The sequence below is a fragment of the Ruegeria sp. HKCCD6604 genome (genome assembly GCF_013110635.1).
Lineage (GTDB): Bacteria > Pseudomonadota > Alphaproteobacteria > Rhodobacterales > Rhodobacteraceae > Ruegeria.
This window is the reverse complement of the sequence record NZ_WVQW01000012.1, coordinates 1-57,671: the sequence shown is the minus strand read 5'-3', so window position 1 is coordinate 57,671 and position 57,671 is coordinate 1. Positions and strand designations below refer to the sequence as shown.

Genomic DNA, 57,671 nt, shown 5'->3' with positions numbered 1-57,671 from the left:
GGATACCGAAGTGGTGCTGCACAGCCTGATCCAATGGGGCGAAGATGCGCTTGCCCGGTTCGATGGCATGTTCGGACTTGCCTTTATCGACCGGCAGACACACCGGGTTCTGCTGGCCCGGGACCGGTTTGGCATGAAACCTCTTTACTGGATGCAAGGCATGACCGAACAAGGCCCCGCCTTTCTGTTCGGTTCAGAGATCAAGGCCTTCGAACCCTGGATAACCCTGAAACCCGATGTCAACTCGATCGCGGCTTACCTGATGAAATTCGGAGGCCCGACCAGCGGCCCGACCTTCTATCAGGGGATCCGCAGCCTGACGCCCGGCACTTACCTGTGGCATGACGGATCGGGCAATATCGACATCGCCTCTTTCTTCCACCTGACCGACTTTCTCGACCTTGATGAGATGACCCGCCTCGATGGCCTGTCGGCTGCCGATATCGTCGATGAATATGCGGATCTCATGCATAAATCCGTGGCCTCGCATTTATTCGCGGATGCACCGGTTGGCGCGTTTTGCTCAGGCGGGGTGGATTCATCCCTGATCGTTGCCATCGCAGCGGCCCAGCACCAGAATATCGCCCTGTTCCACGCCAATGTGAAAGGCACCTGGAGCGAGGTGGACGCCGCCTCGGAACTGGCCAAAAGCCTGAAACTTGATCTGCATGTCATCGAGGCTGAAGAGCAGGATTTCGTCGACATGATCCCGCGCGTAATGTGTCACTACGAATACCCGTTTTCCTATCATCCCAATTGCGCACCACTGATGATGATCGCCCAGCTCGCGGCGGATTCAGGGATAAAGGGGCTGTTGTCAGGCGAAGGATCGGATGAGCTGTTTCTGGGCTACCCCTGGCTTGGCCGCAAACGCCTGACAGACGGGTATGAAAGGATGATCAGCGGGTTGGGCTCGGCCATACGCGCAATACCGGGGGTTGGCCCGATCCTGGCACCTGACCGGATGGGAAACATGGAAAACGTCCGCGACATCCTGAATGGTCGCGAGATGGCGCAGGACAAGCGGGCCGTAGCCGACAGCCTGGCACAGCTGCCTCGCAAGTTTCAGGAAAGAGGCCGGCAATGGAGCTTGGATTACATGCACCACCATCTGCGAACGCTTTTGCATCGCAACGATACAATGGGCATGGCTGCCGGGATCGAGGCGCGGTTCCCGTTTCTGGACACACAGGTTGCCCGGTTCGGGATCAATCTGCCGGCACGCTACAAACTCAGGGGCTCTCCGTTCGTTTTCGAAAAGGCACACCCCTTCATCCGCGACAAATGGGTGGTCCGCGAGGTTGCCAACCGCTACATCCCCAACACCCTGAGCCAGCGCATCAAGATCGGGTTCTGGACGACGGTGTTTCAGCGGCTTGAGATCCGGCCGGAATACTTCAGGAACGCCCATTTGGGGGATCTTTTCAGCCTGACCCGAACACAGATGGCGAACACCATCGAAGAGGCCGGTCCGGATCTGCGGCTGCGGTTGCTGCTGACCGAGGTTTGGCTGCGATGCCGGCTGGATCATCAGGATGAAGATCGCGAAATCAACAGATTACGCGATCACGTCAGCATCCGGCCGGACAGATTCCGGCCCCGACCGTCCTCTGCCAACAAACCTGTGGGCGCTGCGGTCCACAGTTGAAGGGCTGCCCCTTCCTCAGAGAGCCGTGCTTTTGCGGACGGCGGATTGCGGGGCCGCCTTTTTCTTGGGCTTGGCTTCAAACTCTTCATGATAAGAGCGCTCAACATTGACATCCCAGACGTCATGATCCTCGCCCAGAATATTGCGCGCGGCGTACATCGCCGACAGCATGGAATGATCCTGGTTGTTGTAGCGGTGCAGACCATTGCGACCCACGGTCTGGAAGTTTTCCAGCGTCTTCAGCCAGTCGCTGACCGTGTCTAGGGCGTCCTTGTATTCACTGTCATAGACCGGATAGGCCTTGGGCTGCCGGATAACCGCGTGGTCGATGACATCGCTGGCCTTGGCCAGACCCAGCTTTTCAAGCTCTTCACTGGCGAGATGCCTGAGATCCTCGTCACTTGACGACCACAACCCGTCACCTTTCTGGCAGAAATACTCCATCCCGATCGATGCGGTGTTCTGATCTGGCAGCATTTCCGCGGACCAGGCGCGGAAATTCTGGATGCGCCCCACCTTAACCTGCGGGCTGTGGATGTAGATCCAGTTGTCCGGGAACGGGTCCGCGTGGTCCAGGATCAGGGTCACGATCAGGAAATCACGATACCGCAGACGGTCTGCCGCCTCGACAACCTCGGGTGGCGGCGGCGGATCAAAAGCATGGATCAGATCACGAACGGCCATCGAATTGACGAACTCTTCGCCCTCCACCCGCTCGGTGTGTTTTTCGCCATCTTCAGTCCAGTGGCGCACATCGATCGACGTGACGCGATTGCCATCACGGTTCACCTGGATCACTTCGGAATGGGTTTCGACCGATCCGCCTTTTTCCCGGATCAAGTCACGGGTCTTTTCCCACATCATGCCGGGGCCCAGGCGGGGATACTGGAATTCCTCGATCAGGCTGGCGGTGTCATTGGCCCCGGAAATCGCGTTCCAGACCGCCTTGGGCAAAGACAGGTTCTTGATCCGCTGCGCGGCCCAGTCGGCCCGGATTTCCGACGGCGGAATACCCCAGACCTTCTTGGTGTAGCTGTGGAAGAAATGCATATAAAGCCGCCCGCCAAAGCGATTGACGACCCAGTCTTCGAACGTGTCTTCCTGCTGGCGTGGACGAATCTTCCATTTGATGAAGCTGCCGATGATCTTGTAGGTCTCGTAGGGGCCGATATTGCCAAGGGCGTTGAAGATACGCAGCGGGTAATCGTAGAATTTGTTGCGGTAGAAGATGCGGCTCAGGCGTTGCACGGTGATGAAATCATCCCCCATCACCTCGTGCCACATATCCTCGACTTCGCGCACCTTGGTGAAAAACCGATGCCCGCCAATGTCGAAGCGATACCCTTTGTGCGTTTCGGTTCGCGAGATGCCACCAACCATGTCCGAGGCCTCGAACACCCGGGGAACATGTGTGTCGCTCAGTTTCTGAAGTTCATAGGCTGCTGTCAGCCCTGCTGGACCACCACCAATGACGACAACGGGAACAATATCTTTTTTCAAATGACTAACACCCATACCAAAACACTGACCTAAAGCTACAAGAGGTTATCCGAGATTCACAACAAAATCCTGTCAGTCCCCGAAACGGGGCTCCTGCGCCTTTAGCTCCACCCCTTCCGCGCAGAAAAATCAACCATTCCGTTTGACGAACCGCACTTGCGCCCTTCTGTGCAAATCGATGACAGGCTCAAACCGGGTCGCCTGTGCCGAAAGCCGGTTTGGGCTTTGCGAAACCGACGGTCTTTCACACCTCCCGAAACAGCACGCGCTTTCCACAATGCCCTGAAAAATAATGATGATTGCTGACTGGCACAGCCAGCCGAAACTCCCCGCCCGGAAGCGAAACATAGATTGGATACACACACCTCTTGCAAGGCGCCTGACCTGAACCATGACCGCTTTTTTCAGGCTGCGTCTGTGATGTCCTTCACTGTATCAACGAACCGAAAGGGCGCATCAACAATGCTGTGACTTTTCTCGCATTGTGTATGGTTGAGCGCCAGAGCAACAGGAAATTCAGCGCCTCATGACTCGTCGTCCTGTGAATCTTGACAGGATGGCGGCGCTGCCATCCTACTGCGTGTGAATGTTTGCAAAGGCCCGGATACATCAGGTCCGGGTTCAAACGAGTGAATTGGTAGCCAGTCTCGTTGTTAACGAGGGAGCAATTTGATGAAATGCGTTATTCTGGCCGGTGGTTTGGGAACCCGGCTCAGCGAAGAAACCGTCAAGATTCCAAAACCCATGGTCGAGATCGGCGGCAAACCGATCATCTGGCATATCATGAAAATCTACGCGGCACACGGCATCACGGATTTCATCGTCTGCCTCGGCTACAAGGGTTACGTGATCAAGGAATACTTCGCGAATTTCTTTCTGCACAGTTCAGACGTCACGATCGATCTGGCCAATGGCGGGCTTGAGATTGCAAACAGCAAATCGGAACCGTGGCGCGTGACGCTGGTCGATACCGGAGAGGACAGCCAGACCGGGGGGCGGCTGCGCCGTGTCATGCATCTGCTCAAGGATGAAGAGGCCTTTTGCATGACCTATGGCGACGGGGTCGGGAATGTCGATATCAGTTCGCTGGTCGCGTTCCACAAAAGCCACGGCAAACGCGCCACGCTCACCGCAGTCGTGCCACCGGGGCGTTTCGGCGCGTTGGAGCTGGCCAGCGATCAGATCGAACGTTTTGCCGAAAAACCGGGCGGTGACGGTGGTTTTATCAATGGCGGGTTCTTCGTGCTGCATCCTTCGGTTGGTGATCTGCTGGACGGGGACGGCGCAATCTGGGAACGCGCTCCGCTTGAAACGCTGGCCGCAGACGGCGATCTGATGGCGTTTCGCCACAAGGGATTCTGGCAACCGATGGATACGCTGCGCGACCGCCGTCAACTCGAAGCCCGCTGGCAGGAAGGCAATGCTCCATGGAAGGTCTGGGAATGACGCTGGGTTCCGCTCCGAAAATCATCCTGCTTGGCAATCTGGGCTATATTGGTCCGGTCGTGGCAGCGGCCTTGCGGAAATCCTATCCCAACGCCAATCTGATCGGCCTTGATCCCGGTTTTTTCTCGGACCGGCTGACCACGCATGATGCGTGGCCCGAGCGGGTTCTGAACCAGCAGATCATCGCGGATATTCGCGATATCGATGCGTCACTGTTCCAGGAGGCGGATGCGGTTGTTGCACTGGCGGCCATCTCGAACGACCCGATGGGTGCCCGGTTCGAAACAGTCACCACGGAAATCAATCAGGATGCCATCGTGCAGGCCGCTCATCTGGCCGCCGAAGCCGGGGTGTCGCGCTTTGTCTTCGCCTCCAGCTGTTCGGTCTATGGTTTCGCCGAAGGCGATGCCAGACCCGAGGACGCGCCCCTGAACCCGCTGACCGCCTATGCCCGCAGCAAAATCGGGACCGAGCGCGCGCTGGCGGCCATGGACACGCCGGGGATGCTGCGTACAGCGCTGCGTTTCGCCACCGCCTGCGGGCCGTCACCCCGGCTGCGGCTGGATCTGGTGCTGAACGATTTTGCCGCCTGTGCGGTCACCGCTGGCAAGATCACGGTGCTGAGCGACGGCAGCCCGTGGCGGCCGCTGATCGACGTGCGCGACATGGCCCGAGCCATCGACTGGGCCATCACCCGGACCCAAGATGCCGGGGGGCAGTGGCTTGCGGTCAACGCTGGATCGGATGTGTGGAACTATCAGATCCGCGATCTGGCGCAGGCCGTAGCCGAAGCGGTCCCCGGGGCCAGCTACTCGATCAATCCCGACGCCTCACCCGACAACCGTTCCTACAAGGTCGACTTTTCGCTCTACAAACAGCTGGCACCCGAACATCAGCCGGTTCAGACGCTTGAAGGCACCATCCGGGATCTGCTGCAATTGCTGAACGACATCAACTTTGGCGATGCCGATTTCAGATCGTCACCGCTGATGCGGTTGAAAGCGCTCGAAGAGCATATCCGCAGTGGCACGCTGAGCGAGGATCTGCGCTGGAGGATGCCGCAATGACACACCCCGTTTGCCGGAGCTGTGGCGCAGCCCTGACCCAGACGCTGGTCGATCTGGGGCTTTCGCCGCTGGCCAATTCCTATGTCCCGCCCGAGCGCGCGGGCACGGCCTGTCCGCGCTATCCGCTGCATGCCTGGGTCTGCAACGACTGCTATCTGGTACAGGTCGAAGACGCCGTACCGGCGAATGAGATCTTCAATGCCGATTACGCCTATTTCTCGAGCTATTCGGACAGCTGGCTGGCCCATGCCAGGGCCTATGTCGAACAGATGGTCGACCGGCTTGATCTGGGACCGGATGATCTGGTGATCGAGATCGCCTCGAATGACGGGTATCTGTTACAGTATTTCGTCGAGAAAGGCATCCCGGTTCTGGGGATCGAACCTTCGGGCAGCGTGGCGGCCGCAGCCGAAGAAAAAGGCGTGCGTACGCTGGTCGATTACTTCGGCGAGGCGCTGGCCCGCAAGGTGGCTGCGACCGAGAAACCTCCGGTGCTGATCGCATCGGCCAATGTGCTGGCGCATGTGCCTGACATCAACGATTTCGTCGCCGGGATCGCCACGCTTCTGACCGGCGATGCGGTCTATACGGTCGAATTCCCGCATCTTCTGAACCTGATCAGAGAAGTGCAGTTCGACACGATCTATCACGAACATTACTCCTATCTGTCGCTGCTGGCGGTGGAAAAGATCTTTGCCAAGGCGGGCCTGCGCGTCTTTGACGTCGAAGAACTGCCCACCCATGGCGGTTCGCTGCGGGTGTTCGCCTGCCTTGAGGGTGCCAGCCATCCCGAAGGGCCCGGTCTGGCCAAGGTCCGCGCGGATGAGGCTGCGGCGCAGTTCGACCGGCCTGAGGGCTATATGAATTTCACCATTCAGGTCGAAGCGCTGCGCGACGGATTGCTCGCCTTTCTGCGCGAAGCAAATGCCAGGGGGGACACCATTGCCGCCTATGGTGCCGCCGCCAAGGGCAACACGCTGCTGAACTATGCCGGGATCGGCCCCGACCTGATCTCTTACTGCGTTGATCGCAACCCGGCCAAGCAGAACACGCTGCTGCCCGGCAGTCATATCCCCGTACATGGGGTCGAAGCCCTGCGCGAGACGCCGCCGGATTACGTGCTGATCCTGCCCTGGAACATCCGGGACGAGGTCACGGATCAACTGTCCGACCTGAAGGCGCATGGTACCCGCTTCGTGACCGCCGTGCCAGAGATCAGGATCAGCTGATGGCACGGGTTCTGCTGACGGGCGCAACCGGATTGATCGGGCGCGCGACAGCCACGGCTCTGACAGAGGCGGGCCACGAGGTGGTGACGCTGGGCCGCAACCCGGCAAGCGACATCCCCTGCGATCTGCTGGACCCCGGTGCCACCACGACAGCCCTCGACGCCGCCCGCGCCAGCCATCTGGTGCATCTGGCCTGGCATGACGGCGCGCGCGACCGCTGGACTTCTGGGGCCAATCTGGACTGGATGGCCGCCACCCTGCATCTGGTGCGGGAGTTTGCACGCACAGGAGGCCAGCGCGCGATCTGCGCCGGAAGCTGTGCCGAATATGACTGGTCGGTACCGGAGCTGATCGAAACCAGCCCCCTGCGCCCCCGCACCCTTTATGGGGCGGCCAAGGCCGGGGCCGGTCTGGCACTGTGCGCGGGCCAGCAGACGCTTGATCTGTCCCTGGCCTGGGCCCGCATCTTTTTTGTCTACGGGCCGGATGAACCGCCGGGGCGACTGTTCGGCGATCTGATGTCAAACCTCGGGGCGGGACGGCCGGTTGATTGCACCGATGGACGGCAGGAGCGGGATTTCCTGCATGTCGATGATCTTGCCCGCGCCTTGTTGCGCGTGCTGGAAAGCGATCTGACCGGCCCGGTCAATGTCGCCAGCGGTACGGCGACCCCGGTTCGAGACCTGATTGCAGAGGTGGCGAACCAGATGCACCGGCCCGATCTGATCCGCTTGGGCACCATCGCCCGCGCAGCGGACGATCCGCCCCGGCTGGCGGCGGACGTGACCCGGTTGCGGGACGAGACCGGTTTTATGCCACAATATGACATTGCTTCCGGAGTCGCCCGGTGTCTTCGGTCAAGGGAGGAGGCCGTATGAAATCTTCATCTTTTCTACGCAAGCAATCCTTCATGCTTTTTGCCCTGGTCGGCATCGTGAATACGGCCTTCGGGTATGCGGTTTTCTCGGTTCTGAGCCTGTCGGGGCTGCCCGCACAGGCGGCTCTTGCGATCTCGTTCGTCATCGGCGTGTTGTGGAATTTCATGACCCACGCCCGGATCGTATTCGACACCAAAGGGTTCAGGAAATTGCCCTTCTACCTGCTGGCATATGTCATGGTTTACGTTTTCAACGCCTTTTCGCTCGAAGCTCTTCTGAGCACGGGACTGCATCCGATCCTTGCGCAGGGCCTGCTGGTTCTGCCCGCGGCCGTTCTGGCATTCATCCTTGTTTCCCGGGCGCTGACCGATCGCTTCCCGTGGCAGCAGGAGATCTGATATAATGCCTAAAAACTACAGACATAAACACTTTCGATCCGTAACCGGTCCATCTGATATATAATAGGATATGGACTGTTAAATGTATTTGGTACCAGTGCTGGAAGGATAATCGTCAATGCGTCTTTATCTTGCTGATCTTGGACATAACCTCGTTACTGCCACGTCGGACACCTACCCATTGGGCGTTGGAAATCTTGCGACCTATGCCCAGGCTCATGCAAAAAGCCCGACACCGATCGAGGTCGCGATCTTTCGTGATCCGCAGGAATTCAAAGCGGCCGTCGACACAGCTCCGCCAGATATGGTCGGTTTTTCCAGCTATTCCTGGAACCACCATCTGGCCCTGTCCTTTGCCGACTACGTCAAGGCGGTCAATCCCAACAGCCTGACCCTGATGGGCGGCCCCAACTTCCCGCTGACCGAAGAAGAGCAGGACAGCTGGATCCGGACCATGCCGCAGATCGACATGCATGTGCGCGGCCCCACCTATGAGGGCGAGCGCGCGTTCCTCAGCACGCTGCAACGGTTCATCGATGTCGGCGCCCGACGCGAAGGCATGTGGGAAGAGGCCGTCGATGGCGCGCTTTACGTGCACCCCGAAACCGGAGAGATCCTGCGCGGGGCCGAGCCGCCCCGCATCCGCGATCTGGATGAAATCCCCTCGCCCTATCTGGCCGGGCTGATGGACAAGTTCTTCGACACCGGCCTGTTTGCACTGATGCAACTGGCACGGGGCTGCCCGTTCACCTGCGCATTCTGCAATTCGGCGGTCAAATCGAATTCGAAGGTCTTCCGCCATTCGTTTGAACGCACCAAGGCCGATCTGGATTACATCGTCGCCCGCATCAACCATGCCAGCCCGCTCTGTTTCGCGGACGACAATTTCGGCATGTACGTGCAGGACGAAGAGGTGGCCGATTACCTGGGCCATCTGATGGAACGGTACGACTGGCCGAAATACATCCGAACAACCACGGGAAAGAACCGCGGCGACCGGATCATCAAGGTGATGCGCAAGGCCAAGGGCCGGTTGCCGATGACCTCGTCGGTTCAGTCTCTGAATCCGGAAGTTCTGAAGAACATCAAACGCGACAATATCAGCCTGGACACCTATGCCGAGGTACAGCAGGAGCTGCATTCAAAAGGCATGCAATCCTATGGCGAGCTGATCTTGTGCATGCCCGGTGAAACCCGGGAATCCTTCATGGATGCCGTCGATCAGCTGATCGAAACCGGCGTCAGCCGGGTCGCGGCGCACCAGTTGATGCTGCTGCACGGCGCACCGCTGGCCAACCCCGACAGCCGCGAGAAATTCGGCTTCAAAACCCTCCATCGCGTGGTTGCCCGATGCCTGGGCAAATATACCGGCCCAACCGTGGTCGAGACCGAGGAAATGGTGGTCCAGTCCGAGAATTTCTCGTTCCAGGATTATCTGGACACCCGTGTTTTCCATCTGCTGCTGACGATCTTCTATTACGAAGACAATTTCGAGGAAGCCTTCCGGCTGGCGCGGTCCCGTGGCATCCGGCCCTTCCTGATCGTCAAGCATATGCAGGACATTCTCGATCAGGCCCCCAAACCCTTCCGGGATGCGGTGGCCGGTTATCTGGAGGAAAACCAGCAGGAGCTGTTTGAAACCCGCGCCGATTGTGTCGCCTGGGCGCAGGAAAATTATGATGATCTGATCAGCGGCGAATTGGGGGGCAATCTGCTCAGCAAATATTCGATGATTGGCCGGTTCATCGTGCTGGACGAAGCACTTGATTTCCTGAAACGGGCCATCAGCGACCTTCTGGACAAGGACGACCACGAAGCGCACGAGATGCTCGACACGATCATCAATTACTACAGCGCCGTGATGCTGCATGTGCCCTTCTCGGAAACCCTGGAACACGAACCCGTCTGGAGCTCGTCTTTCGATGTCGAGGCCTGGCGGAATTCGGGATATCAGGGCGTGCTGCAGGATTACCAGTTCGATGCCCCCCGCGAGTTCCAGACCCAGGTCGATCAAAGGGTGAAAACCACCTTGCTGTCACGGATCGAAACCTTTGGCGAACATGCCTCGGGGCTCGGCCGGTTTACCCGAACGATGTTCGCCAATGATTTCCGGCGCAACTTCGTGTCAGGCGAAAGCCAACACGCCGCCGAATAGGTCTGGCTTTGGGCTGGGCCTATTCGCCATCCCCCAGATAGACAACGTCGCGGCCCGGGAAGGCCGCGATGATGTCTGCGTTCTGCTCGGGGCCCATATCGCGCAGGAAAATCGGTTTGCCCTCGGGCAGGAACGGGTCGTTGAGATAGAGTGCAGACCCGATATCGCCCTGTGTCGAAACAAAGACCAGAGCGTTTCCAAGCCCGGCAGCCTGCCGACGTATGTCACCGGTATAGCCACCATACCCATTGTATTTCGACACCCCCCGCCATGGGGTGAAGCTGACAACAGACACCGCACACAGCAATAGGATGACGCAGTGCAGGCGGCCACGATGCCGTTCGGGCAGCCGGTCCCGGACGGTCTCGATCCCGGCCGCCACCAAAGCCAGCGCCGGCAACAAAGCCGTATGCCAGTAGCGCGGCCCAAGATAGAACGTGCCCGTAAACCAGTAAAAAAACAGGGCCCCCACAAGGATCGCGAACACCACCAGCATGGCCCGGTCGAACCCGGTCAGCTTTCTGCCCCATATGAACGCAATCCAAACCGGAACCAGGGACCCGAATGTCCAGCCCAGAAGTTCGTAATTGAGCGCGGCAAAACCATTGATCAGATTCAGCAGACCCTCGGCCGGACTGTGCCCGACCCAGATGTCGAGCGCGCCCCAGCTCTCGGCCGGTGGCCCTACATTGGGACCAAACCCATAGGCATTCTGCGTGTCGGGCCATAACCGGCTCAGGTAATCCGCTTGCGGGGTCAGCAGCGCGTCTCCGGTGATCATCAGGTTGAGCAGCAAAAAGACCCCACCCGACAGAACACCGCCCAAGGCGCAGGCGATCACCTGTCCGATCCCCCCCGGCAGGCGCCGCAGCAACCACAGGCCGGTCAAAACGCTTATGATCAACCCATCAAGCTGTCGGGTAACAAAGGCCCAGCCCAAAGCCAGACCTGCAACAAGCGCAAGCATGACATCCCTGCGCGTTGACCCCTCTCCGGCTCTGAGCAGACACCACCATCCCAGCAGCACCATCACCAATGTCGTGGAATGTGCCATCAGCGTGCCCCCGACGGCGAGCACCCAGGGCGACGTGGCCATCAGCAACGCCACCAGATCGGCCCGTTCGCGACTGACGGCACGGCACACGATGCCATGCGCCAGCCAGACAGAGATCCCGGTCAGCACGGGGTTGACCAGCCAGGGCACCCCGGCCAGCACGCCCAGGCTCAGAACGATAGCCCAACCCTGCGCCGGCACGCCGATCCACTGATCGCCGCGAATGTCGAACAGATAATATTCCAATGCGGGCTGCGCCGCTGCGGGGGGGGCCGGGCTTCCGAGGACGCCCGCAGCAAAGGTACGCGCCTGAAACAGATATGCCACCTCATCCTCGACATGAGGCACGCGGTCGAACGCCGCCCAGGCCAGAGCCGCGCTGGCCAGCGTTGCAAAGACCGCCAGGGCAGCCACCGGAATGCGGGGTGCCCGGTCAGGCCCGGCAACTGTGAAAACGGCGACCAGTGTCGCCATCTGCACAAGGTTCAGCGCACCGCCGATCCCGATCTGCAAACCGAAGGCCAGATAGTACCCGTAAGCCACGTACGGCGTCGCAGAAACGCAAAAGGCCGCAGCCAGCCCCAGCAAAAGAATCAGCCGCCACCGTCCTGCTTCTGCCATCAGGCCCGTTATGGCCGCCCTTCCCTGCGGCCGTACAAGCACAAAGCCCGTCAACACCGCCTGCCCCGCCAGTATCGCCAGCATGATCAGGTTTTCAGGAGGGTTCGCAGAAATCTCGAGCCGCGGAAACCAAAGGGGCTGGGTCAACCACAACCGGGCTGCACTGCCCAAAAGCAGCGCCGCGCCCAGCAAGCCAAAAAGAAACTGGCCACGCTGCCGGAAAACACCCCCCACAAGCAACGCAGCAATCACCACGGCCCCATACCAAAGGCGCAGTTCCGCCAATGTGGCATTGCTGCCCGGCAGGTCCGCAGCCCAGGCCGAGCTGCCGCATAAGGCCATCGCCCCGGCAAAGAGCCACATCACCCGACCTGAGCGCATATTCATGCCATATGCTCGTCTTTGACAATCGCCGGGTCCCGTGCAGGACCTTCGATATTGATGCGTTCCTGTTCAGTGACGATCGGACCGCCCCGCACCTGATTGTGGATCGAGGTTATGTATTCCCCCAACATGCCGATAAACAGCATCTGGATGCCTGACAGGAAGAACAGCGCGACGATGATTGTCGTGGTTCCCCGTGGAGCCAAATCCGGATTGAAGAAATAGAACACCACTGAAATGAGGGAAAACAGAATACAGCTGATGGCAATCACCAGACCACTCAGCGTGCAGAACCGCATTGGGGCACGTGTGAAAGAGAAGATCGCATTCAGCGCCTGATCGGTCAGCGCCATCAGATTGTGCTTGGAAACACCTCTTTTACGGGCCCGCCACACATACGGAACGATGATGCGGCGAAACCCGCAACTGGCGATGATGCCGCGGATATAGGGGTAGTGGTCGTTATGCGACAGCACCGCATTGAGCACTTTGCGGTCAATAAGCTGGAACTCACCCACTGATGGCTCCAGCCAGACATCGGACAGCCGGTTGACGATCGTATAGAAGATGCCGCGCGCCGCGCGCATCACGATCCCCTCTTCGCGGGTGGTGCGGGCACCGGCCACCACATCGTAACCGCTTTCCCATAGCTGCACGAATTCCGGGATCATGTCCGGCGGGTCCTGAAGATCCACCGGCAGGATGACGACCACGGCATCCCCTTCGGCATAACGCAACCCGTTGAAGGCGGATCGGAACACTCCAAAGTTGCGGGCGTTTACGACAACTTTCACATTCTGATCTTTTTCAGCGATCTCTCGCAGGATCTCGACAGTCCGGTCGGAGGATGCATTGTCGACAAAGATATGCTCGCACCTGTAGCCTGGCAGCTTTTCCTCAAAAATCGCTTTTACGGTTTCATAGCAATTCGCCACATTGTCTTCTTCGTTGTAGCAAGGCGAAACAATGGAAATTGTTTTGTGATTTTGTTCTAAATCTGAAGACACCAATTACCCAACCTCCAAGTTGGAAACGATTGTATCACCCGGTGCTGCATCGGATTCGCACATCGCCCAAAGTACAGGAATATTTTGCAATAACGTGCGCGCACCGCCACATCTTTTGCCGGATTCACGCATTCACAACAGTCAGTTTTCTCCGACCCCTTGTTTCTTGAACATCAGTTTCATTTAGTGTGCCGGTAAATTTATCAGTTGTCAGCGTTCCAGATGAACCGAACCTTTCGAAACCGGCTATTTTCCCTGCACACCTGGCTGGGATTACACCTGTCCATCTTCTTTACCTTCATGTTCCTGACGGGGACGGTGCTTGTCATCGGCATCGAAGTTGAATCCATTGCCCGGCCGGAAATCTGGACCACCATTACCAAAGAAGATCGGGCGGCCAGTTTTGCGGAAATCCATGACGGCATTAAAACCGCCCATCCCGAAAGCGCTGTGTTCGTCATCGAGAAATACCCTGCCCCGTGGTTCGCAGATCGCACTTTCGGACGAACCGGCTGGGGCGAAAACATCAGCTTCTGGACTGACCCGGCGACCGGAGCAGTCGTTTACGAAACGAGAGATGGCGGGTTTCGCGACATCCTGCGCGATCTGCATGATACGTTTCTGACCACCAAACGCCCCATCTTCATCCTGATCTCGGCAACATCCGTTCTGCTTCTGTATCAGATCGTCAGCGGGCTGATTACCTATCGGCGTTTCTGGAAAGGGTTTTTTCGCTGGCCGAAACGTTCGGGAGGATTCAGATCCTGGTCCGGGGCCACGCACCGCCTGACGGCCCTCTGGGCAGCGCCGCTTCTGATCCTGATTGCAATCACCAGCTTCTATTTCATGCTTGGCGGCCTGGGGATCGAAGGGACGACACCGAAACCTCAACCCGCTGCCGCCCGTGACACCGCCCTGCCTGCGGGTTTCAGCTCGGGCACCATAGAACAAGCCGAGGCAAGCGCCCTTGCCGCCATGCCCGGCCTGGAGCCGCTTGTCATGGTGCTGCCGGGCGACCCATCCGGCGCCATTGAATTTGCCGGCCCTCTGACCGGTTTTGCCGAAATGATCGGATGGGGCAGCGTTTCGGTTGATCCGGTGACATTCGAGATTCTGGGCGCCTTCACACCGAATGACGCCGGTGGCTTCGCCCGTTGGAAAACACTGATGAACACGCTGCATTACGGCACCTGGGGTGGCGCTTTCTCACTGGGTCTCTGGGTTCTGTCAGGCTTCGTGGCCACCGGCGTTGCCCTGACGGGCACCTTGATCTTTGCGGCCCGGCTGGCTCCTGAGGCTACACAATACGGCCCGCTCCGGCGCATCTGGCGAGGATTGGGGTTGTCCCGCTGGATCTATCTGTTGATCGTTCTGGGCATCCTGCTGACCGCATATCAGCGCTTTGGGCCGGGCAGCTACCCGAGAGCTGGGGTCTTCCCGACCGACGCACCTGCTGCGGTGGCCTATCTGATCCTGCCCGCACCTCTGCGCCGCGATACCCCGCTTGATGTCGAAATGCTGATTGGGGAACCCGGCATCACCGCGGCGTCCATAGCAATAGATGGGGGGGCAGAACAGCCCGTCGAACTGGTACGGAACGGTGAAAAGGCGCAGGCATCTTTTCGCATCACCCCCAATGACACGGCCAACCAGATCACAGCACGCCTGACAAAACCCGATGGCGCTGAAAAAACCGTCACATTCCGACTGGGGCAACCGATATGGTAAACGAAACAACACTTCCTCTGACGAATGAGAAGGCTTTTCAGGAACGGCTCAGCATCCTGCAAATGTGCTCGTTTTTCACATTCGGAGGCGGCATTCAGCGCCACATTACCGATCTGGGCGGGTCCCTGATGGCGCATGGGCACAAGGTGATCAAGGCTGGCGCCCCCGGCGAACTTGGCGAGACCGCGGATGGCAGTGTCTTTGTACCCTTGCAACTTGACCGGGTCAGCGACCACAGTGCGAATGGCAAACTCAACCCGGCCCTCAGAATGTACTGGCTGGCACGTTCGGCCCTGACCCTGCGGCGGGCACTCAAAGACCATAAGGTCGATATCATCCATGCGCATGAGACCGCCCCGCTTCTGACGGCTCGTCTGGCCAGTCTGGGAATGGGAATTCCCATTGTGATGACCTATCACGGCTCGTCGCCCGACCGTCTCAACGCGGTGGCCCGCGCCTGTCGGCAGCAAGCCGATCTGGCGATCTGCCCCAGCGAAACCGTCATGCAATCCCTGCTGGAACGCCAGGTCGACCCCGACAAGGCGCGGGTGATGCTTTTGGGGGTACGTCCCAACCCGCCCGCCGATCCGGCAGCTGCGGATGCCCTGCGGCGTGAACTGTTGGGCGAAGATGGCACACATCTGGTTCTGTCCTTGTCCCGTCTGGATCACCAGAAGGGCCTCGACGCGATGATCGAAGTGGCCCGGCGTGTGCGGCAAGACCTGCCTGGTCTGCGGATCGTCGTCGGGGGCGAAGGCGTGCTGCGCGGCCAGGTCGAAGCCTGGGCCGAACAGGCCGGGGTTTCAGACATCATCCGTTTCCCCGGAGTGATCTCGGATGTCGCCACCTATCTTGCGGCCTCTGATCTTTATATGCTGACCTCCCGGTGGGAGGCCCTGCCGATTTCAATTGTCGAGGCGTTCCGCGCCGGGCTGCCGGTGATCGCCACCGATTGCGGCGGTGTGCGTGAATTGGTGGATGGCGATGTCGGGCGCCTGTGTGCGGTCGATGATCTTGATGCCCTGTCTCAGGCGCTGCGCGATCTTTGCACCGACCGCGCCGAATATGACCGGCTAAGCGCCAATGCCACGGCGCGCGGTGCAGAAGACAGGTTCTCGCCAGCCCATGTGCATAGCGGGTTTGAAAAGCTGTATCGGCAACTGGCCGGGCGGGGATAACCCCCGGTCAGTCCGCCGCGCCGTTCTCGAAAGCACCAGCTTCCAAGGCATGGGCTAGATCGGCCCGCCCTGCACGATGCGCGGCCTGCGCAAAAGCCGCGCCGAACCGGCCCAATACCTGATCTTCACGCCAGAGCGTCTCAAACCCGTGCCGCGCCGCTGCGGCCATCTGATCCCGCGCGGCACCTCCGTTCTGAAAACGGCGCATGGCTGCGATCAGATCATCTTCGGTTTCGAACAGTTCCCCGCCCCCTGCCCGCTCGACGATCTCGGGGAACGGACCCAGCCGCCGGGCGATCACCGGCGTGCTCAGCCGGAAGCTTTCGATCAGGATGATGCCGAAGGTTTCATAACAGACCGAGGGCACGATCAGCCCCAGTGCGCCACGATAGTAAGCGTTCAACTCGTCCGGCGTCTTGCGGCCCAGGAATTTGATCCGGTCATTGCCTGCGGCCTGTGCCTTCAACTCATCCGCATAGTCACCATCACCCAGGATCAGCAGATCCGCGTCGGGATAGCGGTCAAAGGCCGGGAACACATCCTGCAACCCCTTGATCTTTTCCAACCGCCCGACAAACAGGAAATAGGGGCGGTCATGCGCCGCCGGTTCCGGCAAGGCGCTCTGATCCAGGTCGGGCAGGAAATAGGGCAGCACCTGCATGTCCTGCCGCAGGCCGAATTCACGATGTTTGGCGCAGCTGAATTCGCTTTTGGCAATGATCAGATCCATGTGATCCAGCGCCCGGTCCAGCGCACCGGTATAGCGCCAGAGCTGCGGCGGACGCTTGTGCTGCAACACGCAGCGCAGGCACTGGCGGTCATCGCACAGCTCGCGCCCATGTCGCCACAGCACATGGGTCGGGCAGACCAGCCAGTGCTCATGCGCTTCATAGACTTTCAACCCCTCGCCCATCGGCAACAGGCCCGGCCCGCCGATCAGGGATGTGTTGTTGTGCCAGATGATATCCGGCTTCCGCTCGGCCAGTATCTCGCGAATGCGGGCGGTGTGCACAACCGGGCGGCCCAGTTGCTGGGTCAGCAGGTTCGACATCATGCCGTTGCGGCTGCGCAGGCCGATCCGCCGCACCCCGTCGGGGTCGCCCTCGGGCTGGGGCTTGCCGCCCAGGATCAGATAGCTGTCTTCGTCATGCACCACCGTCACGTCATGCCCGCGCGCCACAAGCGCCCGCGCCATGCGCTGAATGCCGATGGCGTCACCGCCAAAGGAATAGGGGGGATAAAATGTGGTGAACATCAAAATGCGTAACGATTTCATCTATCTCTCAATTCCTTGAGTGTCAGCCGCAGGCAGGTGCCCGCCTTGCGGCCCAAGCATCGAAACCAGCAGGCGCAGCCTGTCCCGCTGGAGCAGAAAAGCCAGCAAACCATAGGCCAGAACACCCGTCACCGTACCGGCAAGTAAAAGCAAAGCCGGGGACAGGCCGCCCAGTTGCCACATGACCCCCTGCACTGCCGCCACCATCCCCCCTGACAGCAGAAGCGGCGCAAGATGCTGCCGCATCAAAGCCGGGCCGGACAGCCCGGCAATATACCCCAGATTGGCAAATTTGAGCGGCCAGACCAGCAGAAAGACAGCCACAAAACCGGCTGTGACGACCGGCAACCCATACGGGGCCAGCACCACAATCACCCCCGCCGCCAGCGCCACCTCGACCCAGGACAGAACCGCCAGACGACCGGGCTGACCGGCCGCCAGACAAAAGGTCTGCTGCACCTTTTCGGCACACAGATACATGCCAAACACCGACATCAGGCTCAGGACCGGAGCCGCCGGAGCCCATTTCTGACCGAACAGCAGCACCAGCGCCGGTTCCGACAGAACCGCCAGCCCGGCAAAGGCCGGAAAGGCCAGAAACCCGGTCAGGCGCATGACGTCGATCAGCAAATCCGTCGCCGGACCACCATCGCGCGCCGCCGCACCAAAGGCAGGCTGCGCCACGGTGCGCAGCGGTGTGATAATCAGGAACGAGGCGGTCTCGATCACGCGCCAGGCGATTGCGTAATACCCCGCCGGAACCGGCCCCAGCATCGCGCCGATGATCACCGCAGGCGATTGCACCGCAGCCAGTTCGGCCGCGCGCAGGCCCAGAATCCGGTGACTGAAATGCAAGACCCTGCGCATGTGATCCCGTGACGCATGGAATGCCGGGCGCCAGGAGACCGCCCCCCAGGCCATCACGATATTGGTGGCCGTCATCGCCAGCCGCTGGCCGACCAGGCTCCAGACCCCGTATCCCGCCAGCGCCATGCCAATGCCCACGACCCCTCCGACCGCCGCGCCGAGCGCTGCACGGATGGCCAGAACACGGAACCGCATTTCCCGGCGCAGGATCGCAACCGGCACCGCCGTCAGGGAAATCATCAGCACCGTTGGGGACAATCCGATCAACAATTCACGCGCAACCGGCTCATTGTAGAAATATGAGACCGGCCCCGCCCCCAGATACAGCACAACCGTCAACACGCCCCCCAGCAGCGCCAACAGCCAGAAAACCGAGTTCAACCGCTCTGGTGACAGCGCCTCATGGGTCAGCAGAATGTCGGAAATCGTTTCACGGACCAGGAATTCGGAAAACAGCACAAAGGCTGCAACCATCGCCAGAAGACCAAAGGCCTCGACCCCTAAAATACGGGCAAGAATGGCAAAAATGATGAAATTGAACACCTGCTCGACCCAGATACCGGCCGACATCCAGGCAACTCCGCTGCTGAAACTCTGCCGCCCTGACACCCGTTTCCTTCCTGTTGCCCGAACCCCGCCAAGTGCCGATGGACACATGGCTCAAACACTCACACCTGTTGCGCACAGTATGCGCAATTGCAAACTTGACGCCTTAACGGTCGAATTTGGTCAAATTTATTGTCTATGTTCAGTCTGTACGTGTTCGAATACTATACGCAATACAGGGAATTATGCCCGTCATGTTCCAGGCGCCACGCAATTCTTGCAGCGGGGGCTGGGGCAGGGATTATTGAGTGAATAAAAGGTTTTCATTTTCATGAACAAAGTCGCAGAGCCGATGGAGACGAACAGCACCACACCCGAAGAGCTGATCGCATTGGAAACCGCCGGCATGAGCCTGAGCGTGGTCATCCCCGCCTATAACGAGGAAAACGCCGTCCGCCACACGGTCGAGGACGTGCGCACCCATCTCGAACCGCTGGGCATTCCCTACGAGATCATCGTGGTGGACGATGCCAGCCAGGACAACACCCGCGCCGAGGCCGAGGCCAGCGGTGCCACCGTCACCTTCAACGATGTCAATTCCGGCTATGGCGCCAGCCTCAAGCGCGGGGTGCGGATGGCGCAGCATGAATATGTGGCCATTCTGGATGCCGACAGCACCTATCCCGCGCGCTACCTGCCCGGAATGCTGGCCATGTGCCGCGATCAGGACATGGTCGTGGGCGACCGGGGCGCGGCGATGAAGAACGTGCCGCTGCTGCGCCGTCCGGCCAAGAAATTCCTGTTCGCCTTTGCCTCGTTCCTGGCCGAGCGCAAGATCAACGATCTGAATTCCGGCCTGCGGGTGTTTCGCAAATCCGAGCTGATCCCGTTCCTGCCGCTCTTGCCACAGAATTTCTCGTTCACCACCACGATCACGCTGTGCATGACCTCGAACGGCAAGCGGATGATCTATACGCCGATTGAATACGGCAAGCGGGTGGGCAAATCGAAAATCCGGCCGATCGACTTTCTAAACTTCATCATCCTGATCCTGCGCATCAGCACGCTGTTCAATCCGCTGCGGGTGTTCATTCCGCTGGGGCTGGCGTTTTTCACGCTGGGCACGGTGAAGTTCATTATCGATATGTTCTACTGGAACCTCAGCGAAACGGCGGTGTTCTCGTTCCTGGCCGCGATCATGATCTGGTCGCTGGGGCTGATCGCCGACATGATCTCGCGGCTGCATCTCAGACCGTGACATGAGCGGCGGTATGCTTTCCGATCCAAATCAACGGCGCTGGCTGATCCGGGTGGCCGGGTCGGCTCTGGTGCTGGCAATCCTGTTCTGGATTCTGCCGGCCGATGCAATTGTAACAGCGCTGAGGGCGATCCCGATCTGGGTTTTCCTGTCCGTGTTCGTTCTGTTCCTGTTGGCCCATGTTGGCGCGGCCCTGAAATGGTGGCTGCTGCTGAACCGGGGGCTTTCGCCCCTGCTGGCCATCCGGGCGCATTTTGCCGGGCTGGCTGCCAACCTGTGCCTGCCCGGAGCTATTGGCGGCGATACGGTGCGGGCCGGTCTGGCGCAGGCGGCGATGAAAGACGGCGCGCAGGTTGTTGCGGGCGCAACCGTTGATCGGCTGATCGACATGGTGGCGCTGCTGACCCTGTCCTGTCTGGGCCTGGTCCTGACATGGGAAAGTGCGGCGGGCGGGCATATGATCTGGCCAGTGGCGCTGATCCTGCTGGCCGCGCTGGCGGGTATGGTCGCCTTGCCGCGCCTGCTGCCCCTGCCCTGGCGCTATGTCCCGTCCCTGCCCGGCAAGGGGTTTGCCCATCGTCTGGCCGATGCACTGGCCGGGATGGGCCGCAAACCCGGCACGCTGGCAGTCGCTTTCATCGCATCTGTGCTGATCCAGTTGCTGCTGGTCCTGCTGGCCTGGTGGCTGGCGCTGGCGGCGGGTGTCGATGTGGCCGCCGGGCCATGGATCTTCGCCTGGCCGCTGGCCAAGATCATCGCCGTGCTGCCCGTGTCTTTGAACGGGCTGGGCCTGCGCGAGGCCACATTGGCCGGTTTCCTGGCCCCCTTCGGCGCCAGCGCCCCGGCTGTCGTGGCCGCCGGGCTGGTCTGGCAGGTTGTGTTGTTTACAGCGGGCGGGTTTGGCGCGCTGGTTCTGACCATGTCCGGAATGCGGTTCAGCGCCCCGGCAAATTCCCAAAAGGAAGAGTGCAAGTGACGGATGTTTCCCGACCCAATGGCGGCGACACGCCTGAAGTCATCATTCTGGGCGCCGGGCCGGCCGGTCTGGCCGCAGCCCATGCCCTGACCGGGCAGGCGAAAGTGACCGTGATCGAACGCGCGCCCAGTGCCGGGGGCAATTCGGCCTCATTCCCGATTGAGGGCGTGATCTGTGATTACGGCTCGCACAGGTTTCATCCGGCGGCAGAGCCCGAGGTTCTGGCCGATGTGAAATCCCTGCTGGGCGACGATCTGCTGCTGCGCCCGCGCCACGGGCGCATCCGGCTGGGCGGCAAATGGATTCACTTTCCGCTGAAACTGACCGACGCGCTGATGCGCCTGCCCAAACCCTTTGCCGCGTCGCTGATCGGCGACATGGTGCTGAAACCCTTCCGCAAGAAAAGCGAAGGCCCCGAGACGTTCTCGACCGTGCTGTATGACGGGCTGGGCCCGACGATTTCGGACAATTTCTATTTCCCATACGTGCGCAAGCTGTGGGGGCTGGATCCGGACAAGCTGGCGGTGAAACTGGCCGAACGTCGGGTGGGCAGCGGATCGGTCGGCAAGATCCTGATGAAGATGCTGCGCCTGCTGCCGGGGCTGCGCAGCGAAACCGCGGGGCGGTTCTTTTATCCGCGCAAGGGGTTCGGGCAGATCTCGGACGCGATGCGCAACAGTGCCGAGGCCAATGGCGCCACCTTCCTGTTCAACACCGAAATCACCGCCATCGAACGGGACGGCAATCGCATCACCGGGTTGACGATCCGCGACGAAGAGGGCGAGCGGCACCTGACCGGCGATCTGATCCTGTCGACCATCCCGCTGACCGGGCTGACGCGCCTGATCGGCGACCCTCCGGCAGAGGTGGTCGAGGCCGCCCGCGCCATCCGCTTCCGCGGCATGATCCTGCTGTATCTGGTGCTGGAGACCGACCAGTTCACCGAATTCGATGCCCATTACTTCCCGGAACTGTCGATCCCGATCAGCCGCATGTCGGAGCCCAAGAACTATAACGCCAGTGGCGCGCCGAAGGGCGTCACCGTTCTGTGCGCCGAGTTGCCCTGCGACCCGGATGAAAAATGGTGGTCCATGTCCGACGAGGAACTGGGGCAGGAATTCACCAAATGGCTGGGTCAGTTGGGCCTGCCCGTCACCGTGCCGGTGCGCCGCTGCGAAACCCGGCGGCTGAGCCATGCCTATCCGGTCTACGATGTGGGCTATGAAGAGCGGTTCGATACGGTTGATCAGTGGCTCTCGGATATGGACGGATTGCTCGTATTTGGACGGCAGGGCCTGTTCGCCCACGACAATACGCACCACGCATTTGCCATGGCCTATGGCGCGGCGGATTGCATCGACGACAAGGGCAATGTCGACCGCGCGAAATGGAACAGCTATCGTGAGGTCTTTGCCACCCATGTGGTGGAAGACTGACCCATGCCCGCCTGGCAGGCCGATATCCTGATGTATCATTCGATCTCGGACGCGCCGGGACCAACCTCGATCGCGCCCAACATCTTTGCGGCACAGATGCGGGCGCTGGCGGCGTCCGGCCTGCCGGTGGTGACGCCGGACGCGCTGGCCAACCCGCCTGCCCCCCGTGTGGTCATCATCAGCTTCGATGACGGGTTTGAAGATTTCGCCGATACCGCCTGGCCGATCCTGCGCGAACATGGCTTCTGCCCGATCGTCTATCTGCCCTCGGGCCTGATGGGTGGCACCGACAGCTGGGCCGGGGGCAATATCCCGCCCCGCCCGCTGATGGATTGGGACATGGTCAAGGCGCTGGCAGCGGAAGGGGTCAGCTTTGGCGCACATAGTGTCAGCCATCCCGATCTGTCGACGCTGGATGCAGAGACCTTGGAGGAAGAAGTCACCGGATCCGGTCCAGATATTGCCGCCCGGCTTGGTCAACCCGTCCGGCATTTCGCCCCGCCCTATGGCGCGTCGAACCCGAATGTACGCGCACAGATCGCCCGGCACTACGATACCTCGGTCGGCACCCGTCTGGGCGTAGCCGGGCCAGGGGATGACATCCACGACCTGCCGCGGCTCGAGATGTTCTATTTCACCGACATCGCCCGCTGGCAGGCGCATCTGGCCGGGCGGGGCGGCCCCTATTTGACGGCCCGCAAACTGATGCGCGGCGTGCGAAGCGGGCTGAGCAGGGTGCTGCCCATCAACTGAATGTCAGGCTTCGGGTGCAAGCGTTCCGATCCGGTGGGCATTCGCCATCACACTGAATGTAATTGTCGTCGCCGGGATGGTCGGCAGGACAGAGGCATCAACGACGTGAATGCGCGTCGCACCATACGGGCGCCCCAGCACATCGCTTTCACCCGGGCCCGGGTCATCCGACATCGGCAGATCACCTCCGACATGAAAACTGGCCCCCGGCGCCCCGAACCGCGCTGCAAAAGACAGGCTGGTCAGACCAAGCCCCCGCAAGGTCCGGCCATAGCGCGCAAGCGCTGCCCGCATTGTCTCGGCGGTTGCGGGATTTTCGTTCAGTTCCGGGCGTAGCCGCCCATCCTCTGCCAGACGCAAGGCTATTTCATGCGAATGATCGGAATGCAGGAAAACCTGCGCCACGATCAGACGTCGGGCCAGCGCCTCAAGCAGCGGCCCGCTGCCGGGTATCCGGTTTCCATAGTTCTGTTTCAGATCGCGGGCATAGTATTCATTCCAGGTATAGATCTGCGCGTGAACCAGTTGCCGCGACACGGTCGGGTCATCCAGTTCGGCAAAAAGCTGCGGCAGCGTCTGATAGGGCAAAACATCGGGCCGCCTTGACGCCCGCCAGCGGTGCAGCATCGGCAGAAAGGCCTGCTGGCTGTCTTTCAACACCAGCTCCATGCCCCGCAAGCCGGGTGACGCCAACAGGATACGCGCGCTTTCCAGCACCCCGGCGGCCAGAAACACCCGGTTTCCGCGGACATCGCTGCCATCTGCCAAAGTGACGGCAACCTCGTCGCCTTCCTCGCGGACCTGCCGCACCACGTGATCCGCGCGGTAGGCAAAGCCTGGCTCTGCCTGCAATGTCGTACGCGCCTGCCGCGCCGACCAGATCAGCGACCACGGGCACCCGTGCAGACACAGCCCGCAGGTCTGACAGCCCGGCCCAACCGCCTGCCGCGCCAGACCGACATGCATCCCAGCCCCCTGCAATGCCTTCGCCTTCTGCCTGGAACGGGCCAGCAGCATCTCGGCCTGTGCGGTTGGTGGAACGGGTGTTCGGCCTGTCATATCGCAGGCGGGAAAGAGGTTTTGCAGCCCGTCCTTTTGCCCGGACACGGGCATTATGTCCGCCACCGCCCTGTAATGTGGGGCAAGATCGTCGGTCGTTATGGGCCAGTCGTCGATATCCGCCTGCCGATACGGCAAGACCGCAGCGCCCCAGACATTGGACAGCCCGCCCGCCGCCCGCGACGCGCGCAAAGCAAACCAATCCGCCCCTTCCGCCAGTGTGCGCGCAGATGAGGCCAGCGCATAACCTGTTCCATAGCGCCACACCTCGCCTTCCGGAGCCTGAAACTGAGGCTCCATCCAGGCTGTACGCGCCTCGGCGCTCCAGTCTTCGGCGCGGGTTCGGGACATCTGCTGCACCCGGTCCGTGACCCCGGGCCCCGGTTCCACCCCGGCATCCAGCATCGTGACGTTTCGCCCCCGCGCCAGTAAGGCCCGGGCGACGGAAACCCCGGCAGGCCCGGACCCTATGACAAGATCGCTCACTGCGCCTTTACTGCCCGGACCAGAACCAGCATTTCATAGTTGGGATCATGGGTGGACAGTTCTTCGGGCGCAATTTCACTGGCCCCAAGGCCGTGCAGGTTGCAGATGCAGGTAAAGACATTGCCAACGGTCGACACCTCGACATTCTCTGCCGGGAAGACCGCCCGGAACAGGCGGCGCTTGGACTGGCTGGTGAAATGCCAGTATTCGCCCCAGTCATCCACGCCTTCGCGCCGCGCCACACGGGTCATCCCATGCGAGGTGCACAGCACCACACCACCGGGTTTCAGAATGCGTTCCAGCGTAGCAATCGCCTTGTCGACCTCAAAGATCATCTGAAGGGTTTGGGTGATGATGATGCAGTCGAAACTGTTGTCGGGAATATGCGGCGCATCGGTGATATCCGCCACGATGGTCGCTTGTGGATTGCCCTCGACATAGCTCAGCACATCCGCCTGCGTGACCCGGTCACCGCCGAATTTCTTCGTATAGGCCGGATCGCCGAATTCCAGAACCCGGCCACGGATGTCGTCGCTGTGGTTTTGCAGGAACTCTTCCATGTAATAGCGCTCGATGGTCAGCAGATCGCGGTCCTGGCCGAACACGGCACTGATCGGCGACAGCCGCCGCAGCCCGCCGAAATCCACCGACCCCACGGGGGTCGATTGCAGATTGTGCAGCCGCTGCTGTTTGCGGATCCATTTCCGCAGCCTTTCGGGCAGCAGCACGGTTGCGGTGTCGCGCACCAGCTTTTCAACTCTTTGTCCCGGTGTCATCGTGATCAGCCCTTCATGCGTAGGCTTTGGCGCGTTTCTCGGCCATGATATCGGCGATGATATCATCCAGCGTGCGCGCCGGGCTGAACCCGGTATAGCGCCGCAGCTTGGACACATCCGGCAGACGGCGGGCCATGTCTTCGAACCCTTCGGGATAGACCTCTTCGTAAGGCACCAGCCGGATTTCCGAGGTTGAGCCCGTTGCGGCAATCACCTTTTCGGCCAGCCCCCGGATCGTCACTTCCTGTTCACCACCGATATTGAAGACCTGCCCCCGGGCTTCGGGGACATCGAGCAGACGCACAAGCGCCTCGATCACATCGGCCACATGGCTGAAACAGCGCGATTGCTCGCCGGTGCCATGAACCTGAATCGGCTGACCGGCCAGGGCCGCTTCGATGAAGTTCGGCACCACCATGCCATAGCGCCCGGTCTGGCGCGGGCCAGTCGTGTTGAAAAAGCGCAGCACGACCACCGGCAGATCCACCTCGCGCGCATAGGCCAGTGCCATGAACTCATCCAGCGTTTTGGCGCAGGCATAGGACCAGCGCAGCACGCTGGTTGCGCCGATCGTCAGGTCGTCATCTTCGTTGAACGGGAATTTCGAGGCCTTGCCGTAAACCTCGGAACTGGAGGCGATGAAGACCAGCGGCTTGTTGCGCAGGGCCGCGCGCAACACGTTCTGCGTGCCGTCCACATTGGTTGCAATCGACTGGCTGGGCTGATCCATGATCAGCTTGACCCCGACCGCGGCGGCCATGTGAAACACCGCGTCAGCAGCCCCGACCAGTTCCTCGACCAATGTGGCATCCAGAACGCTGCCTTCGACAAAACGAAAGGCGGAATGACCCTGAACGGAAGACAGGTTTTGCAGCGATCCGGTGGACAGGTCATCCAGCACCGTCACCTCATGCCCATTGCCAATCAGACGCTCGGCCAGATGTGATCCGATAAAACCGGCCCCGCCCGTGATCAATATTTGCATGAATAACCCTCGTACCAACAGAATCCACTCTAATGCCACAGGCTTAGCATAGGGATCGGTGGCCACCAAATGGTAGATACCGCTATGGTGCGCTGACAGGCCGGGCCTGCACAGTTTTGGAAGAAGGGCTGAATTGTTGCACAACGCATTAAGAATGTTGAACCTGCGGACATGACCGAAAAACACGTGGACCCCCGCCCCGGCGACGGGCTTGCAAGCCAGCGCGTGGTCGTGACCGGCGCCACCGGCTTTATCGGCCGGCGCCTGATCGATGCGCTGCTGAAACTGGGATGTGACGTGACCGCCTTGCTGCGCACGCGCCACGGGGCTGCCGCGTTGGAACAGGCCGGAGCAAAGGCACTGGTTTGCCCGCTGCACCCCGGCCCGGCTCTGACGCAGGCGCTGGACGGTGCGGCGGCTCTGTTTCATCTGGCTTACGATTTCCGGGCCTCCGGCGCGGACAACCTTGCAGCCTTCGACGCGCTTGCCAAAGCCGCCGAAGACGGGTCTTGCAACCGTATCGTGCATCTGAGTTCCGCCGTGGTCTATGACAGCTGGCCCAACGGGCCGATCACCGAACGCAACCCGATCACGCCGGAAGATGTGCAAAGCTATCGCGGTGCCAAAATCGCAATGGAACAGAGACTGTTGCAGGGGAAATGCGACGCCGCCATCTTGCAGCCGACCATCGTCTATGGGCCCGGCAGTGCGCTTTGGACCAACGGGCCATTGGCGATGATGCGCAGGGGCGGCATCATCCTGCCCGACCCGCCCGGACAATGCCCGGCCGTGCATGTCGATGACGTGGTGCAGGCCGCCCTGCGCGCGGCCTCATCACCCCGGACCGGGGTCGAGCGATACCTGATCAGCGGGCCGGACATGTTGGGATGGAAGACGTTTTTCGAAGGCTATGCCCACCTTGCCGGATGCGGAGAGGTTCGGATTGATCCGGCTGCGAACCCGACCCCGCCGCCGTCGCCCAATGGCAATGCGCCCTCAGGCCCCTCTCTGGCGGGGCAGCTCAGCGCGCATCTGCGCCGCCTTGTCGGGCGCCGCCGGGTCGAGGCCGCCGCAAACTGGGCACGGTCCGTTCAGGCCCGGCTGGCAAAACCCCGGCCCGTGATGCCTGACATGGCGGGACGCAGGCTTTTTGCCGGTCAGCCAGAGGTTTCAACCCGATATGCACAGGATCAGATCGGGTATGTGCCTCGTGTTTCCTTCGACGAATGGATCGAGCATATGCGAAAACAATCGGCACGCTGATTCAAGACTGCCTTGTTTTTGGAAACACCCATTCCGGGTCTTTGCCGGGAACGACAAATTAGTTGGCTTCGTTCCCGATCTGTCCTATCCGATGAAGAGAGAAGGTTTCCAATCTGCTAAGCTAATTTTAATTCAGTGTGACTTTGTACGATCAGGATAGATTATGAACTACGAAACCTCGCACCATCAGTCCCTCAAGCAGCTTATCGCGGCGCGCGATGCGCGGGTTGCCGTGGTCGGGCTGGGCTATGTCGGCCTGCCGCTGGCGCTGACGGCTTATGATGAAGGGTTTGATACCACCGGCGTTGATCTCAACCCCGACCGGGTGGCGCGGATCAATCAGGGGGGTCAGGTCATCTCGTATCTGGCACCGGATCGGATCGCACACGCGGTGGAGAGTGGGCGCTTTCGCGCAACGCAGGACGCCGCAGCACTGGCCGAGGCCGATATCATCCTGATCTGTGTGCCGACCCCGCTGACCGACGCACAAGATCCCGACATGCGTTTTGTCGCCGCCGCCGCGCAGACCATCGCACAGCATCTGCGCCCCGGTCAGATGGTGGTGCTGGAAAGCAGCGTCTGGCCCGGAGCCACGACCACGCTGGTTCAGCCGATCCTCGAAGCGGGCGGTCTGCGGGCAGGTTCCGATTTCTTCCTGGCCTTCTCGCCCGAGCGCGAAGACCCCGGCAATGACAAGTTCGACACGCACAGCATCCCGAAAGTGGTCGGTGCCGACGATCCGCAATCGCGGCAACTGGTCGAGGATTTCTATCGCGCCATCGTCACCAGCGCCGTGCCGGTCAGCTCGGCCGCCACCGCCGAAGCGGTGAAGCTGGTCGAAAACAGCTTTCGCACCGTCAATATCGCGCTGGTCAACGAATTGAAGACCGCGCTTGAAGCAATGGACGTGGATGTCTGGGAAGTGATCGAGGCTGCGGCGACCAAGCCGTTTGGCTTCATGCCCTTCTATCCCGGTCCTGGAATTGGTGGGGCCTGCATCCCGGTGTCTCCGGCCTATCTGGCCTGGCGCGCCGCGGATGCAGGATCTGATACGCCGCTGATCAATCTGGCCCGCTCCAGCAATGACGCGGTCCCTTCGATGCTGGCGGCACGGATGGCGGCGGAACTGGCCGCGCGCAACGGGTCTGCACTGGCGGAAACCGGGCAACCCCTGACCGGACAGCGCATTCTGTTGATGGGCATCGCCTATAAACGCGATGTCGAGGACACCCGCCGCAGCCCGGCGCTGGTGCTGCTGGACGAGCTGGAAAAGCTGGGGGCCGAGGTTGACTATCACGATCCGTATTTCCCCCGCCTGCCCGAAGGTGGCGAATATCCGCAGCTTGCGGGCCGGACATCCCAGCCGCTGACGGCGGACAACCTGAAACGCTATGCGGCGGTGGCCGTAATCACCGATCACAGCGCCCCGGATTATGGTCTGGTCGCGCGCGAGGCCGCGCTGGTCTTCGACACGCGCAACGTCTTTGAAAAGCAGGGGATCAGGGTGGCAGACGGACGGCTGGTCAAGATGTAACCGTCTTGCCGGCGATGGCGCACCCCGTCGGCTCCTGCCCGAATATCGATATGTGTTGACAGATATTCTCTGCATCAGGACACTTTCCAGGATAACACCATGCGGGTTCAGGAGCGATAATTGCAGGTTTCATCAGCTGCCTCATCTCATGTGAAGTCGGCCTCTGCACAATTGCGCGGTGAATACCTGATCAGTATTGCCATTCTGGCAAAGGGCGATATCGCGGATATCGAGAAGACAACGCTTGAAGCGTTGCAGTTTCTGGAAAACACAACCGAGTTCTTTGAAATCCTGCTGCTTGTCGGAACAACGGATTACGATCGTAACCGGGACGTTTTTGACCGTCTGTTCCATCTGCGCAATTTGCGCAGCCTGATCCTGCGTGAAGGAACCGGCGAGTACCGCGCCGCTGTTATTGCCGCAATGGAAACAATCGGCGACTTTGCAATCATTGTTTCCCCGGATGAACACCCCCTTATCGATCTTCGGAAAATCTACGACACCATGACCAGCACCGGTGCCTCGGTCAGGTTGCGGAACCCAAACCGGGCTGGTCTTCCGGCCCGCGCTGCGGCCGGTTTGCTGAGCCTGATTTCCGGCTATGACGTTGATCCTCAGATTCTGCGGTCAGCGGCGTTTCATCGCTCTCATATCGGGTGGATCGCCTCAAGATCCGATCGGGAAATTGCCTTGCGTTTCATGCCACGCAGCGGCGGGCATTCCGAAGATGTCACGACGCTGGACGTCGATCCGGGTCAGGATTTCCGCAACAGACGCTCAATCTACCTCAAGTTCGGGATGGCGATGGAAATCCTGTCCAACTCGCCCCCCAGTATTCTGCGTTTTCTGGCGATGCTGAGCTTTTTTGTTTCATTCTGTTCAGTTCTGTTTTTCTTCTACGCGATCTGCCTGTTCGTCTTTGGCGCCACGCTGCAACCCGGCTGGTTCACGACCAGCATCGCGATCAGCGGCTCCACCGCGCTGGCGGGCCTTTTGTTCGGTGCCATTGCGACAGCGCTCTATCAGATTCTCAACAGATTGCAGGACAATACGGGCGACGAGGTCATCCGGGAATTGAACAACACCGATTTCTTCAAGAATTTCCGGAGGGTCAATGTCGAGACCATGGCTCCGGATTGACGCCCCCGATCAACCGTGATGACCCATTCAGCCCCCCCTGAACCGGCAGGTGCTGCGGATTTCGACGTCGTCATCATAGGCGGCGGGTTCTTTGGCTGTGCGCTCAGCCTGCTGTTTCGCAGTATGACCGACCGGATATTGGTGATCGAACGCGACGCCGAACTGATGACACGTGCCTCGGCGGTCAATCAGGCGCGGGTTCACTCTGGCCTGCATTATCCCAGAAACTTTGTCACAGCGCAGCGGTCCCTGAAGAACTTTCCGATATTCACAGACGCCTTCCGAAGTTGCATTCAGGACGATTTCGAAATGCTCTACGCCATCGCCCGGCGCAAATCGCATGTGCAGGCCAACCGGTTCGAGGCGATGTACAAGCTGATGGGTGCCCCCATTCAGCGCGCCAGCCCGTCGCAAAGCGCCTTGTTCGACACAACCGAAATCGAGGCGGTATTCACCTGTCAGGAATATGCGTTTGACTGGACCAGGCTGCGGCAGCACCTGCGGGCAAGAATGGCCAAGCATGACGTACCTGTCTGGTTCGAAACCGAAGCACATCGGGTTCGGAAGACCAAAAGCGGGCATCTCGAAGTCGACCTTTCGAACGGTGCCACGGTTGGCGCTAAAACGGTTTTCAATGTCGGCTATGCCCAGATCAATACATTGCTGAGAAACAGCGGTCTTGATCTGTACCCTCTGAAACATGAAATGGTCGAGATTGCGCTGGTCACCCCCCCTGCCGAGCTGAACCACCTTGCCGTCACCGTAATGGACGGGCCTTTCTTTTCGGTCATGCCCTTCCCGGCTGAAGGGGCCTATTCTCTGTCGCATGTCCGCTATACGCCTCAGGCGTCGTGGATCGATACACCTGCGGGTCCCTCCGCATATGAACAGTTCGAACAGTTGCAGCATCACAGCCGCTGGCGTCACATGGTCAATGATGCGGCGCGCTATATGCCCTGCCTGGCTGGCATCGAATGGCAGCAGTCACTGTTTGACGTAAAGACGGTGCTGTTGCGCAACGAGTTTGACGATGGACGGCCTATCCTGATGGATGAGCACGAGCAGATGCCGGGCTTGTTTTCAATACTCGGAGGGAAAATCGACAATATTTTCGACCTGTTCGAGTTTCTCCAGGCCAGACGCCCGGACTGGGCCGCGTTGTCACCACATCTGGTGACCGAGACCTGATGCGCTTTCTGAGGTTCACAGCAATCAGCGGGATCGGTCTGGTCGTCGACATTGTGATGGCCCTTTTCCTGCATCGGGTTGCCGGGGTCCCGCTGTGGCTATCGGCGACGCTGAGCTTTCTGGCTGTTGGTGCATGCAACTATCTGCTGTTTGAATTCTGGCTGTTCCGCTCTGACAACAGTGCCGTTTCGATGCGGCGCCTGGCCGGGGTTCTGCTGAGCGCGGCCTGTGCCGGCGGTGCCAGAATCGCAACAATCGTGGCAATTGAGCCCTTTGTTGACGCTGCTTTTACAGCCAGCTGGCTACGCGACACTCTGATCCTGTTGGCGGGGGCCAGCGTGTCACTTACGGTGAATTTTGTTATAAACTCCCGCATTGTTTTCAAACGGAATACGCAAGGGTTACCACCGGAAGAGTTGTAAGCCTGATCTGTGTGTCAAAGAGTTTCAAAGGATTAAAAAATGGATTGTCTCGTCGGATATACAGGGTTTGTCGGCGGGAACCTGGTTCGTCAGCACAAATTCTCGGGCCTTTTCAACTCGTCCAACATTGACCAGGTGGCTGAACATGACTGTGACATGCTTGTGGTTTCGGCCGTCCCCGCTACAATGTGGCTGGCCAATCAGAACCCCGATGCGGACCGGGCCAATATTCTGGGATTGTTCGAAAGGCTGCGTCATGTACGGGCAGATCATGTCGCCCTGATCTCGACAATCGCAGTCTACCGCGACCCATCCGGCGGCGTGACCGAAGACAGCGACGATTTTGAAACCGAACTTGCTTATGGACGCCATCGCCGGGAGTTCGAGACCCTGATTGCGGATTGCTTTCCACGCCATTCCATACTGCGCTTGCCGGCTTTGTTCGGGCACGATCTGAAAAAGAACTTCCTGTTCGATTGCATGAACCCGGTGCCGTCTTTCTTGAAGCCTGAAAAATATGACGCCTTGTACACGGCAACAGAGGCTGCCGAACGGCACATTGTCGAACAGGGCTTCAGCTGGGATGAGACCGCCCGGATGTGGCGCTGCAACCGGGCTGAAATAGCAGCTTCGGGCACCGGCGAACATCTGCGTGAAATCTGCGAAACCGCCGGGATCACGGCGCTTGCCTTCACGCACGCCGACAGCATGTTCCAGTTCTACGACCTGTCCAGACTGTGGCGCGACATCATGACAGCCCGTGAAAGCGGTTTGTCCTTCCTCAACCTTGCAACCCGTCCTCTGCGCGCCGGCGATATTTATCAAAGCCTGACGGGAGCCCCCTTCAACCACCGTGAAGCACCGCAGATCACTCAGGATATGCGCAGCCGGTTCTCACAGCTCTGGGGACGTCAGGATGGCTATCTGCTTGGACGGGATGACATTCTGTCCGGTATCCGGGAATTTACCGGGATCAACCAATGAAGCTGTCTGTTTCAAATATCGCCTGGTCCCCAGATCAGAGGCTGGACGCTTATGCGCTGCTGCGTGACCATGCGGTCAGCGGCCTTGAATTCGCACCGGGGTTGCTGTTTCCCGATCTGGCCGCGCCGCTGGATGCAACGGCGCAGGAGTGCGAACAGGTCCTCTTGCAGCTTGCGGAATTCGGGCTGCGCCCCTCTTCGATGCAGTCACTTTTGTTTGGTGCCGATAACGCCCGGCTTTTTGGCTCGCCTCTGGAACAGGAAACCTTGCAGGACACCATGAAGGGCGCGATCAGGCTTGCAGCCCGTCTGGGGTGCGAAAACCTTGTATTCGGGTCCCCGAAAAACAGGGTGATCCCGGATGACATGACAAAAGCGCAGGCCGAGGCAATCTGGCGCGACAGTTTCTTCAGGATGGGGGATGCCGCGGCAGCGGCAGGTGTTGTCATCGCGCTGGAACCCAACCCGGAGCAATACGGCACGAATTTCATGACCCGCATCTCGGATACGCTGGATGTTGTCAAATCACTTGATCACCCGGCAATTCGCATGAACCTGGATCTGGGGGCCGCCATCATGACGCATGAGATCGAAACATTCGAGACCTGGCTTCCTGCCGCTCTGAGTGTTTCAAACCACGTTCATCTCAGCACCCCAGAGCTGGCTCCTCTGTCAACGCAGGTGCCGGTTGTCAGACATGCAGCGGGCGCGTTGGACGCGACGGGCTGGCGCAAGTGGATTTCGGTTGAAATGCGTGGCGGGATTCCCGCGCTTTCGGAATCTCTGACCTCGTGTTTCGGGCCGCGATGAGAGGGGGCCACATGTCCATGGATGAACCAGACCGACAGGTTCCCGCATATCAATGCACCGTTTTCAAACCCCGTGTGTTTTCCACGGCTCTGGTGATCCCGGTCATCAACGAAGGCACACGACTGCTGGGTCAATTGGACGCCATCGCCGACCTGCAACCGCCGGTGGACATCATCATTGCCGATGGCGGATCCGACGACGGGTCTACGGATGCGCAGCAACTGGAATACAGAAGGGTCCGGGCCTGCCTGACCAAGACCGGCCCCGGCAGGCTGAGCGCGCAATTGCGAATGGCCTATGCCTGGGCGCTTGAACAAGGGTATGACGCGATCATTACCATGGACGGCAATGGCAAGGATGGCGTCGAAGGAATCCAATCCATCCTCGAAAAGCTTCAGGCCGGATATGGCTATGTGCAGGGGTCGCGCTATGCGCCCGGAGGCAGCGCGATCAACACCCCCCTGTCACGGTGGATCGCAGGTCGCCTGATCCACGCGCCTTTGATCAGCCTTGCGGCGCGGCACTGGTTCACCGACACCACCAACGGGTTCCGCGGTTATTCCCGCGCCTTTCTGACAGACCCGGGTGTGCGCCCGTTTCGGGACGTCTTCATGAACTACAATCTGCTGTTTTACCTGTCCGTACGGGCCTCGCAGCTCGGGTATGACGTCACCGAAGTCGGAGTGACCCGGGCCTATCCAGACAGTGGAAAAATACCAACTAAAATCAATGGGTTTCGTGGAAAATTCGACCTGTTCGGCGAATTGATCGGGGCCGTGACAGGACGCTATCACCCCAAGGTTTAGACATTCAAACCGGCATTGCGAAATTCAACGACACCACCGATTTCCGGTACAAGGCGAAGGCAAGGAAAAGATGAACACCCACCAGTACTGGCCCGGCATAATTCTTGCGACCCTCTCATTTCTTCTGCTGCTGCCACTGATGCTATGGCTGCCCGAACAGTTCGGGCACGCACCCGGCGTGATCAGCGCGGCACAGGCTGAAGGGTACAACAATCGGATTGCACATCTCACGAGCCTGCTGTGGATTCTGTTTACCCTGACGGGTGTCTGGGTGTTGTCCCGCAACACAGACCAGTCCCCCATCGCCCCTCCGCGATCTGTAAACAAGCCGGGTTTGGCCCTGTCCTGCCTGCTTCCAATGATCACAATTCTTGCCGTTGTGTTCCTGTACTTCCCCCCTGCGCTGGCACCCAAAGGATCGTATTTCGAAGAGTCCATCCATTTGACAGCCATACACAGGATGCTGGGCGGAGATGTTCCATATCTGGATTTCGAGTTCCTCTACGGGCCTTTGATGCTTTATCCGGCCTACTGGTGGACCCAGCTGACATCCTTCTCACTGACGTCCTTCTACACCTATGTGATGATGCTCGAACTGCTGGTGATGCTGGCTCTGCTCATTCCCATTCAGACGTATATTTCATCATTCTGGGCTCGGGTTGGCGCGTTCCTGCTGCTGTCCAGCCTGTATTTCAATACGATGCTCGGACCAAACCAGAATGGTCTGCGCAAACTTATGGGCGTTCTGATCCTGATCAGCGTCGCCCAACGCCCTTTGCATTTCGGGCTAAGCGTGCTCCACGGTGTGGCGGTCGGGCTTCTGCTCAGCTATTCGCAGGAATTCGGAGCCGCGACGGCAATTGGCATTCTGGCGATCTATGCGTCGCTGTTCATCAAATTGCGGGACAAGCGCGCCATCCTCGCGTTGCTGCTTACAGGGGCTGTATCCTGTATCGTCTGGCTGGGATGCCTGTGGCTGCTGCTGGGACCGGCCATGATGGATTACTTTTCCGTCATCCGTTACCTGACGGCCCAGTTTGATTCCGGCGAGGCCGCATTTCGCTTCTACTGGACAGCTTCAAGCCTTGCCGTATTTGCCCTGATACTTATTGCAATCTGGCTTGTCGGAACCGCCCTGAGCCGCAAGTGGACCGAAATGCCAGGCCCCGGCGATCTATTGGCCATCGGCGCGTTGGCCTATGCCGCGCTTTTGCTCAAAAGCGGCCTCAGCCGGGCAGATCAATGGCACCTTGTTCCCTGCGCCCTGCCCATAGCTTTCAGCCTCATTTTACCACTGCGCACGTCTGTCATGCCGATTACTCGGCGTGTTCGCGTACTGGGCATCATGCTGACACTGATACTGGCCCTGACCTATTCCTTCGGGCAGTTCACAATCGTCCGATACGTCTTCCGCGAAGGATTGCTTGCGAATTACAAGGCCATGCTTTCGGATCAGGCCACCCAGACCGCACATCATATCGACAGCGAAAGACCAAATATTCTGAACGAACGCAGAAACCCGTCTGAGGATATCGTCGAACTTGCCACCTTCCTTGCAGAGCCGCCACAAAGGGGCGCCAGGGTTTTCGCCTATGATCGCCTGTGGTCTTTGCCCATGAAAGTGGGTGTTTCCAAGTTCGGCTACCTGACAGACAACTTCATCTACGGGGATGACCGGGGCAATTTGCTTCGTCAGGCACTTTCAGAAAATCCGGATGTGCTCGTCGTGATCGAACGCGAAGCTTATGATTGGCTGAGATCCACACCCGAAGACACATCCGCAACGCCCGAGCTGGACTGGATCAGTTCAGGGCAGTTTGGCCGATTGCGGGAAATTCTGTCATCGGCCCATGTTCCTGCTGTACCGACCGAAGTCGCGCAAATTCAAACGCGGTGGCGGCGTTTGGTCGGCAATTACCTGGCTGACAATTATACGCCGATATTCAGCAACGACAGTTACGTTGTGCTCGGGTATCGAAACGAACCGACGGATTAGCACAACCATATCCTTTGGCCTCTGTTTCGCGCGCGAAACATCATGTGCCGCGCGCGTGCAGCCAGGCTTTCAGCTCCGCAAGAAATGTCTCGGACATTCCCTCGCCGGACAGGGTGACCTGTGCACCGTTTCGACTCTGTTTCAACTGAATGCCGCCGAATGTCTCTTTCAGGGGGGCCTTTGCAGCAGGTGGGTTTTCCCCATTCGACCCCAGGCCGCTCACTGCACGGGTCAGAGCGGAAATCTCGGCTTCCCCGCTCTGAGGCGCGGCCTTCCGCAGAGCGGTGGTGATCAAGGAAGCTGCTTTTGCCTCCTCTTTCAGAACTTTCGCAATCGACAGCCCCAACCGTTCAGGAATAGCTGACGCAAAGCGCAGATGGTCATCCAGGGCGTGATAGATCGCGATGAACGAGCCGATCTTGGATCGCTTCGCCCGGCTGGCCGAGGCAAACAGCCCACGCAGGGCCGCAGTCTCATCCGGGTAAACGCCCTGCTCTGCCGCGCGCGCCACGATCCGGGCACGCTCGTAATAACTCAGCCCGACGCGGATCTCGTTTTCCTCGACCATGGCCACGTAAGCATCCGAGGCGCTCTGCGGCTGCCTGAGGAACGCACGTACGGTTTCAAAGCGGGCCTCACCCGTCTCCTGCGCCAAAGCCCGCAGCGCTGTCAGGCGCCGCCAGCCCGAGATCAACCCGTAACGCCCGCCCTCCAGTTCCACGACCTCGATCGGGGTCTGCTGCCCGCGGGTCTTCAGGCTTTCCCTCAGCGCCTCCATGTCCGCGTCATCTGCCGCCATGCGGTCACGCACCAGATAGGTTTCTTCGATGACGTCCAACGGCAGATCCTGCACCAAGCGCCCTTCGGCCCGCGCGGCACGCAATTCTCCGGACAGCTCTTCCAGCGCCGCCTGAGCCGCCGTGGCCCCGGCCACCTGCGCGACCGGCGGCGCGGCGCGGGGTGTATCTGCGGGAAACATGGGGTTCAGCCCAGGGGCAGGGCGACCGTCTTCCAGATAATCCGGCCGGGCAGGGGTCAGTCGTTTGCGTTTTGCCATTGGTTTCTCCTTTTCCTGCGCGGATCAGACTCTGTTGCGGGACGTGGCAGGCGTGTTTCGCGCGCGAAACATCGCGCTCAGAGCGACAATTCCGGTGTTCCCGCCTCTTCGGCCTGCCGGGCCCGTTCTTCGCCCCGCCAGACGCCGATCAGCAGCTTCTTGAACGAGGCATAGGTGGCATCAAAGGTTTCCCGCCCGCGCACATAGGTCTCGCGGTTGAAATCGCGGTAATCGGCCTCGTAGATACCGTTGACCTGTTCCCCCGCCTGACCGATCAGCGCCGTGTAGCCCTGCCAGTGTGGCGACAGGGTCCGGCCCAGATAGGCCTGCATCAGCCCGGCCAGCTCCGCCTGCTGGCTGCCGTCATAGCGGGTGATGATCGTGCGCACCGCATCCCACTGAAACGCCATCTCGGGCCGCCCCAGGGCGCGGGCGGCCATGTTCTCGCCATCCTCGATGGACTGGAAGGTGGAATGCAGCATGTCAAAGAAGCGCCCCGTGGAGTCGAACTCCAGGAACGAGGCCCCCATGGGCACCAGAAGGATATCCGAAGCCGCCAGCCCGTTGATCGTCAGATAGCCAAGGGCAGGGGGGGTATCGATGAAAATGATATCGTAATCGTCCAGCACCCCATCTTCGTCCAGCGTATCTGTCAGCGCATCCCACAGCTTCCAGCTGCGGCCCTGCATCCGCCAGACCGGGATCTGGAATTCCGCCCAATAGAGGTTCAGCTGCGCTCCGATCAGATCGATATTCGGCCAGTGTGTGGTTTGGATCAGATCGCGGCTGCGGGTCTTCAGCGCCTCGGACAGGGTATCGTCGATCGGATGCGGGGCCTCACCCCGGTCAAGACGCCCCTGATTGTCGCGGCGCAGATGGGTGGCGTAGTGGCGGGCGAGCAAGGGGAACACCGTCTGCCATTCATCGCTGACTTTGCCGCCAAAGATCGACGTCATCGAACCCTGGCTGTCCAGGTCGATGACCAGTACCTTGTAACCGTCCAGAGCCGCCGACATGGCCAGATGCGCGCAGGTCGAGGTTTTGCCAACACCGCCCTTGAAATTGGCCACGGACACGATCTTGGCGGGCAGACCCTCGGGGCGGTAGGGGCGGTATTCTTTTGCCTTGGATCCTTCCGAGGCGAAATGCGCCCGCAGCCGCAGAACCTCATCCAGCGTAAACCACTTGGCACCGCCTTCGGTTTCGGACTGTCCCTGGGGCAAATCCGGATTGCCTTTCAGGACCCGGCGAAAATGAGCGGGCGCGACAGGGATCAGATATTTGGTGATTTCCCAGGTCGAAAACAGGCGCAGCTTTTTCTGACCGTTTTCTTCCAGCCCCCGGTTCGCCAGGTCGCTACGCCCCCGCGCACAGGCATCCGCGATTTGCGAGAACTCATGTGTTCCAGTTGGGTCGCCCAGTTCAGCATAGGCCAGATCCGGGTCGATATTGAAATACGGGGGAAGCCCCTCGGACGTTGCTGCTCGCATTGAAATACTGCCCATGTGCTATGTTTTCATCAATATACCACAAAAGGAGGTATGTGAAAGCATTATGAGCACAAAACCGAATTTTCTAAGCAAAATTAAAGGGTAGAAAGCCTTCGAGACGCTGCTTTTGGGCGTATAGCAAAAAAATGTTCAGTTAGAATCCTGTTATCTTATTAGTTACGGCTGAATTTGAACTCTATTAAGTATAAGAAAAAAAAGAGGTTTTTGTATTTCTCGCAGATCATACTGAATCTGATCCCACGATAGGGTGACTCTGATCCCACGTTGCAGTGACTCTGAACCCACGTTCCGGCGGCTTTACGCCTCCTGTGGATAACTCTACGGTGAGCGTCAATAAAACCACGAACAAAGATTCGGGCAGGACATATGGGCAGGGCAGTATGAGCGGGTCAGGGGCGTTGTTGCCTGACCGGCACCCAACGGGCGATTTTTTTGTATGCGATATCTTCGATGCGCTGCCCAAGACAGATATGGGTTCGATGGAGCATCCTATGTTTTCGCTCTCGACCCGGCCGGACCGGCGCATCCTCAATTACGAACATAACGGGGTCGAGATCACGGTGACGCCTTCGGTGCGCGGTCTGGCGACGATCCACGACAAGGACATCCTGATCTTTTGCATCAGCCAGCTGATGGCGGCGATCAATGCGGGCCGGACGGTCAGCCGGGTGTTGCATCTGAAGGCGCATGATCTGCTGGTGGCCACCAACCGCGAAACCAGCGGTGACGGTTACAAGCGTCTGCGCGAAGCGTTCGAGCGGCTGGCCGGCACAAGGATCACCACCAACATTGTGACGGGTGAAACGGAAACCACCACGGGGTTCGGCCTGATCGAGAGCTGGGAAATCGTGCGTCACACAAGGGCGGGGCGGATGGCCAGCGTCAGCGTGAAACTGTCGGACTGGCTGTTCCGCGCGGTGCTGGCGAAATCGGTGCTGACCCTCAGCCGCGATTACTTCCGCCTGCGCAAACCGCTCGAGCGGAGGATTTATGAGCTGGCGCGCAAACATTGCGGGCGTCAGCCCGAATGGCGGATTTCGGTCGAGGTGCTGTTGAAAAAGTCCGGCTCGGCCTCACCCCGGCGGGTGTTCCGCAAGATGATCCGTGACATGATCGCAGCCGACCACCTGCCCGATTATGAGATGACCGAAGAGCCGGGCGACCTGATCCGGTTCTCGCGCCGGGGTCAGGTGGTCGAGGGGCCGGACAAGCCGATCCTGCCGCCGCAGGCGCTGGAGGAGGCCAGGGCAATGGCGCCGGGCCGCGATGTCTATGCGCTGGAAGCGGATTGGCTGGCTTATTGGGCCGCGTCAGGCCGCCCACAGATCAGAAACCCGCAGCGCGCGTTTCTGGGCTATGTGGCCAAAAGGGTCGCCGGACGGGGCTAGGCGCTTAGCTGGAATAGGCGGGGTTTTGTTTCTGCACGCGTGTCTTCACGATTTTGACGGCGCCTATAACAATGAGGGCTGCAATGATGAACAGCCAGCCGAAGAGGATGTAGCTGCCCAGAGCCATCAGGATGGATGCACCGGAAATCAAAGCAAACCCGCCGGCGCACAGGCCAACTAGAATGGCTATCCCGATAATTCCAATCATCTTCTCCAAGTCCTCCGGCTATGGTCTTGGTCTGGTCAAACCCAGGTGGGCGCCGTCATGCCATTGAGCAGATGCCCAAAATGATTCCGCGATGAAATCATGGCAAAACTTTGAACCACCAGAGGTTAAAATTTGGTTATTTTTACCGGAAGGAGCATTGCTCCACTACTCGTGCGACACAGCGTGTTTTTTTTGTGAGACATGAACATGCCTTGCTTTTCTGATGTGTAACTTATGAGGGACAGCCATTTATGGCAATGGAGGTTCCTCAAGACGTGCAAAGGTCCGCCTATCTCGATTTGATTTCAGAATGCAGCCGGTATCGCCCACGGCCATTTTGACCGGCGCCGCCAATTCTTCCGTGCTTTTCCGGTGACTTCACTCAAAGGCAAGCAAACGCCCGGGATACGCAATCAGGGTGCCGAACGGCGAGGGGCGCGAACAGGGCTTCGACCCATGCCGCCAGAAGGGCGTTTGGATCTACCCCAACAGATCCGCCGCCGGGTTTTCGGCGATATCCACGTCGTCATAGTATTTCTGTGCCTGCGCCATGGAGCGGTGCAGCGACAGCCGCATGGCGGCCTGGATCGGCGCACCGTCCAGCGCGGCCTGGGTCAGAAAGCCAGACCGCAATCCATGCGGCGAGGCGAAATCCTCGGGCAATCCGGCCAGCCTGAGACGATGTTTGACAATCTGATAGATCGCATCCGGGGTCAGACGGCGTTTCAGCACCCGGTCCGCCTTGGAGATCGGGCGAAAGAGCGGTCCGTCGGCAACCTCACCAACCTCGATCCAATGCACCAGCGCCTGGGCGGCGCGGCCTTTCAGGATCAGGCGCGGCGTCTCTCCCTTGGCCGTGGTCTTGGTTTCCAGTAGCGACAGCCAGGCGACGCCGGATGTGTCGAATTCCTTCAGCGAGACATCTTCGCGCATCAGCCCGGTGATCTCGGACCGGCGGCGCCCGCCGCTGGCCCAGCCCAGCATCAGGATCGCCCGGTCGCGGCAATCGCGCCGCGAGCCGCGGCAGGTGGCCAGCAACTGTTCCAGCACGCCACGGGTGATGGGATGGGCGGATTTCGGGGCAGGGGGGCGGGCGGCCGCACGGCGCGCCTTGGCCCGGGCCTGTTTCACCTGCGGCGCATCAAACGGGCTGGTCAGATTCTTCATCCGGTGAAAGGCCAGCCAGGAGGCAATGCGCCGGTCCAGCGTCGACGGCGCCGGGCAGGCCAGCGATTTGCGTAGCCCCTGCGCAATCAGCACCTCCGCGGTTTGACGCGCAATATCCTCATCGGGCGCATCACCCAGATCGCGCGCATGATCAAGGATGAAGGCCAGCGCCGTGGCCTCACTTTCGGGCCAGTCCAGCGCCGCCCCGAAGCGCGCCATTTTCCACGCCGTCACATAGATCAGATCGCGTTCATAAGCCCGCAGCGTATTGGCGGGGGTGCCGCGGATATAAAGATCACTCAGCGCGTCCTGATCTGCCTGCGACAGGGCAGGGGCGGCGGCGGGGAGATATGGGGCAGGGGGCTTCATGGCAACCACTCTGCGCGCATTTCGCGGCAAAATCAAATAAACTTGATAAGGGGTACTTATCAAATGTGAATGAATGATATCCGGATCAGGAAACAAGTGAACAAAACAAGGGGATAATGAGCGTAATATTGGCAGGGCTTCTAGTTTGTTGAGCCCGCTGAAGCAAAAGGATCGTGACTTTGCCCCCTTCCTTCTGCGTCACAGCGTACTCGGCCGCAGCCTTCAACCATGCCGGTGCAATTGCTGCACAGCCCGGTTCTGAAACAGTCTGAGCGGATTTGGCGGCCTCTTATCCCGCCTGTTCGACCTGCTCAGGAGTACGGTCTATCTGAGGGGTTCGCATCTCGGTTTCCGGGGTTATGTGCCGGAGCTTGCGCCAGACATCGAAATGCAGAATTCCGCGAAGAACCTGTTGGGCCAGATCGAACCCGTATTTCAACGGTCCCAGCGTCGCCACAAGATCGGCCTGAAAACCAAGCAGGTCGTCGCGGTCAGAAGCATCATATCCCAAAAGCCCCTCATAAAAGAGGCTGCCTTCCAGCGCGACTTTCTCTTCTATCAAGCTGCGGTTGAGCCAGCGCAACCCGCTGGGCACGTCTCGGCAGGACATGGTGTCATGCTTCCAGTAAGGCGCAGAGGACAGATGATCGAGCTGTGTGACAAGCCCGAAACGTCGCCGTTGATCGGGTTGCAGTACGGGCATGGACACCATGCGGGTGTTGAAGCCTCCGCCAAAGAACAGGTCCGGCGGCGCTTCTTTCAAACGTTTCAGTGTTTCGCGCAGGCTGGCTTTTGTCTCGCCCGGGAAACCGACAATCAATGTAATGGCCGTTGTCAGCCCCGCTTCGCGGCAATTGATCAGCGCCTGAACATTGTGCCCGACATCGGATTTCTTGTTCATGTTGTCCAAAACGCCCTGATCGCCGGTCTCGTATCCGATGTGCACCAGCTGGCAGCCTGCCGCTTTCATCAGCGCTGCGGTGCCCGGTTTGGCAAGATCACCCGCGCGCGCATAGCAGGTCCAGCCGACCGGGCTGCCTGCTTCGATCAACAGCTCGCACAGTTCCTTGAGGCGCTTGGGCGGGATGGTGAACAGGCTGTCCATGCAATTGATGATCTTTGCTCCTCCCTTGGCGTAGATCATCCAGTCGTCGAAAATCTTGCGGGCGGATTTGACCCGGAACATGGTGTCTTCGAACAGGAAGGGGAAATTGCAGAAAGAACACCGATAGGGGCAGCCGCGGACGGATTCATAATTGATCATCTCGAAACTGCGGCCGTGATATGCCTCGGCCAGTTTCCAGTCCGGAGTGGGCAGCCAGTCGAGGCTTTTTCCGGATGGGCTGCCGCTGTAGACCAGCGTATTGCCCAGACGTTCCACAACGCGACCGTTTTCAGGGGGTTCAATGTCGCGATAGCCGCTTTTGATCCAGCGTGCCAATACGGGAACAAGCATTTCCCCATAGCCGATGGCGACAAGATCGGCACCCGGAACATGTGTCCAGTCATCATGCAAAAGTGAAACCAGGGCACCCCCGACAACAACCTTGTTATGCGGTTGTTTCAGCATCTTAACCAGCGGTATGAGCTCGCTCATATCTCGCATCAATGTGCTTGAAACAAAGACGCATTTGCATTCACCCAGAAGTCGGTTGCGTGTTTCGGCATCAGCAAGCCCGGCGAAAGTGGTCGCTTCAAAAGCAATCCCTTCCTTGCGCAGATCGCCTGCAAGCACGACTTCGGTCAGTTCAGGCGCGCTGACATAGGATTGAGATGAAAAATACCGCTCGACTGCGGCGCGGTAAGGCGCCCGCCGGAATTTCGGCCGCCGCTTGAAAAGTGTGCGGGCCAACAGCATTTCGGCGCTGACCGCCTTCAGCGCCACATCCTGCCAGATGGCCGAGGACGTGCGCATGATGCCCAATTGTCGGCCAAGGGCATCGACGATGGTGCTGTTGCTTTCCACCATGCTGCCGCCAACCGTAGCCCCACCCGTGACGATGAGAACCTTGTCGGTTACGGCTGTTTCAGTGCTTTCAAAATTTTCTTCGCCAGCAGGCTGGCCAATTGCTTCGTACATCCACTCACCCTCCCGACGTATCTTTGTCGAGGATACCTTTGACGTACTGCGCACCTGCCATATGATGGCCATGTTTTAGTATGGCTCAGCCTTGAACAATATCAGATCAGAGGCGCGGAGTCTGTAATCTATTGTGTAAAACCCTTTCCGGTCGCAGGGGCACATGGTGCCCGCATATGCCCGGACAAGGGAGAGTAAGGGGTTTCGTCCATGACGTGTGTTTCGGGGCAGCCGGGGATACATCCGAAGGCTCTGTTGCAAACTTTTGACCGTTGACGCCCATAAGTGCGTCGAGTGAATGGAAATCGAAACATTGAAGTCGAAAGTCTTTTTTATGATCTCTTTCAAAGGCGCGCAGTATCCGAAAGATGTAATCCTCTTCGCTGTGTTCTTCTATGTCCGATACGGTGTGTCATATCGCGATCTAGAAGAGATAATGCATGAGCGAGGCGTTGCAGTGGATCACACGACGCTGAATCACTGGGTGACGCGGTATGCAGGCGCAATCGCTGAAGCGGCGCGTCGTCGAAAGGGACCGTGCGACCGCTCCTGGAGAATGGACGAGACTTACATCAAGGTGAAAGGCAACTGGGTCTATCTCTATCGAGCCGTCGACAAGCACGGCAAGACGCTTGATTTCATGCTTTCCCTGCGACGAAACAAACCCGCGGCCACCATGTTCTTCGCCCGAATGCTGGAGGTCAACGGCCTTCCGAGAAAGATTGTCATTGACAAAATGTGGAGCTAACACCGCTGGCCTCAAGGCCATCAACAAGATGCTAAAAGGTTTTGGTTGCCCGGTCCCAATTGAAATGGTCAGGCGGAAATACTTGAACAACATCGTGGAACAGGACCATCGTTTCATCAAGAGACGAACCCGCCCGATGCTCGGCTTCAAGTCTTTTGCTTCGGCATCAGCGACTCTGGCGGGTATCGAGGTTGCGCACATGATCCGTAAAGGCCAGTTCACGCCCGGACTCTGCCCGTTTCGTCAATTTTCCGAGTTGGCAATCTGAACTGAAGCGATCGCAGATCTATTTGGCTGACCTAAAACTTTGCAACGAAACCGCACCTTCGCGCGTTTTGATCCAACTGGAGCTTGGCTTGCGACAACGCTTGGGAATGTCTGATGATCAGTTTCAAGGGTATGCACTATCCACGATCTGTGATCCTGTTCGCGGTCTATTTCTACGTCCGTTTTGGGGTCTCGCACCGCGACCTTGTAGAAATCATGGCGGAGAGGGACGTGCAGTTTGATCATGCGACCCTAAGCCGGTGGGTTGTCCGTCGTCAGAGTTTTCCGGACAGCGCAAGCAGTTTCGTAACGGAGGCTCTGGTTCGGTTTTTGTCTGACTTCAGACAGAGCATCTTATGTGGACCGTATTTCTTGGGCACATCTCGCCAGCGCAACCCATTGCGATTGGTAAAGATAATCCTGCTCAAGACCCGCCTATCATCATCCCGAGGCTTGCCGTGCGACTTTGGGAAAAAGGGGTGAGCTTGGCCATCTGCTCATCAGTCAGCCAATAAAGGTCGCCCAAGTCACGGCTCCAAAAACGAGCGGTGCCGGGCTGGTTTCAAAGCCCTACAGGTGGCCAAAGCGATTTTGGATCGGTTTGTACGGCCCGTGTCATGGTCCGGGTTTGGGTTCTACGTTCTGCCGGCGTAAAGGCTTGGAATAGTGTGATTTGCTTGGGGTCTGCTTGGTCTCTTGTCACTTGTATTTTGCAACTTTATAAGAACCCACGTAGTATTTCGGATGCCAAGACAGCGACAGAGTGCTTCGCAGGGATGGTTGTGTAAGGCATGCTGCACGGTGCACAAATCAAGTCCGGACAAGGGGGCAGAATGGAAGAGCTTGCACGGCAGGTCGCGGCGCTGAATGAAAAGGTAGAAGCCCTTCAAAGACAGCATGCCTTTGATATGCGCCAGATGGAAATTGCTTTTCATCAATCAGAAATGCAACTACAACTGCAGATCAGAGAAATCCTGCGGCAAACCGGGATTGTGCGCCCTGTAACTATTCCAAGTCACACATTTATCCGCGACACACTCTGGAAGCGGATCGTTTTCCGCAAAACCGGAAAGCCCAAAAAGCTGTTCAAAGTTGCCTTTTTCAAGTCCAATGGCAAGGCGCGCGGATATGCCAAAAGAATTGTTTTCAAGAAGGACGGTTCTCCTCGTCCACATTTCGTGCCCGAACTTCAGATGCAAGCAAATAAAAAATGAATGCTCTTTGTGCTGCAGATAGCGCGCTTATTTTTTCGGAGACAGAAATGTCAGACGACTCCCCGCAAAACGCTTCTGATTACAGCAGCGACGCCCCTTTGGTTTCGATCATTATTTTGAATCTCAACAAGCCAGACATGACGATCGACTGTCTGAAAAGTATTTGGAAAAACACGACAGGCATCCCGTACGAAGTTATTGTTGTTGACAATGGCAGCTCTCCAGAAAACCAAAAGCGCCTTGCGGCTTATGAAGGGCCGCACAAATTTATTCCGCTTGCGATCAATCGCTTTTTTGGTGAGGGGAACAATATCGGAGCGGAATTTGCCAAAGGCACATACCTGCTCTTTTTGAACAATGATGTCATCGTGACGCCTGATTGGCTACCGCCTCTGGTCGATGTTTTCGACACTCATCCCGATGCGGGATGCGTAGGCCCCAAGTTCATCTATCCAAGCGGTGAATTGCAAGAAGCCGGAGTGCTTCTCGATCCCGAAGGGTTCTCCGTTCAGATTGGTAAGTTCCAGTCCCCTGATCAGCCGCGCTTTAATAGAATGCGGGTTGTCGACTACGTCTCGGCGGCCACTGTTTTGATGCGCAAAGCGGATTTCTACGCCGTTCTGGGTTTCGATTTCCGTTATGAACCTGCCTATTACGAAGACTGTGACCTGTGCCTGAAGATAGGCACTTTGGGGAAAAAGACGTATTACGTCCCTAGGTCAGAGGTCATCCACCATGAAAATGCCACGACAGCTGACAAGAGCCTTAAAGACAAGCTTAAAAATATCGTTGAGGTCAACCAGGCCAAGTTCATTGATCGCTGGCACAACTTTCTGACGACCGGCGTGCATGACGGCAAATCCTATATTGCTCCACTGCTGCCGGCCCGGGTTGCTTCGGCGCGTAAGACAGCGGGAATCTATACGCCCTATAATATTATCCCCGGAGGGGGAGAACGCTACCTGTTCAGCATTATGAAAGTGCTGGCCGCGCAGGGCTATGGTCTGACGCTCATTGTGCCAGAGCTTTACTCCCGGCTTCGTATATCGCTGGTTCTTGATCAACTCGACCTTGATCTGGATGGGATCGACATCATCACGCATACCCAGGCAGAGGCGGGTGCGCAATTTGATCTGTTCTATTGTCTGGGAAATTCGCTTGTTCCGACATCGCGCGCTATGGGGCACATCAATCTGTTTTGCTGTCAATTTCCCTTCAAAACCAACGAAGATCATACCCGGCAGCATTTATCCTTGCTCAAGGACTACGATGCGGTGATCTGTTATTCGGGATTTGTCGAGCAAGAGATCCGCAAACAGTTGCGCCATTTCGAGGCACCCGAGCCTGCCATTCATGTGGTGGCCCCACCGGTCGGGATCGTTGCCGAGGTCGATCCTCAGATGGCAAAATCCGGCATTCTCGGAATTGGCCGTTTCTTTATCGGAGATCATTGCAAACGTCAGGATGAGATGGTCAAGGCCATGAAGGCTCTGTCCGAGCTGGGAGCAGATACAAGCCTTGATCTTGTTGGCTCTTTGCATCCCGAACCGATCCATCGCGACTATCTGGCCAATTGCCGACAGATGGCTCGGGATCTGCCGGTTTCATTCCATATCGACGCCCCTGTTTCTGTCCTGTCGGGGCTTTTGCAGCGCGCGTCGATCTATTGGCATGGGGCGGGTCTTGGTGTTGATGTCAAAAAGTGGCCTGAGCATTGTGAGCATTTCGGCATCAGTGTCGTAGAGGCGATGTCAGCAAGGGTCATCCCGGTCGTGGTCAACAATGGAGGGCCGTCCACGATTGTCGAGGACGGCATATCGGGGTTCCATTATGGCTCCCGGGAAGAGCTTGTGCAGATCACGCGCGCGCTTCTGTCCTATTCGGAGGATAAGTTGACCGAATTGCGTGACAATGCGCAGGCCCGAGCCCAGCTTTATTCTTTTGCGGCTTTTGAAGCACGTTTTGCCGATGTTTTGGTGTCAATGGAAAAGAAAGCATCCCAGCGCTTTGAAACCTCATCCGCACATGCTTCTGTCAGCACGCGCTAGTTACTATCAGGTGCCATATGAAAACGGACTTCTCTCCAGACCACCAAATCTCCTTTGCTTGCAATATCTGTGGTCGGTCTAATACCCAGGCTGCAGGCACCTTTCACCGAGAGGCCCCAAATTGTTCCGGCTGCGGATCCACGCCGCGTTTTCGCGGGATTATTCACGCTCTCAGCCTCGGCCTGATGAAGCAGTCGCTTCCGCTCAAACAGTTTACGTCCGACCCTCATGTGAAAGGGATCGGAATGAGCGAGTGGGAGGGATATGCGCGGGTCCTTTCGGAGAAATTCGACTTCACCAATACGTTCTTTCACCAAGAGCCATTCCTTGATGTGGTCTCACAGACGCATTGGCAAAACTATCAAGGTAGTGATTTCCTGATCTGCACCGAAGTCTTTGAACATGTGCTGCAGCCTTTGGAGCCTGGGTTCACGAACATGCGCAAGATGCTCAAAACGGGCGGCCATCTTGTCTTTTCGACCCCGTTTGGTGATGCGCCAAAGACAATCGAGCACTTCCCGGGCATGGTTGATTTTGCAACATGCCAGATGGGGGAAGACTGGCTGGTTGTCTCAAAAAAGAGCGATGGCAGTTATCAGGTTTATGATGAACATGTTGTTTTCCACGGTGGCCCAGGCACGGTGCTCGAAATGCGGATTTTCGGGCGCGACGAGTTGGTCAAGCAGTTGGAAGAGGCTGGTTTTGAGGTCACCGTGCTGGATGAAGCTGTGCCGGAGATTGGGTACTACTGGCCCAGTATCGTAGATCGACCGGAATTCGGACATATCGGCGAACACTACATTTTGCTCTGCAAAGCTATTTGATTGATAGAATGCGGCGTCACATGAAGGCGGTGATATGACTTTTGTTTCCTATGCTCAGAATTTTGAAGACCTCATTCTTTGGCGCGCCCTCAAGGATGTCGAAAAGGGGTTCTATATTGATCTTGGTGCCGCCTGGCCGAGCTTTCATAGTGTCACATTGGCATTTTATGAACGCGGCTGGAGCGGAATTAATGTGGAGCCCAATCCAAGGCTTTTGAAGGAGCTCAACAAAGAGCGGATTCGTGACACGAACCTTGGCGTTGTGATTGGTGACAGCAAGGGAGAGGCGAGCCTCAACATCTTGAGCAATGCCGGTTTGTCTACGGCATCTGACGAGATTGCTGCCAATCATGTCGAGGCGGGGTTTGAAAAACAAACTGTTGTGGCACCGATGACGACTCTGACCGATCTATGTGACGCCCATATGGGTGATGTGTCCGACATCCATTTCCTGAAAATCGATGTGGAGGGCCATGAGGCCCAGGCCCTTCGTGGCAATGACTGGGGCCGCTTCCGGCCTTGGATCATCTTGATCGAAGCGATGGAGCCAATGTCCCAGGTGACCAATCATCACCTTTGGGAACATCAGTTGACCGAGGCGGATTATCGCTATGTCTATTGCGATGGTTTGAACCGCTATTATTTGGCGGCAGAACATTATGATCGTCTTGTCCCGGCCTTTGCCTATCCGCCGAATTTATTTGACGATTACATGAGTGTGACGCAGCAAACGGCGATGGTCGAGGCAGAGCAGCGCCGCAATCAAATTGCCGAATTGCAGCAACAGATCACCGCCGCAGCTATCCGCGAACGCCAGATGGAAGCGCAGAATGCAGAACTGATGAATGAGCTTTCGGCGCTACGCAAACAGTTGGAGGCCGATGCCGCCTATCAGGCCTCTCGTGGGATGATGGAGGTTGTCTTTTTCAAAGTCAGTGGAGAGCCGAAAAAATTTGTGGCCAACCTGCTTTTTCACTCTTCAGGGCGCATTCGCTCTATCGCCCGCAGAATTGTTCTGGAGCGCAGTGGTCAACCTCGCGCATCTTTCAGAAAGTGGATGCACTCGGCAGCCTATCAAGCGCTCTCTAACGCTTATAGACTGCCGAGATAAAGATCAGATTGGGCGGGCAAGCCATGCTGGCCCCATAAGGCCTGTGGTGTCGGGGACCATTTCACCCTGCAGTTCCGTACGTTTGAGGAGATCCAGAAAGAAGTCTTCACGAAAGCCCAGTTCCAGCCATTTGTTGCATGTGATTGCCCAGACAGCCTCCCCGTCATAGCGCAGCCCCCAAGGGAAAGAAAAACCGTTGGAAATCGGCTCTGCAAAAAAGGCGATAACACCGTTTTCTGTCAACACATTCTCACGGATATGGGTAAGCAGGTCCTGAAATTCGAGGCAGTGGTGAAAACTCGATGAAAACAGCGCCACATCATAGCGTTGTCCGGGGTTGCTCGCCGCTTCGAGGAAATCGGCATGATAAGTGCGCAGGGGCGCGGACAGCGCTTTTGCTTCATTGGCAATGCGTTTCAAAAAAGCTTGGTCGATATCAACTGCACAGACATCCATGCCGGCCCGCGCCATTGGAATGGCCGTATTGCCCCAACCAGCCCCAAATTCTATGATGCTTTTGGCATGAGGAGCGTGCTGTGCGATAACGCGAAACCCTTGGACCGCCTTGCCGATCTCATGCGCCACGACGCCCAGATTGTCTGATGTCCATGGAAAGCCACGGGCAAAAGCCTCATCCGAAAGATGTGAAGACGTCAATTCATTCTGAACATCATAGGGCGTGTCGACGAGTTTTTGATAAAGCTCCGTGACCTCTTGGCGATATGCATCCGAGAAGGGATCATCCGTCTGCATGGTGTAGGCAAAGCTGAATTTCTTCCACAGTGCACTGAGTTCATCAAAATTCTTGGCTGTTTCCAGTTGCTCTTTATAGGCTTGAGCCCGTGTAATGAACTCTGGTGCCTTCGCAGCCTTGGGGGGCAAGGGTTTTGACATGGCCAGTGACTGCGGGGCCGCCCCTGGAGTGTTCTTTTTGGTTTTGAACCAACGCACGGAAGGTATCCTTGTCTCTTTTTAAATGAATAAAGCGGCTTTAGAGCTTTTTGGTTTTGGGGTCACTGCATAAAAGTGGCTATATTGCCTGGCTTGCGCGAACTTTACGGGAACATCCGCGTTTTCAGTCGGATTTCTGGTCTCTGAGAACGTTGTGGCGGCTGGTTTTGCTGATTTTCAGGCGCGCTGCGGCCTCTCGGACGGTCAATCCGCCACTTAAATGAGCTCTGGCCTGCTCCAGCTTTTTTGGGTGTTACGACAGGCTTGCGTTCGCCTTTTCGGGACGTGGGGCTGAGCGGAACGGCATCCCGTCATAAGAGGCTGATAACGGCCTCAAAACTGCCATGCGAAAGTGGGGGTCCCAAAAATCTGTCGTTCCGCATGGTGGGGCAGCATGATTGAAATCATGGGAAAAATCCGTTGCAAAACTCATGCGCGAAACGATCAGTGTTTTGTGTTATGTTTCGCACGGTGCTTTTTTGAGCCGTTCATGCGTTCATTATGCCGCTAAAAGATCGACCGTGCATCTCAATATGCTGATTATAAATGGTTTTTCAAAACTGATGTTGAGGGGTATTTGTGCGGAAATTCTTTATGAGGGCATTTCGTTCCGCTCAGCCCTACGTCCCGTCCCTTACAAGGCTCGGCCCAAAGCGCCCATGGGCAGATCTGTTGAACATGCAGCCAAGACCGGCTGCAAGACTATTGCCATCATGACCAAGAAATCTGTTGCGATTTGTTTCTTCGGCCTGCCCAGAGCGCTAGAGCATCCCGCGCCGAGCATCGCAGAGCATCTGATCGCTCCTCTCAAGGCCAAGTCCGAAGCAGTCTGCCTTGCGCATTTGTATCGCAGCAGCATAGATCCGGCGCAAAACTCAAGCGCCTTGCTGCCGCTTGAAAACTGCTTAACCGACACGCCCGAAGATGTGTTTGCGCGCTGGCCGATGGGCGATATCCTGTCATGCGGAGACTACTGGTATAATAACGGGGCGAGTTTGCGCAATCTTGTCCTGCAACTGCATTCCTTGCACGAAGTGACCGAACTTGCCGTGCGCTCAGGGGCAGAGCATTGCTTCTTTGTGCGTCCGGATTTGCTGTGCCATGACAGCCTCACAGCGCAGTGAGCAGCTGGTGACCTATGCCTTGTGGGTTCAGGGACTGTCCTGGTTACCGCTGAAAATGCGCGCCACAAGGGTCAGGTCGAATGGTCATCATGTTGATGAGGATTTCTCTGTCTGCACCATGCGCAGAATGCGGCAAAAACTGAGGCTGCGCAGCCAATGGCTGTGGCGGGGTATTTGGCCCGGCCGTGACCGCGCGTCGCCTTAAGGTCAGAACCGGCGGCTTTGAATTTCTGAAATGGATTCAGCCCTTCCGGTACGACCATGTCGCAGGATCGCAAAACATAGATCCGCGCCGAAACCAATCCCAGCCAGATCTGCAGAGGTGGCCATTCGCCCCTCAAAGCGATAAGAGCATCTCCGCGCCTGATTGCGACCGCGCGGTGCGCTGGGACGATCCGAACCTGGGAATCGACTGGCCGCTAACGGGTGCACCGGTCCTGAGCGATAAGGACGCTGCCGCCCCGCTGATGGCTGATTTGGATAATCCACTTACCTGGAACGGATAGCACTCACATTCGCCCAACTGGCCGCGCGGAACACTTATTTTCAAAGGAACTTGCTGCATCGCACCTTGACGAGACTTCCGCTGCGTTGGGTTTGCCGGGGGTCTCTATTGACACTCCAAAGCAACTCGGCAAACACAACAGGTAAGCAAATTTCGGGAGTATTCGCATGAAATATCCGCCATCGGTGGCATCTTTTGAGGAGCGCGTTGCCATGGCTTTGCAATGCTCTGATGCAAATGCCATTCCAAAAGTCAGCGATGCTGGTGCCATCTATGAGGATGAAAACGGCAGCAGCATCCAGATCATGCATAATGGGCTGCGTGTGCTATGCGGTGGCTATTACGGAGCGTGGATGAGCAATCTCATCCGCGCGGCGAAAGGACACCACGAACCTCAAGAAGAACGAGTCTTCCACGAGGTTGTCAAAAGACTGCCCGCCTCGGCTCGAATGATAGAGTTGGGCGGATTTTGGGCCTATTACAGCCTGTGGTTCCTCAACCAAAGTCCCGATCGCAAAGCGGTGGTTCTTGAGCCGGAACCGGCACATCTGGCCGTTGGTCAGGCCAATGCCGCTCTCAATGGGCTGACACCCAAATTCCTTTCCGGCTTTGCAGGGCCTCAATTCGCCGAAGACATGCCCTTTTTCGGTGAGGCGAGCGGTGAGATGCGCAGCACCTGCTATTCGGTTGCCCATCTGATGTCCGCAGAAAAATGGGACTATCTCGATCTCTTGCATTGCGACATTCAAGGCCATGAGGTTGCCGTTCTGGAAAGCTGCAAGCTGTTGTTTTCAGAAGGTAAAATCGGATGGGTCTGTGTCTCCACTCATGCCCATCAGATCAGCGGTGACCCCCTGACGCACCAGAAATGCATCGATATCCTGCAAAAATCCGGGGCCCGCATTGTCGCGGAACATGACGTACATGAATCCTTCAGCGGAGACGGGCTGATCGTGGCCTGTTTCGGCAATTTGCCCGATGATTGGGAAACCATAGAGCTCAGCCATAATCGCCATGGCACATCGCTGTTCCGATCTTTGGCCTATGATCTGGATGAGACACAAAAAACGCTGGCGGCACAAAACCGCAATATAAATGCCATGGGCGACTTGCCAGACAGCATGCATGACACTTTGGACCGAACCGGGCTTCTTTTTACCCTGAAAAAAGACGGCCCGTTGGGGGCTGCGGGACAGGGGCTGCTTGTCCCGGATGACAAGACAATGAGCCCGGCCATCATTGCAGATGCGCGTTGGGAATATGAAAACCTCGCTGCCTTTGCTGGGCACCTCAAAGAGGGCCGACGCTATACGCTGCTCGATATTGGCGCTAATATCGGTATGTTCAGCCGGCAAATTCAGGTCCTGTCCGATCAGATTGAGCATGCGCTTTGCGTGGAACCAGACCATCACAACTTTGCGGCTCTAAAATTCAATCTTGCCCCGTTCTCCGATCGCGTAATGTTTTTCAACGCAGCCCTTGGCCGCGAAGATGGCATAGTGGAATTCTATCGCGACATGCAAAACATCGGGAATTACTCTTTGAATGAGGATGCCATGCGCGCGCGCAGCTTTGAAAAAGTGCGCGTCAGCCAGCATGATACTCAGAAATGGATGGCCGAACATGTAAGTCATAAACAAGCCTTGGCCTGGAAATCGGACACGCAGGGTTTTGACGAAGTTATCATAACACGGACACCCATGGAGATCTGGGAACGGATCGATGTCGCCTTGATCGAGATCTGGCGCATCGAAAAACCAGATTTCGACATGGATGCGCTCCGGGCACGATTTGAAAGTTTTCCCAACCGCCAACTGGGGGATGAAAAAGATATCTCAGTCGATGAAATCATCGAATATCTATCTGGGTCAGATTGGCAATTCAAAGATCTCCTGATGTGGCGCTAGGCTCAGGACTCATAGCCGGTATATGACGAGGGCAGCCAACGAGAGCACGTGCGCCAATTAATCACTGACCTGTCCGGCAGTCACAAAGAGGTTCAGAGGTCGCCCTTGGCTGTCGCAGACGGCGTGCAGCTTTGTGTTTATACCGCCCTGGTGCGACCAATCAGACGGCCACGTCCCCCTTTTCCACCGCAAGGCTGGACGCCGTGCGATGGGCTTTGAGAAATGTTGCGTCGATCATGACCGCCTTCTCCTCACCATGATCAGCGGCCAAACCAATCAGCATCTCGGCAAGGATGCCCTGTTCGTGGCTTCTCTCGGACCGGTGGCGTTCAGCCACTCACCTCCACCGCTTCCAACGGTTGTACAGCGTCCTGTGCGGGCCGTAGGCCGAAGGGGCATCGCACCACCGTAAACCATTGCAATCGATGAAGGTAATCCCGCTTAATACACACCGATCATCAACGCGTGGCTTGCCGTGAAACTTCGGAAAGAAGGGCTCAAGACGCGCCATCTGCGCGTCCGTCAGTCAAAAAAGGTCAGACATGTCCACCGCTCGTTTTCGGTGCGATGAATCATGCGGCACGGCAGAAATCAATGGGTCCTGCGCCTAAATCCCGCACTCTCGACGGAACCCTCTGTGCCAAGTTCGAGCAGTGGTACCCCCGGCTTGAAAGCTCAGGAAAATAGGCCTATGGCAGCATGAAGATCGCGGGCGACATCGGCCCAGTCGCGCAGATTAGCAGCGGTGATTTTGGCCTCGAGCGCGGCACGATGATCGTCATCCATCAGACGCTTGACAGCTTCTGCAATGCTGGAAACCTCGGTCGCATCGCAATATTCCACCAGATCCTCTCCGACCTCGGGCAGCGAGGAATTGTTCGCGACCACAGCTGTCTTGCCATAAGCCAGCGCTTCGCCCACCGGCAATCCCCACCCTTCATACAGGCTGGCCATGATGGAGAACTGGCAATGGCTGTAAAGCATGTCGAGCTCTTCGTCAGAGGGCCCGTCAATAACCCGGACGTAGCCGTAGACATTACCGGTTGCTTCCAACAGGTCTTCAAAGTCCTGCCGCAACCAGCCCCGACGTCCGGCAAAGACAAGCTTGGGCAGATTCACATATCCTTGGTCCAACAGGGCCTTCCAGGCCATGGCAATGCGCCAGGCATTCTTGCGCGCCTCTATGGTTCCGACACACAAAACAAAAGGGTTGGCAACAACATGGCGCAAGCTGTCATCCAACGTGATCAATTCTCGTAATCCCGGATAGGCTGCGGTGGCAATATTTGTCGATAGAGGTCCAATCACCTGCTTCTGCAGGCCCATATCGGCCCCCGACGGCAAGGCGGCCTGTGCCAATGGCACTACAGTGGCAGGGGTATCGACACCATGTGCGGAAAAGAAATCTTTCAGATCCCTGAGGGTTGCCTGTGAAATTGCCAGATAATGATCCGTGTATTCCTGAGATCGCAAGAGCCACTGGTAGAAATTGGCCGGACCCATTCCATCACACGTGTGCGGGGCGACAATGGGGATCAGATCATACACCATGGAGTGAACCACAAGCTCTGCCTTGTGGGCTTGCAGAAAAATATCAATCTGTTCCGAGAACCATGCGCTGTCGAGCAGCACCAAATGATCACCTGCGCGCGCGCGCGATGAGAACTCCACCGGGCTAAGGGTCTGCTGTTTTACCTGCTTGCGGCCCTTTCGCGCGTCGCGCCACATCTTGGCGGACATATTGTATTTATGGAAACGCCGATCATGCCCCAAACGAGCCGCCACATCCAACCAAGCCCGCTGAAGATAATACTTCACTGGTTTCGTGCGATATTTTTTCAAAGGGGGCAGGTTGTCACGCCGAGCCACGGACGGGCGAAAGATCCGGCGCATGCTTTCAGGCGAGGCGAATGCTTCAGCTCCGATCTGTGAGAATGGCAAACACAGATAGTGTCCGGATTTTCTGTCTCTCCAGGACAGGTACAGCCGGTCGGCATCCACAAGCCTGGACATTTCAACGATCATGGTCACAACGACCCGCTGGATTCCGGAATACCGGTCGATCTTGCTCACATAGCCGATCAAACTTGATATATCGAAAAAGAACGTGCGCCTATCTTGCCCAGCCGGTATGTCGGACATATCGAGATCTCCCAGTGGCAATCCGCCTGTCCCTCAATGATCAGGTAGTGCTGATTTCAATTCACTGCTCTGGATAGGGTTTCCGGGACAGCGGCCAAAGGCGGGTGCCGGAACCGCCGCAGAGAAGAACAGGAGTGATGGACACGATCAAACAACCTTTGCCAGTAAATAGAGGTTTCTACTCTCAACTTAACACC

46 protein-coding genes and 4 pseudogenes (1 of these 50 running past the window's edge) are annotated in these 57,671 nt (G+C 58.1%); 32 read left to right on the top strand and 18 right to left on the bottom strand.

Annotated elements, in window-relative coordinates; all coding sequences use genetic code 11:
- Positions 1 to 1,648 carry the 3' portion of an asparagine synthase (glutamine-hydrolyzing) gene (gene asnB / locus GS614_RS19995; protein ID WP_171172394.1) on the top strand. The gene continues 299 nt to the left of window position 1, outside the view, so the window shows 1,648 of its 1,947 coding nt (coding positions 300–1,947); its start codon lies beyond the left edge, outside the window; the stop codon is at positions 1,646 to 1,648.
- A 15-nt stretch (positions 1,649 to 1,663) separates the two neighbouring features.
- Here the strand turns inward: asnB and GS614_RS19990 are convergent, their stop codons facing one another.
- The gene (locus tag GS614_RS19990) at positions 1,664 to 3,148 is read right to left on the bottom strand and encodes an NAD(P)/FAD-dependent oxidoreductase (protein ID WP_224859183.1); all 1,485 of its coding nucleotides are present in this window, start codon (positions 3,146 to 3,148) and stop codon (positions 1,664 to 1,666) included.
- Between the two features lie 672 nt (positions 3,149 to 3,820).
- On the opposite strand from GS614_RS19990, the gene rfbF reads away from it, so the two are divergent.
- The 6 genes from rfbF (at position 3,821) to GS614_RS19960 (ending at position 10,321) form a co-directional block, all read left to right on the top strand.
- Positions 3,821 to 4,594, top strand: a complete 774-nt coding sequence (rfbF, locus tag GS614_RS19985; RefSeq protein ID WP_171233823.1) for a glucose-1-phosphate cytidylyltransferase — start codon at positions 3,821 to 3,823, stop codon at positions 4,592 to 4,594.
- A complete protein-coding gene (locus GS614_RS19980; RefSeq protein WP_216601224.1) occupies positions 4,576 to 5,661 on the top strand; it encodes an NAD(P)-dependent oxidoreductase in 1,086 nt (361 codons plus the stop codon). Before rfbF ends, GS614_RS19980 begins: the two co-directional genes overlap by 19 nt.
- Positions 5,658 to 6,890: a class I SAM-dependent methyltransferase gene (locus GS614_RS19975; RefSeq protein ID WP_171727161.1), complete on the top strand. Its 1,233-nt coding sequence runs from the start codon at positions 5,658 to 5,660 to the stop codon at positions 6,888 to 6,890. Before GS614_RS19980 ends, GS614_RS19975 begins: the two co-directional genes overlap by 4 nt.
- Positions 6,890 to 7,768 (top strand): NAD(P)-dependent oxidoreductase, encoded by an 879-nt coding sequence (locus tag GS614_RS19970; RefSeq protein ID WP_171727160.1) that lies wholly within the window; start codon positions 6,890 to 6,892, stop codon positions 7,766 to 7,768. The genes GS614_RS19975 and GS614_RS19970 overlap by 1 nt, the downstream gene beginning before the upstream one ends.
- A complete protein-coding gene (locus GS614_RS19965) occupies positions 7,765 to 8,166 on the top strand; it encodes a GtrA family protein (RefSeq protein ID WP_171727159.1) in 402 nt (133 codons plus the stop codon). Before GS614_RS19970 ends, GS614_RS19965 begins: the two co-directional genes overlap by 4 nt.
- Positions 8,167 to 8,284: 118 nt before the next feature.
- Entirely contained in the window at positions 8,285 to 10,321 is a 2,037-nt protein-coding gene (locus GS614_RS19960; RefSeq protein ID WP_171617574.1) for a B12-binding domain-containing radical SAM protein, read from the top strand.
- A gap of 19 nt (positions 10,322 to 10,340) precedes the next feature.
- On the opposite strand, the gene GS614_RS19955 is transcribed toward GS614_RS19960, so the two are convergent.
- Both GS614_RS19955 and GS614_RS19950 read right to left on the bottom strand, forming a co-directional pair.
- Complete coding sequence (locus tag GS614_RS19955; protein ID WP_171727158.1) at positions 10,341 to 12,383, bottom strand: hypothetical protein; 2,043 nt, start codon at positions 12,381 to 12,383, stop codon at positions 10,341 to 10,343.
- Positions 12,380 to 13,387: a glycosyltransferase gene (locus GS614_RS19950; RefSeq protein WP_171727157.1), complete on the bottom strand. Its 1,008-nt coding sequence runs from the start codon at positions 13,385 to 13,387 to the stop codon at positions 12,380 to 12,382. Before GS614_RS19950 ends, GS614_RS19955 begins: the two co-directional genes overlap by 4 nt.
- Positions 13,388 to 13,609: 222 nt before the next feature.
- Here GS614_RS19950 and GS614_RS19945 point away from each other — a divergent pair, with 222 nt between their 5' ends.
- Together GS614_RS19945 and GS614_RS19940 are read left to right on the top strand one after the other, a co-directional pair.
- Positions 13,610 to 15,115, top strand: coding sequence for a PepSY domain-containing protein (locus tag GS614_RS19945; protein ID WP_171727156.1), 1,506 nt, complete (start codon positions 13,610 to 13,612; stop codon positions 15,113 to 15,115).
- Complete coding sequence (locus tag GS614_RS19940; RefSeq protein ID WP_171172383.1) at positions 15,109 to 16,293, top strand: glycosyltransferase family 4 protein; 1,185 nt, start codon at positions 15,109 to 15,111, stop codon at positions 16,291 to 16,293. Before GS614_RS19945 ends, GS614_RS19940 begins: the two co-directional genes overlap by 7 nt.
- Before the next feature lie 7 nt (positions 16,294 to 16,300).
- Here the strand turns inward: GS614_RS19940 and GS614_RS19935 are convergent, their stop codons facing one another.
- Both GS614_RS19935 and GS614_RS19930 read right to left on the bottom strand, forming a co-directional pair.
- The gene (locus GS614_RS19935) at positions 16,301 to 17,569 is read right to left on the bottom strand and encodes a glycosyltransferase (RefSeq protein ID WP_216601223.1); all 1,269 of its coding nucleotides are present in this window, start codon (positions 17,567 to 17,569) and stop codon (positions 16,301 to 16,303) included.
- Entirely contained in the window at positions 17,570 to 19,006 is a 1,437-nt protein-coding gene (locus tag GS614_RS19930) for a lipopolysaccharide biosynthesis protein (RefSeq protein ID WP_171727154.1), read from the bottom strand.
- Positions 19,007 to 19,313: 307 nt separating this feature from the next.
- Here GS614_RS19930 and GS614_RS19925 point away from each other — a divergent pair, with 307 nt between their 5' ends.
- The 4 genes from GS614_RS19925 to GS614_RS19910 are packed head-to-tail and all read left to right on the top strand — an operon-like array spanning position 19,314 to position 23,405.
- Positions 19,314 to 20,240 (top strand): glycosyltransferase family 2 protein, encoded by a 927-nt coding sequence (locus tag GS614_RS19925; protein ID WP_171727153.1) that lies wholly within the window; start codon positions 19,314 to 19,316, stop codon positions 20,238 to 20,240.
- 13 nt (positions 20,241 to 20,253) lie between these two features.
- Positions 20,254 to 21,216 carry a lysylphosphatidylglycerol synthase transmembrane domain-containing protein gene (locus GS614_RS19920; protein WP_171233812.1) on the top strand — a complete coding sequence of 321 codons (963 nt, stop codon included), beginning with the start codon at positions 20,254 to 20,256 and terminating at the stop codon, positions 21,214 to 21,216.
- Complete coding sequence (locus GS614_RS19915) at positions 21,213 to 22,652, top strand: FAD-dependent oxidoreductase (RefSeq protein ID WP_171727152.1); 1,440 nt, start codon at positions 21,213 to 21,215, stop codon at positions 22,650 to 22,652. The genes GS614_RS19920 and GS614_RS19915 overlap by 4 nt, the downstream gene beginning before the upstream one ends.
- 3 nt (positions 22,653 to 22,655) lie before the next feature.
- Positions 22,656 to 23,405, top strand: a complete 750-nt coding sequence (locus GS614_RS19910; protein WP_171727151.1) for a polysaccharide deacetylase family protein — start codon at positions 22,656 to 22,658, stop codon at positions 23,403 to 23,405.
- 3 nt (positions 23,406 to 23,408) lie between these two features.
- On the opposite strand, the gene GS614_RS22520 is transcribed toward GS614_RS19910, so the two are convergent.
- The 3 genes from GS614_RS22520 to GS614_RS19895 are packed head-to-tail and all read right to left on the bottom strand — an operon-like array spanning position 23,409 to position 26,711.
- Positions 23,409 to 24,950: an FAD-dependent oxidoreductase gene (locus tag GS614_RS22520; protein WP_171727150.1), complete on the bottom strand. Its 1,542-nt coding sequence runs from the start codon at positions 24,948 to 24,950 to the stop codon at positions 23,409 to 23,411.
- Positions 24,947 to 25,726: a methyltransferase domain-containing protein gene (locus tag GS614_RS19900; protein ID WP_171120556.1), complete on the bottom strand. Its 780-nt coding sequence runs from the start codon at positions 25,724 to 25,726 to the stop codon at positions 24,947 to 24,949. Before GS614_RS19900 ends, GS614_RS22520 begins: the two co-directional genes overlap by 4 nt.
- Positions 25,727 to 25,739: 13 nt before the next feature.
- Positions 25,740 to 26,711 (bottom strand): NAD(P)-dependent oxidoreductase, encoded by a 972-nt coding sequence (locus tag GS614_RS19895; RefSeq protein ID WP_171727149.1) that lies wholly within the window; start codon positions 26,709 to 26,711, stop codon positions 25,740 to 25,742.
- Between the two features lie 171 nt (positions 26,712 to 26,882).
- On the opposite strand from GS614_RS19895, the gene GS614_RS19890 reads away from it, so the two are divergent.
- The 9 genes from GS614_RS19890 to GS614_RS19850 all read left to right on the top strand — a co-directional run bounded on the left by GS614_RS19890 (position 26,883) and on the right by GS614_RS19850 (position 36,853).
- Entirely contained in the window at positions 26,883 to 27,974 is a 1,092-nt protein-coding gene (locus GS614_RS19890) for an NAD(P)-dependent oxidoreductase (RefSeq protein ID WP_171727148.1), read from the top strand.
- 163 nt (positions 27,975 to 28,137) lie between these two features.
- Entirely contained in the window at positions 28,138 to 29,508 is a 1,371-nt protein-coding gene (locus tag GS614_RS19885; RefSeq protein ID WP_171364597.1) for a nucleotide sugar dehydrogenase, read from the top strand.
- 120 nt (positions 29,509 to 29,628) lie between these two features.
- On the top strand, positions 29,629 to 30,648 hold the full coding sequence (locus GS614_RS19880) for a hypothetical protein (RefSeq protein WP_171233805.1): 1,020 nt from the start codon (positions 29,629 to 29,631) through the stop codon (positions 30,646 to 30,648).
- A gap of 18 nt (positions 30,649 to 30,666) precedes the next feature.
- Complete coding sequence (locus GS614_RS19875) at positions 30,667 to 31,836, top strand: FAD-dependent oxidoreductase (RefSeq protein ID WP_171727147.1); 1,170 nt, start codon at positions 30,667 to 30,669, stop codon at positions 31,834 to 31,836.
- The gene (locus tag GS614_RS19870) at positions 31,836 to 32,258 is read left to right on the top strand and encodes a GtrA family protein (protein WP_171727146.1); all 423 of its coding nucleotides are present in this window, start codon (positions 31,836 to 31,838) and stop codon (positions 32,256 to 32,258) included. The genes GS614_RS19875 and GS614_RS19870 overlap by 1 nt, the downstream gene beginning before the upstream one ends.
- Positions 32,259 to 32,297: 39 nt before the next feature.
- Positions 32,298 to 33,242 (top strand): NAD(P)-dependent oxidoreductase, encoded by a 945-nt coding sequence (locus GS614_RS19865; protein ID WP_171727145.1) that lies wholly within the window; start codon positions 32,298 to 32,300, stop codon positions 33,240 to 33,242.
- Complete coding sequence (locus GS614_RS19860) at positions 33,239 to 34,051, top strand: sugar phosphate isomerase/epimerase (RefSeq protein WP_171727144.1); 813 nt, start codon at positions 33,239 to 33,241, stop codon at positions 34,049 to 34,051. The genes GS614_RS19865 and GS614_RS19860 overlap by 4 nt, the downstream gene beginning before the upstream one ends.
- A gap of 17 nt (positions 34,052 to 34,068) precedes the next feature.
- A complete protein-coding gene (locus tag GS614_RS19855; protein ID WP_253285467.1) occupies positions 34,069 to 34,857 on the top strand; it encodes a glycosyltransferase family 2 protein in 789 nt (262 codons plus the stop codon).
- Between the two features lie 70 nt (positions 34,858 to 34,927).
- Positions 34,928 to 36,853 (top strand): hypothetical protein, encoded by a 1,926-nt coding sequence (locus GS614_RS19850; RefSeq protein WP_171727142.1) that lies wholly within the window; start codon positions 34,928 to 34,930, stop codon positions 36,851 to 36,853.
- Between the two features lie 40 nt (positions 36,854 to 36,893).
- On the opposite strand, the gene GS614_RS19845 is transcribed toward GS614_RS19850, so the two are convergent.
- Positions 36,894 to 37,910, bottom strand: a complete 1,017-nt coding sequence (locus tag GS614_RS19845; protein ID WP_171727141.1) for a ParB N-terminal domain-containing protein — start codon at positions 37,908 to 37,910, stop codon at positions 36,894 to 36,896.
- A 77-nt stretch (positions 37,911 to 37,987) separates the two neighbouring features.
- Complete coding sequence (locus GS614_RS19840) at positions 37,988 to 39,415, bottom strand: AAA family ATPase (protein WP_171120533.1); 1,428 nt, start codon at positions 39,413 to 39,415, stop codon at positions 37,988 to 37,990.
- A gap of 386 nt (positions 39,416 to 39,801) precedes the next feature.
- On the opposite strand from GS614_RS19840, the gene GS614_RS19835 reads away from it, so the two are divergent.
- Positions 39,802 to 40,809, top strand: a complete 1,008-nt coding sequence (locus tag GS614_RS19835; RefSeq protein WP_171727140.1) for a replication initiator protein A — start codon at positions 39,802 to 39,804, stop codon at positions 40,807 to 40,809.
- A 4-nt stretch (positions 40,810 to 40,813) separates the two neighbouring features.
- On the opposite strand, the gene GS614_RS19830 is transcribed toward GS614_RS19835, so the two are convergent.
- The 3 genes from GS614_RS19830 to GS614_RS19820 form a co-directional block, all read right to left on the bottom strand.
- Positions 40,814 to 41,017 (bottom strand): hypothetical protein, encoded by a 204-nt coding sequence (locus GS614_RS19830; RefSeq protein WP_171120538.1) that lies wholly within the window; start codon positions 41,015 to 41,017, stop codon positions 40,814 to 40,816.
- Between the two features lie 480 nt (positions 41,018 to 41,497).
- Positions 41,498 to 42,553, bottom strand: a complete 1,056-nt coding sequence (locus GS614_RS19825; RefSeq protein WP_171727139.1) for a tyrosine-type recombinase/integrase — start codon at positions 42,551 to 42,553, stop codon at positions 41,498 to 41,500.
- Between the two features lie 289 nt (positions 42,554 to 42,842).
- Complete coding sequence (locus tag GS614_RS19820) at positions 42,843 to 44,633, bottom strand: radical SAM protein (RefSeq protein WP_171233795.1); 1,791 nt, start codon at positions 44,631 to 44,633, stop codon at positions 42,843 to 42,845.
- 334 nt (positions 44,634 to 44,967) lie between these two features.
- Between GS614_RS19820 and GS614_RS19815 the strand changes: the two genes are divergently transcribed.
- Positions 44,968 to 45,649 (top strand): IS6 family transposase gene (locus tag GS614_RS19815; protein ID WP_253285474.1). Its coding sequence is split into 2 segments (ribosomal slippage): positions 44,968 to 45,366 and positions 45,368 to 45,649, totalling 681 coding nucleotides; the frame shifts between segments, so codons are not numbered across the junction.
- A gap of 113 nt (positions 45,650 to 45,762) precedes the next feature.
- A pseudogene (locus tag GS614_RS22280) lies at positions 45,763 to 45,921 on the top strand (IS6 family transposase); the annotation flags it as partial.
- Between the two features lie 74 nt (positions 45,922 to 45,995).
- On the opposite strand, the pseudogene GS614_RS19810 reads toward GS614_RS22280, so the two are convergent.
- Positions 45,996 to 46,174: pseudogene (locus GS614_RS19810) on the bottom strand (transposase); the annotation flags it as partial.
- A 307-nt stretch (positions 46,175 to 46,481) separates the two neighbouring features.
- Between GS614_RS19810 and GS614_RS19805 the strand changes: the two are divergent.
- From GS614_RS19805 to GS614_RS19790, 4 genes are read left to right on the top strand one after another with little or no spacing between them, the layout of a single operon-like run.
- Complete coding sequence (locus GS614_RS19805) at positions 46,482 to 46,862, top strand: hypothetical protein (RefSeq protein WP_171230528.1); 381 nt, start codon at positions 46,482 to 46,484, stop codon at positions 46,860 to 46,862.
- On the top strand, positions 46,859 to 48,910 hold the full coding sequence (locus tag GS614_RS19800) for a glycosyltransferase (RefSeq protein WP_171233793.1): 2,052 nt from the start codon (positions 46,859 to 46,861) through the stop codon (positions 48,908 to 48,910). The genes GS614_RS19805 and GS614_RS19800 overlap by 4 nt, the downstream gene beginning before the upstream one ends.
- A gap of 17 nt (positions 48,911 to 48,927) precedes the next feature.
- Positions 48,928 to 49,734: a methyltransferase domain-containing protein gene (locus GS614_RS19795; RefSeq protein WP_171617550.1), complete on the top strand. Its 807-nt coding sequence runs from the start codon at positions 48,928 to 48,930 to the stop codon at positions 49,732 to 49,734.
- A gap of 34 nt (positions 49,735 to 49,768) precedes the next feature.
- Positions 49,769 to 50,845, top strand: a complete 1,077-nt coding sequence (locus GS614_RS19790) for an FkbM family methyltransferase (protein WP_171230531.1) — start codon at positions 49,769 to 49,771, stop codon at positions 50,843 to 50,845.
- 3 nt (positions 50,846 to 50,848) lie between these two features.
- Here the strand turns inward: GS614_RS19790 and GS614_RS22385 are convergent, their stop codons facing one another.
- Positions 50,849 to 51,796 carry a class I SAM-dependent methyltransferase gene (locus GS614_RS22385; protein WP_171230532.1) on the bottom strand — a complete coding sequence of 316 codons (948 nt, stop codon included), beginning with the start codon at positions 51,794 to 51,796 and terminating at the stop codon, positions 50,849 to 50,851.
- A 398-nt stretch (positions 51,797 to 52,194) separates the two neighbouring features.
- On the opposite strand from GS614_RS22385, the gene GS614_RS19780 reads away from it, so the two are divergent.
- From GS614_RS19780 to GS614_RS19770, 3 genes are all read left to right on the top strand, one after another.
- On the top strand, positions 52,195 to 52,920 hold the full coding sequence (locus GS614_RS19780; RefSeq protein WP_171233792.1) for a hypothetical protein: 726 nt from the start codon (positions 52,195 to 52,197) through the stop codon (positions 52,918 to 52,920).
- 185 nt (positions 52,921 to 53,105) lie between these two features.
- The gene (locus GS614_RS22515; protein ID WP_171233791.1) at positions 53,106 to 53,426 is read left to right on the top strand and encodes a dTDP-4-dehydrorhamnose 3,5-epimerase family protein; all 321 of its coding nucleotides are present in this window, start codon (positions 53,106 to 53,108) and stop codon (positions 53,424 to 53,426) included.
- A 166-nt stretch (positions 53,427 to 53,592) separates the two neighbouring features.
- Positions 53,593 to 55,332, top strand: a complete 1,740-nt coding sequence (locus GS614_RS19770) for an FkbM family methyltransferase (protein WP_171233790.1) — start codon at positions 53,593 to 53,595, stop codon at positions 55,330 to 55,332.
- Positions 55,333 to 55,392: 60 nt separating this feature from the next.
- Here GS614_RS19770 and GS614_RS19765 read toward each other — a convergent pair.
- The 3 genes and pseudogenes from GS614_RS19765 to GS614_RS19755 all read right to left on the bottom strand — a co-directional run.
- Positions 55,393 to 55,843 (bottom strand): annotated as a pseudogene (locus GS614_RS19765) (IS5 family transposase); the annotation flags it as partial.
- A 164-nt stretch (positions 55,844 to 56,007) separates the two neighbouring features.
- Positions 56,008 to 57,405 carry a glycosyltransferase family 1 protein gene (locus GS614_RS22510; RefSeq protein ID WP_171727138.1) on the bottom strand — a complete coding sequence of 466 codons (1,398 nt, stop codon included), beginning with the start codon at positions 57,403 to 57,405 and terminating at the stop codon, positions 56,008 to 56,010.
- Between the two features lie 133 nt (positions 57,406 to 57,538).
- Positions 57,539 to 57,622 (bottom strand): annotated as a pseudogene (locus GS614_RS19755) (sugar phosphate nucleotidyltransferase); the annotation flags it as partial.
- Positions 57,623 to 57,671: the final 49 nt, after the last annotated feature.

Excerpts from the sequence above, each read along its gene's own strand:
- rfbF (WP_171233823.1), top strand. The coding sequence starts at position 3,821 with ATGAAATGCGTTATTCTGGCCGGTGGTTTGGGAACCCGGCTCAGCGAA.
- GS614_RS19980 (WP_216601224.1), top strand. The coding sequence starts at position 4,576 with ATGGAAGGTCTGGGAATGACGCTGGGTTCCGCTCCGAAAATCATCCTG.
- GS614_RS19975 (WP_171727161.1), top strand. The coding sequence starts at position 5,658 with ATGACACACCCCGTTTGCCGGAGCTGTGGCGCAGCCCTGACCCAGACG.
- GS614_RS19970 (WP_171727160.1), top strand. The coding sequence starts at position 6,890 with ATGGCACGGGTTCTGCTGACGGGCGCAACCGGATTGATCGGGCGCGCG.
- GS614_RS19965 (WP_171727159.1), top strand. The coding sequence starts at position 7,765 with ATGAAATCTTCATCTTTTCTACGCAAGCAATCCTTCATGCTTTTTGCC.
- GS614_RS19960 (WP_171617574.1), top strand. The coding sequence starts at position 8,285 with ATGCGTCTTTATCTTGCTGATCTTGGACATAACCTCGTTACTGCCACG.
- GS614_RS19955 (WP_171727158.1), bottom strand. The coding sequence starts at position 12,383 with ATGAATATGCGCTCAGGTCGGGTGATGTGGCTCTTTGCCGGGGCGATG.
- GS614_RS19945 (WP_171727156.1), top strand. The coding sequence starts at position 13,610 with ATGAACCGAACCTTTCGAAACCGGCTATTTTCCCTGCACACCTGGCTG.
- GS614_RS19940 (WP_171172383.1), top strand. The coding sequence starts at position 15,109 with ATGGTAAACGAAACAACACTTCCTCTGACGAATGAGAAGGCTTTTCAG.
- GS614_RS19935 (WP_216601223.1), bottom strand. The coding sequence starts at position 17,569 with ATGAAATCGTTACGCATTTTGATGTTCACCACATTTTATCCCCCCTAT.
- GS614_RS19930 (WP_171727154.1), bottom strand. The coding sequence starts at position 19,006 with ATGTCGGCCGGTATCTGGGTCGAGCAGGTGTTCAATTTCATCATTTTT.
- GS614_RS19925 (WP_171727153.1), top strand. The coding sequence starts at position 19,314 with ATGAACAAAGTCGCAGAGCCGATGGAGACGAACAGCACCACACCCGAA.
- GS614_RS19920 (WP_171233812.1), top strand. The coding sequence starts at position 20,254 with ATGCTTTCCGATCCAAATCAACGGCGCTGGCTGATCCGGGTGGCCGGG.
- GS614_RS19910 (WP_171727151.1), top strand. The coding sequence starts at position 22,656 with ATGCCCGCCTGGCAGGCCGATATCCTGATGTATCATTCGATCTCGGAC.
- GS614_RS19900 (WP_171120556.1), bottom strand. The coding sequence starts at position 25,726 with ATGACACCGGGACAAAGAGTTGAAAAGCTGGTGCGCGACACCGCAACC.
- GS614_RS19895 (WP_171727149.1), bottom strand. The coding sequence starts at position 26,711 with ATGCAAATATTGATCACGGGCGGGGCCGGTTTTATCGGATCACATCTG.
- GS614_RS19890 (WP_171727148.1), top strand. The coding sequence starts at position 26,883 with ATGACCGAAAAACACGTGGACCCCCGCCCCGGCGACGGGCTTGCAAGC.
- GS614_RS19885 (WP_171364597.1), top strand. The coding sequence starts at position 28,138 with ATGAACTACGAAACCTCGCACCATCAGTCCCTCAAGCAGCTTATCGCG.
- GS614_RS19875 (WP_171727147.1), top strand. The coding sequence starts at position 30,667 with ATGACCCATTCAGCCCCCCCTGAACCGGCAGGTGCTGCGGATTTCGAC.
- GS614_RS19870 (WP_171727146.1), top strand. The coding sequence starts at position 31,836 with ATGCGCTTTCTGAGGTTCACAGCAATCAGCGGGATCGGTCTGGTCGTC.
- GS614_RS19865 (WP_171727145.1), top strand. The coding sequence starts at position 32,298 with ATGGATTGTCTCGTCGGATATACAGGGTTTGTCGGCGGGAACCTGGTT.
- GS614_RS19860 (WP_171727144.1), top strand. The coding sequence starts at position 33,239 with ATGAAGCTGTCTGTTTCAAATATCGCCTGGTCCCCAGATCAGAGGCTG.
- GS614_RS19855 (WP_253285467.1), top strand. The coding sequence starts at position 34,069 with ATGGATGAACCAGACCGACAGGTTCCCGCATATCAATGCACCGTTTTC.
- GS614_RS19850 (WP_171727142.1), top strand. The coding sequence starts at position 34,928 with ATGAACACCCACCAGTACTGGCCCGGCATAATTCTTGCGACCCTCTCA.
- GS614_RS19845 (WP_171727141.1), bottom strand. The coding sequence starts at position 37,910 with ATGGCAAAACGCAAACGACTGACCCCTGCCCGGCCGGATTATCTGGAA.
- GS614_RS19840 (WP_171120533.1), bottom strand. The coding sequence starts at position 39,415 with ATGGGCAGTATTTCAATGCGAGCAGCAACGTCCGAGGGGCTTCCCCCG.
- GS614_RS19835 (WP_171727140.1), top strand. The coding sequence starts at position 39,802 with ATGAGCGGGTCAGGGGCGTTGTTGCCTGACCGGCACCCAACGGGCGAT.
- GS614_RS19830 (WP_171120538.1), bottom strand. The coding sequence starts at position 41,017 with ATGATTGGAATTATCGGGATAGCCATTCTAGTTGGCCTGTGCGCCGGC.
- GS614_RS19825 (WP_171727139.1), bottom strand. The coding sequence starts at position 42,553 with ATGAAGCCCCCTGCCCCATATCTCCCCGCCGCCGCCCCTGCCCTGTCG.
- GS614_RS19820 (WP_171233795.1), bottom strand. The coding sequence starts at position 44,633 with ATGTACGAAGCAATTGGCCAGCCTGCTGGCGAAGAAAATTTTGAAAGC.
- GS614_RS19805 (WP_171230528.1), top strand. The coding sequence starts at position 46,482 with ATGGAAGAGCTTGCACGGCAGGTCGCGGCGCTGAATGAAAAGGTAGAA.
- GS614_RS19800 (WP_171233793.1), top strand. The coding sequence starts at position 46,859 with ATGAATGCTCTTTGTGCTGCAGATAGCGCGCTTATTTTTTCGGAGACA.
- GS614_RS19795 (WP_171617550.1), top strand. The coding sequence starts at position 48,928 with ATGAAAACGGACTTCTCTCCAGACCACCAAATCTCCTTTGCTTGCAAT.
- GS614_RS19790 (WP_171230531.1), top strand. The coding sequence starts at position 49,769 with ATGACTTTTGTTTCCTATGCTCAGAATTTTGAAGACCTCATTCTTTGG.
- GS614_RS19770 (WP_171233790.1), top strand. The coding sequence starts at position 53,593 with ATGAAATATCCGCCATCGGTGGCATCTTTTGAGGAGCGCGTTGCCATG.